Annotated in this window: 59 protein-coding genes and 1 pseudogene (1 of these 60 only partly in view); 23 read left to right on the top strand and 37 right to left on the bottom strand. The window is 44.2% G+C overall.

Going from position 1 to position 56,859, the window contains the following annotated elements:
- A protein-coding gene (locus tag KWJ01_RS00570) for a PVC-type heme-binding CxxCH protein (protein ID WP_224994319.1) crosses the window boundary here: on the bottom strand, positions 1-2,654 show its 5' portion. It extends 433 nt beyond the left edge of the window; only the first 2,654 of its 3,087 coding nucleotides appear in the window; the start codon lies at positions 2,652-2,654; the stop codon falls past the left edge of the window.
- 1,491 nt (positions 2,655-4,145) lie between these two features.
- Here KWJ01_RS00570 and KWJ01_RS00565 point away from each other — a divergent pair.
- Positions 4,146-4,850, top strand: coding sequence for a phage holin family protein (locus KWJ01_RS00565; RefSeq protein WP_224994318.1), 705 nt, complete (start codon positions 4,146-4,148; stop codon positions 4,848-4,850).
- 1,191 nt (positions 4,851-6,041) lie between these two features.
- The gene (locus tag KWJ01_RS00560; RefSeq protein WP_224994317.1) at positions 6,042-6,455 is read left to right on the top strand and encodes a hypothetical protein; all 414 of its coding nucleotides are present in this window, start codon (positions 6,042-6,044) and stop codon (positions 6,453-6,455) included.
- A 270-nt stretch (positions 6,456-6,725) separates the two neighbouring features.
- Here the strand turns inward: KWJ01_RS00560 and KWJ01_RS00555 are convergent, their stop codons facing one another.
- Positions 6,726-7,415 carry a thermonuclease family protein gene (locus tag KWJ01_RS00555; protein ID WP_224994316.1) on the bottom strand — a complete coding sequence of 230 codons (690 nt, stop codon included), beginning with the start codon at positions 7,413-7,415 and terminating at the stop codon, positions 6,726-6,728.
- Positions 7,416-7,443: 28 nt separating this feature from the next.
- The gene (locus tag KWJ01_RS00550) at positions 7,444-7,719 is read right to left on the bottom strand and encodes a hypothetical protein (RefSeq protein ID WP_224994315.1); all 276 of its coding nucleotides are present in this window, start codon (positions 7,717-7,719) and stop codon (positions 7,444-7,446) included.
- A gap of 68 nt (positions 7,720-7,787) precedes the next feature.
- Between KWJ01_RS00550 and KWJ01_RS00545 the strand changes: the two genes are divergently transcribed.
- A complete protein-coding gene (locus KWJ01_RS00545) occupies positions 7,788-8,078 on the top strand; it encodes a hypothetical protein (protein WP_224994314.1) in 291 nt (96 codons plus the stop codon).
- A 405-nt stretch (positions 8,079-8,483) separates the two neighbouring features.
- Here KWJ01_RS00545 and KWJ01_RS00540 read toward each other — a convergent pair whose 3' ends face one another.
- A complete protein-coding gene (locus KWJ01_RS00540; RefSeq protein ID WP_224994313.1) occupies positions 8,484-13,346 on the bottom strand; it encodes a RecQ family ATP-dependent DNA helicase in 4,863 nt (1,620 codons plus the stop codon).
- Positions 13,347-13,607: 261 nt separating this feature from the next.
- Here KWJ01_RS00540 and KWJ01_RS00535 point away from each other — a divergent pair, with 261 nt between their 5' ends.
- The 4 genes from KWJ01_RS00535 to KWJ01_RS00520 all read left to right on the top strand — a co-directional run bounded on the left by KWJ01_RS00535 (position 13,608) and on the right by KWJ01_RS00520 (position 16,063).
- Positions 13,608-13,865: a hypothetical protein gene (locus KWJ01_RS00535; protein WP_224994312.1), complete on the top strand. Its 258-nt coding sequence runs from the start codon at positions 13,608-13,610 to the stop codon at positions 13,863-13,865.
- Positions 13,866-13,934: 69 nt separating this feature from the next.
- Entirely contained in the window at positions 13,935-14,513 is a 579-nt protein-coding gene (locus tag KWJ01_RS00530) for a hypothetical protein (protein WP_224994311.1), read from the top strand.
- Between the two features lie 72 nt (positions 14,514-14,585).
- On the top strand, positions 14,586-15,020 hold the full coding sequence (locus tag KWJ01_RS00525) for a hypothetical protein (protein ID WP_224994310.1): 435 nt from the start codon (positions 14,586-14,588) through the stop codon (positions 15,018-15,020).
- A gap of 101 nt (positions 15,021-15,121) precedes the next feature.
- Positions 15,122-16,063 carry an ADP-ribosylglycohydrolase family protein gene (locus KWJ01_RS00520; RefSeq protein WP_224994309.1) on the top strand — a complete coding sequence of 314 codons (942 nt, stop codon included), beginning with the start codon at positions 15,122-15,124 and terminating at the stop codon, positions 16,061-16,063.
- Positions 16,064-16,512: 449 nt separating this feature from the next.
- Here KWJ01_RS00520 and KWJ01_RS00515 read toward each other — a convergent pair whose 3' ends face one another.
- The 13 genes from KWJ01_RS00515 to KWJ01_RS00455 all read right to left on the bottom strand — a co-directional run bounded on the left by KWJ01_RS00515 (position 16,513) and on the right by KWJ01_RS00455 (position 26,556).
- Entirely contained in the window at positions 16,513-17,136 is a 624-nt protein-coding gene (locus tag KWJ01_RS00515; RefSeq protein WP_224994308.1) for a hypothetical protein, read from the bottom strand.
- 77 nt (positions 17,137-17,213) lie between these two features.
- Positions 17,214-18,005: a hypothetical protein gene (locus KWJ01_RS00510; protein ID WP_224994307.1), complete on the bottom strand. Its 792-nt coding sequence runs from the start codon at positions 18,003-18,005 to the stop codon at positions 17,214-17,216.
- Positions 18,006-18,007: 2 nt separating this feature from the next.
- The gene (locus KWJ01_RS00505; RefSeq protein WP_224994306.1) at positions 18,008-18,538 is read right to left on the bottom strand and encodes a hypothetical protein; all 531 of its coding nucleotides are present in this window, start codon (positions 18,536-18,538) and stop codon (positions 18,008-18,010) included.
- Entirely contained in the window at positions 18,525-19,184 is a 660-nt protein-coding gene (locus KWJ01_RS00500) for a hypothetical protein (RefSeq protein ID WP_224994305.1), read from the bottom strand. Before KWJ01_RS00500 ends, KWJ01_RS00505 begins: the two co-directional genes overlap by 14 nt.
- Positions 19,185-19,637: 453 nt before the next feature.
- Positions 19,638-20,444, bottom strand: coding sequence for a hypothetical protein (locus tag KWJ01_RS00495; RefSeq protein ID WP_224994304.1), 807 nt, complete (start codon positions 20,442-20,444; stop codon positions 19,638-19,640).
- Between the two features lie 411 nt (positions 20,445-20,855).
- The gene (locus KWJ01_RS28180; protein WP_224994303.1) at positions 20,856-21,194 is read right to left on the bottom strand and encodes a DUF6438 domain-containing protein; all 339 of its coding nucleotides are present in this window, start codon (positions 21,192-21,194) and stop codon (positions 20,856-20,858) included.
- A 1,129-nt stretch (positions 21,195-22,323) separates the two neighbouring features.
- Entirely contained in the window at positions 22,324-22,578 is a 255-nt protein-coding gene (locus KWJ01_RS00485; protein ID WP_370634615.1) for a hypothetical protein, read from the bottom strand.
- 712 nt (positions 22,579-23,290) lie between these two features.
- A complete protein-coding gene (locus KWJ01_RS00480) occupies positions 23,291-23,632 on the bottom strand; it encodes a PIN domain-containing protein (protein WP_224994302.1) in 342 nt (113 codons plus the stop codon).
- 158 nt (positions 23,633-23,790) lie between these two features.
- A complete protein-coding gene (locus KWJ01_RS00475; protein WP_224994301.1) occupies positions 23,791-23,898 on the bottom strand; it encodes a DUF5615 family PIN-like protein in 108 nt (35 codons plus the stop codon).
- Positions 23,895-24,116: a DUF433 domain-containing protein gene (locus tag KWJ01_RS00470; RefSeq protein WP_224994300.1), complete on the bottom strand. Its 222-nt coding sequence runs from the start codon at positions 24,114-24,116 to the stop codon at positions 23,895-23,897. Before KWJ01_RS00470 ends, KWJ01_RS00475 begins: the two co-directional genes overlap by 4 nt.
- A gap of 173 nt (positions 24,117-24,289) precedes the next feature.
- Complete coding sequence (locus KWJ01_RS00465; RefSeq protein WP_224994299.1) at positions 24,290-24,886, bottom strand: MCP four helix bundle domain-containing protein; 597 nt, start codon at positions 24,884-24,886, stop codon at positions 24,290-24,292.
- Positions 24,887-25,930: 1,044 nt separating this feature from the next.
- Positions 25,931-26,242: a helix-turn-helix domain-containing protein gene (locus KWJ01_RS00460; RefSeq protein ID WP_224994298.1), complete on the bottom strand. Its 312-nt coding sequence runs from the start codon at positions 26,240-26,242 to the stop codon at positions 25,931-25,933.
- On the bottom strand, positions 26,239-26,556 hold the full coding sequence (locus tag KWJ01_RS00455; RefSeq protein WP_255650976.1) for a type II toxin-antitoxin system RelE/ParE family toxin: 318 nt from the start codon (positions 26,554-26,556) through the stop codon (positions 26,239-26,241). The genes KWJ01_RS00460 and KWJ01_RS00455 overlap by 4 nt, the downstream gene beginning before the upstream one ends.
- 279 nt (positions 26,557-26,835) lie before the next feature.
- Here KWJ01_RS00455 and KWJ01_RS00450 point away from each other — a divergent pair, with 279 nt between their 5' ends.
- The 3 genes from KWJ01_RS00450 to KWJ01_RS00440 are packed head-to-tail and all read left to right on the top strand — an operon-like array spanning position 26,836 to position 28,221.
- Positions 26,836-27,090, top strand: a complete 255-nt coding sequence (locus KWJ01_RS00450; RefSeq protein ID WP_224994297.1) for a transposase — start codon at positions 26,836-26,838, stop codon at positions 27,088-27,090.
- Positions 27,075-27,566, top strand: a complete 492-nt coding sequence (locus KWJ01_RS00445) for a hypothetical protein (RefSeq protein ID WP_224994296.1) — start codon at positions 27,075-27,077, stop codon at positions 27,564-27,566. Before KWJ01_RS00450 ends, KWJ01_RS00445 begins: the two co-directional genes overlap by 16 nt.
- On the top strand, positions 27,499-28,221 hold the full coding sequence (locus tag KWJ01_RS00440) for a transposase (RefSeq protein ID WP_224994295.1): 723 nt from the start codon (positions 27,499-27,501) through the stop codon (positions 28,219-28,221). Before KWJ01_RS00445 ends, KWJ01_RS00440 begins: the two co-directional genes overlap by 68 nt.
- A gap of 75 nt (positions 28,222-28,296) precedes the next feature.
- Here KWJ01_RS00440 and KWJ01_RS00435 read toward each other — a convergent pair whose 3' ends face one another.
- Positions 28,297-28,752 (bottom strand): DUF3368 domain-containing protein, encoded by a 456-nt coding sequence (locus KWJ01_RS00435; protein ID WP_224994294.1) that lies wholly within the window; start codon positions 28,750-28,752, stop codon positions 28,297-28,299.
- A complete protein-coding gene (locus KWJ01_RS00430; RefSeq protein ID WP_061987036.1) occupies positions 28,745-28,972 on the bottom strand; it encodes a UPF0175 family protein in 228 nt (75 codons plus the stop codon). Before KWJ01_RS00430 ends, KWJ01_RS00435 begins: the two co-directional genes overlap by 8 nt.
- 1,184 nt (positions 28,973-30,156) lie before the next feature.
- On the opposite strand from KWJ01_RS00430, the gene KWJ01_RS00425 reads away from it, so the two are divergent.
- The 5 genes and pseudogenes from KWJ01_RS00425 to KWJ01_RS00410 all read left to right on the top strand — a co-directional run bounded on the left by KWJ01_RS00425 (position 30,157) and on the right by KWJ01_RS00410 (position 32,493).
- The gene (locus KWJ01_RS00425) at positions 30,157-30,366 is read left to right on the top strand and encodes a hypothetical protein (RefSeq protein WP_224994293.1); all 210 of its coding nucleotides are present in this window, start codon (positions 30,157-30,159) and stop codon (positions 30,364-30,366) included.
- A 109-nt stretch (positions 30,367-30,475) separates the two neighbouring features.
- Positions 30,476-30,898: pseudogene (locus KWJ01_RS00420) on the top strand (tyrosine-type recombinase/integrase); the annotation flags it as partial.
- A gap of 40 nt (positions 30,899-30,938) precedes the next feature.
- The gene (locus tag KWJ01_RS28175) at positions 30,939-31,085 is read left to right on the top strand and encodes a tyrosine-type recombinase/integrase (RefSeq protein ID WP_370634614.1); all 147 of its coding nucleotides are present in this window, start codon (positions 30,939-30,941) and stop codon (positions 31,083-31,085) included.
- Positions 31,075-32,280: an IS91 family transposase gene (locus tag KWJ01_RS00415; RefSeq protein ID WP_224994292.1), complete on the top strand. Its 1,206-nt coding sequence runs from the start codon at positions 31,075-31,077 to the stop codon at positions 32,278-32,280. The genes KWJ01_RS28175 and KWJ01_RS00415 overlap by 11 nt, the downstream gene beginning before the upstream one ends.
- A 48-nt stretch (positions 32,281-32,328) precedes the next feature.
- On the top strand, positions 32,329-32,493 hold the full coding sequence (locus KWJ01_RS00410) for a hypothetical protein (protein WP_224994291.1): 165 nt from the start codon (positions 32,329-32,331) through the stop codon (positions 32,491-32,493).
- Positions 32,494-32,551: 58 nt separating this feature from the next.
- Here KWJ01_RS00410 and KWJ01_RS00405 read toward each other — a convergent pair whose 3' ends face one another.
- The 4 genes from KWJ01_RS00405 to KWJ01_RS00390 all read right to left on the bottom strand — a co-directional run bounded on the left by KWJ01_RS00405 (position 32,552) and on the right by KWJ01_RS00390 (position 34,590).
- Positions 32,552-32,716 carry a hypothetical protein gene (locus KWJ01_RS00405; protein ID WP_224994290.1) on the bottom strand — a complete coding sequence of 55 codons (165 nt, stop codon included), beginning with the start codon at positions 32,714-32,716 and terminating at the stop codon, positions 32,552-32,554.
- 2 nt (positions 32,717-32,718) lie between these two features.
- The gene (locus tag KWJ01_RS00400; RefSeq protein WP_224994289.1) at positions 32,719-33,246 is read right to left on the bottom strand and encodes a hypothetical protein; all 528 of its coding nucleotides are present in this window, start codon (positions 33,244-33,246) and stop codon (positions 32,719-32,721) included.
- Positions 33,247-33,809: 563 nt separating this feature from the next.
- Positions 33,810-34,274, bottom strand: a complete 465-nt coding sequence (locus tag KWJ01_RS00395) for a type II toxin-antitoxin system HigA family antitoxin (RefSeq protein ID WP_370634613.1) — start codon at positions 34,272-34,274, stop codon at positions 33,810-33,812.
- Positions 34,275-34,284: 10 nt separating this feature from the next.
- Entirely contained in the window at positions 34,285-34,590 is a 306-nt protein-coding gene (locus tag KWJ01_RS00390; protein ID WP_224994288.1) for a type II toxin-antitoxin system HigB family toxin, read from the bottom strand.
- 224 nt (positions 34,591-34,814) lie between these two features.
- Here KWJ01_RS00390 and KWJ01_RS00385 point away from each other — a divergent pair, with 224 nt between their 5' ends.
- Positions 34,815-35,474: a recombinase family protein gene (locus KWJ01_RS00385; protein ID WP_224994287.1), complete on the top strand. Its 660-nt coding sequence runs from the start codon at positions 34,815-34,817 to the stop codon at positions 35,472-35,474.
- A 311-nt stretch (positions 35,475-35,785) separates the two neighbouring features.
- On the opposite strand, the gene KWJ01_RS00380 is transcribed toward KWJ01_RS00385, so the two are convergent.
- From KWJ01_RS00380 to KWJ01_RS00325, 12 genes are all read right to left on the bottom strand, one after another.
- Complete coding sequence (locus KWJ01_RS00380; protein ID WP_224994286.1) at positions 35,786-36,712, bottom strand: IS3 family transposase; 927 nt, start codon at positions 36,710-36,712, stop codon at positions 35,786-35,788.
- Positions 36,709-37,017 carry a transposase gene (locus KWJ01_RS00375; protein ID WP_224994285.1) on the bottom strand — a complete coding sequence of 103 codons (309 nt, stop codon included), beginning with the start codon at positions 37,015-37,017 and terminating at the stop codon, positions 36,709-36,711. The genes KWJ01_RS00380 and KWJ01_RS00375 overlap by 4 nt, the downstream gene beginning before the upstream one ends.
- 100 nt (positions 37,018-37,117) lie before the next feature.
- Positions 37,118-37,471, bottom strand: coding sequence for an NAD(P)-binding domain-containing protein (locus tag KWJ01_RS00370; RefSeq protein ID WP_224994284.1), 354 nt, complete (start codon positions 37,469-37,471; stop codon positions 37,118-37,120).
- Between the two features lie 69 nt (positions 37,472-37,540).
- Positions 37,541-37,954 (bottom strand): Fur family transcriptional regulator, encoded by a 414-nt coding sequence (locus KWJ01_RS00365; RefSeq protein WP_224994283.1) that lies wholly within the window; start codon positions 37,952-37,954, stop codon positions 37,541-37,543.
- Between the two features lie 17 nt (positions 37,955-37,971).
- Entirely contained in the window at positions 37,972-39,201 is a 1,230-nt protein-coding gene (locus KWJ01_RS00360; protein ID WP_224994282.1) for an efflux RND transporter periplasmic adaptor subunit, read from the bottom strand.
- 2 nt (positions 39,202-39,203) lie between these two features.
- Positions 39,204-43,556, bottom strand: a complete 4,353-nt coding sequence (locus KWJ01_RS00355) for a CusA/CzcA family heavy metal efflux RND transporter (RefSeq protein ID WP_224994281.1) — start codon at positions 43,554-43,556, stop codon at positions 39,204-39,206.
- A gap of 123 nt (positions 43,557-43,679) precedes the next feature.
- On the bottom strand, positions 43,680-43,970 hold the full coding sequence (locus KWJ01_RS28170; protein ID WP_370634612.1) for a DUF6660 family protein: 291 nt from the start codon (positions 43,968-43,970) through the stop codon (positions 43,680-43,682).
- A 544-nt stretch (positions 43,971-44,514) separates the two neighbouring features.
- The gene (locus KWJ01_RS00345) at positions 44,515-45,528 is read right to left on the bottom strand and encodes an LLM class flavin-dependent oxidoreductase (protein ID WP_224994279.1); all 1,014 of its coding nucleotides are present in this window, start codon (positions 45,526-45,528) and stop codon (positions 44,515-44,517) included.
- Between the two features lie 224 nt (positions 45,529-45,752).
- On the bottom strand, positions 45,753-46,499 hold the full coding sequence (locus tag KWJ01_RS00340) for an NADPH-dependent F420 reductase (RefSeq protein ID WP_224994278.1): 747 nt from the start codon (positions 46,497-46,499) through the stop codon (positions 45,753-45,755).
- Between the two features lie 31 nt (positions 46,500-46,530).
- On the bottom strand, positions 46,531-47,277 hold the full coding sequence (locus KWJ01_RS00335) for an NADPH-dependent F420 reductase (protein ID WP_224994277.1): 747 nt from the start codon (positions 47,275-47,277) through the stop codon (positions 46,531-46,533).
- A 39-nt stretch (positions 47,278-47,316) separates the two neighbouring features.
- A complete protein-coding gene (locus tag KWJ01_RS00330; RefSeq protein WP_224994276.1) occupies positions 47,317-48,108 on the bottom strand; it encodes an NADPH-dependent F420 reductase in 792 nt (263 codons plus the stop codon).
- A gap of 32 nt (positions 48,109-48,140) precedes the next feature.
- Complete coding sequence (locus KWJ01_RS00325; protein ID WP_224994275.1) at positions 48,141-49,544, bottom strand: NtaA/DmoA family FMN-dependent monooxygenase; 1,404 nt, start codon at positions 49,542-49,544, stop codon at positions 48,141-48,143.
- 223 nt (positions 49,545-49,767) lie between these two features.
- Here KWJ01_RS00325 and KWJ01_RS00320 point away from each other — a divergent pair, with 223 nt between their 5' ends.
- The 7 genes from KWJ01_RS00320 to KWJ01_RS00290 all read left to right on the top strand — a co-directional run bounded on the left by KWJ01_RS00320 (position 49,768) and on the right by KWJ01_RS00290 (position 54,940).
- Positions 49,768-50,118, top strand: a complete 351-nt coding sequence (locus KWJ01_RS00320; RefSeq protein WP_224994274.1) for a helix-turn-helix domain-containing protein — start codon at positions 49,768-49,770, stop codon at positions 50,116-50,118.
- A 73-nt stretch (positions 50,119-50,191) separates the two neighbouring features.
- Positions 50,192-51,259: an SDR family oxidoreductase gene (locus tag KWJ01_RS00315; RefSeq protein ID WP_224994273.1), complete on the top strand. Its 1,068-nt coding sequence runs from the start codon at positions 50,192-50,194 to the stop codon at positions 51,257-51,259.
- 846 nt (positions 51,260-52,105) lie between these two features.
- Positions 52,106-52,645 carry a response regulator gene (locus KWJ01_RS00310; RefSeq protein ID WP_224994272.1) on the top strand — a complete coding sequence of 180 codons (540 nt, stop codon included), beginning with the start codon at positions 52,106-52,108 and terminating at the stop codon, positions 52,643-52,645.
- 53 nt (positions 52,646-52,698) lie between these two features.
- The gene (locus KWJ01_RS00305) at positions 52,699-53,127 is read left to right on the top strand and encodes a response regulator (protein ID WP_224994271.1); all 429 of its coding nucleotides are present in this window, start codon (positions 52,699-52,701) and stop codon (positions 53,125-53,127) included.
- Between the two features lie 210 nt (positions 53,128-53,337).
- Positions 53,338-53,742: a hypothetical protein gene (locus tag KWJ01_RS00300; RefSeq protein ID WP_224994270.1), complete on the top strand. Its 405-nt coding sequence runs from the start codon at positions 53,338-53,340 to the stop codon at positions 53,740-53,742.
- A 197-nt stretch (positions 53,743-53,939) separates the two neighbouring features.
- Complete coding sequence (locus KWJ01_RS00295) at positions 53,940-54,365, top strand: response regulator (protein WP_224994269.1); 426 nt, start codon at positions 53,940-53,942, stop codon at positions 54,363-54,365.
- A 155-nt stretch (positions 54,366-54,520) separates the two neighbouring features.
- Entirely contained in the window at positions 54,521-54,940 is a 420-nt protein-coding gene (locus tag KWJ01_RS00290) for a response regulator (RefSeq protein WP_224994268.1), read from the top strand.
- 13 nt (positions 54,941-54,953) lie between these two features.
- Here KWJ01_RS00290 and KWJ01_RS00285 read toward each other — a convergent pair whose 3' ends face one another.
- Together KWJ01_RS00285 and KWJ01_RS00280 are read right to left on the bottom strand one after the other, a co-directional pair.
- Complete coding sequence (locus KWJ01_RS00285; protein WP_224994267.1) at positions 54,954-55,256, bottom strand: hypothetical protein; 303 nt, start codon at positions 55,254-55,256, stop codon at positions 54,954-54,956.
- 79 nt (positions 55,257-55,335) lie between these two features.
- Positions 55,336-56,424, bottom strand: a complete 1,089-nt coding sequence (locus KWJ01_RS00280; RefSeq protein WP_224994266.1) for a HAMP domain-containing sensor histidine kinase — start codon at positions 56,422-56,424, stop codon at positions 55,336-55,338.
- Positions 56,425-56,859 lie beyond the last annotated feature (435 nt).

Raw genomic sequence — 56,859 nt, 5'->3', positions numbered from 1 at the left:
TCTAAGCGGTTAAAAAGCAGCATCTCTTTTTCTTTGCTTACCGGATCAAGATCTGCAGTGAGTGCCTCAAATTCCTTTTGATGCCTGGGAGAGGCATTAATAGCTATTCTCTCCTCCACCTTTGGGTCTAGCAGAATTCTTGGAAACAATTCCCCGCTTCTGACCTTATTGAAAATATTTGCCAATCCTTCCGGTGAGTTCGACATGGACATCACAATTGCCCTTTGCAGTTCAGGGGAAGGATTCTCTACCGCCTCCAAAACTTCATTGACCACCGGTCCTGGAAAATCTCCCAACAAATAAGCTATTTGAATTTTTAGATTTTCAGGAACCGCCTCATCCGTAATCAAACTTTTAGCAAGCACCGCATTTGCCTCGGCATCTAATTTTAACAATGCATTTAAAGCAGCTGTTGTTAATTCGGGAACCTGTTTTTCTCTTACTGCAACAAAAGCCTTTAATTGAGGTGCTACATTTCTGATTTTATAGTCACCGGCCAAATCAATAGCAAATAATTGCCTGATTCTGACTTCATCTGATTTCCCGGCATCTTCCGGACTATAATTTTTCAGAATATTCACAGCAAGTATTTTTCCCCACTGCTGCATTTGTATAGGTTCAGCACCTCCTCTTTGTTCTATACCCTGTCGAATACCACTAAATTTCAAGAATTCTGAATCAATATGCTTTCCCTGATTTTCCATAGAGGCCCTTATGAATTCCTCTAGTTGCCCTGGGGGCATAAACCTGGCTGCATGCTGAAATTTATCTTTCATCCTATATTCTTCCCTACTACTGTTCAGATATCCTGCTAAAAATAAGCCAGCACCTTCTGAAGGCACACCTAACATAACATCCGCAAGATTTTTTGCATCCTCCTGCTCCCAATCACTGGCTAGTACCTGCTCCATCAGCGCTTCATTTCTTACCAAATTTCTGATACTTAACCTGGTAGCATAAATCATGTGAGAATCATAATCAGGAATTTCTTTCCTGAAAGCAAGGGCTGTTTCCAGCGTTTCGATCGTTGCATACCGCACCAACAATTGCACTGCTGCTCGTTGTACGTGAGGATCTTTGTCATGAAGCGCATATAAAATTAAAGGGTAAAAATCCTTACCGTTTACTTCACGCTCTTCCAGTATTCCCAGTGTGTGTACTTTTATAACTGGCTCTGACTGCGCCAAAGATTTTTTAATAAGCTCCTCGTCGAGCCCATTCAAACGCTGAAGCACCCACAGTCCATGAATATACTTTCTGGTGCTAATCTCTTTTTTATTATACATTGCCTTTACTGCAGCAACGGCGGGTTGCCCGATCCTGTCAACAAGCTGGTCTGCTGCAGTCATCCTCACGGCAAGGTTATCAGCATCAAGCGCTGCAATTAAATCATTGAGGGGCGCAGCAGACCAGTCTACCTTTTCGTTTTTTGCCCCCTTATAGGTAATTCTCCAAATTCTTCCCCTTATTTTATCTCTTTTGGGGTGCTCCAAAGGAACTTCATAATGCCCGATAATGCTATTATAAAAATCTGCTATATACAGAGCCCCATCCGGACCCAATTTCACATCTACCGGCCTGAACCACGGGTCTTCACTTAAAATAAAATCATCTTCTTTTTTCCCTACCGGAGAGGACCCTTTAAATTCAAATGAATTCCGATAGACCCTGCAGGCAACTACATCACCTATATAAAAATTATGCTGGAATTCTTTAGGAAAGTGTTGGTCTGCATAATAGGCTATACCGGCAAGCGCTGTAGCTTCGTCTTCCAAAGGTTTCATGTCAGGCGCAAAACCCATTCCTTCTTCTCTTCCCCATTGGTAGTATTCTCCCCCCTTGATCAGTTGATATAGCGGTGAGGTATGGCAATCTGTCGAATAGAGGTAGCCCCACTCATCATATGCCAGACCAAAAGGGTTAATCCTTCCGTGCGTCATATGCTCCACCCGACTGCCATCGGGTTTGAATCTGAACGTATTGCCTGAAACCATAAATATGGAATCTCCATCTGCTCCTGCTACCTTTGATTCATTGGTAAATCCATGGCAGGCATGAATCCATCCATCATACCCCCGGATAAAATTATTGACCATTCCATGGGTATCTTTGTGCTGGAATGGACCCAGCAAGGTTTTTTGCTTGTCGGCCTTGCCAACCTTATCCGTATCAGTAAACCTATAGATATTGGGAATGCTGTAGGCAACTGCCCCATCTGTCATGGGCAATATCCCTAATGGGATATTCAGGGTATCATTGAATTGCGTAAATAAATCTGCTTTACCGTCTCCGTCGGTATCTTCAAGAATGGTGATTTTGTCTTTTCCCTGCCCTTCGGCGGGAAAAGGGTATTCATACGATTGCGTTACCCACATGCGCCCCTTCGCATCAAAGCTTATGTTGATAGGCTTGCCAATTTCTGGTTCAGAAGCAAAAAGTTCTATTTCAAAGCCTTCCGGGAGCTTAAAACCCAGCCGTTCTTCCTCGGGTGTACGTGCCGGGGTCGATCTAATATGTTCGTTAAACTTCTCGCCGCTAAACTTTGCTGTTTCAGCGCTCTGATTATTTTCTTCTCCGCTATCTTTTTCACCGCACCCTATAAAAGATACCATTGAAAAATATAAGACATACCAGAAAGTCTTTTTTATTGACATATTCAATCGATTGTTGTTAAACGGGCTATCCTTCAATTTTGGCATTAAGAACGTTTGCCTATACAAATTATCCCACATGCTGTAGGCATCGAAACCAATTGGAATGACCAACCGATCACTCGACTGATTATTTCCATCCCGGCCACGACTTTGTGAACTTAGATTAAAAATAGAAGTAGCATTCGGAAAATCACCCCATATAAATATATCGGTAGTGGTACAGAATATATGATAGGAGAATAAAAAGCAGTAGGGTTTGGTTTAGAGAGGGTTATGTGCGAAATAACAATCTCAATTACCTGCCCTGCCGTAGTAGTAAGGTATGGAAAAACAGTCGTAAGGCCAATGGAAAGCAGAATTTTCTGCGGTTCGCCGGGGGCGCCCAGCCGCTGCGATGCTCCAGCTGTAGAAAACAATTCCAACAGGAGTATGTAAAAAAGGGCTACTGCCAGCAGCAGCGAAAGCAAGTACTGAAGATGCCGTGCCGCCCAGGCTCATCAGGAACTGTGGGCTCATGGATATAGCATTTATCACTGGAGAACACAGACAAACAGCGGTAAAGATTATAGAGTAAAGGGTGAAGCAGCTAAGCATCAAGCACTGGCAAAACAGCTATGATAAGGTGCAGATAGATGAGCTATATAGCTTTGTTGAGAGCAAAGAAAACATGCAGTGGCTCCCTTACGCTTATATCCCTGAAACTGATGAGGTGCTGGCTCCGGGCGCGCAGCCTGGCAAAGGGGAGACAGAAGCTGGCATACCGTTGAACTGCTTTATAAGCAGTTGGATGAACTTCAAATTGAACTCTTCTGCACCGTGCCATGGCGGCCGATGACTGGAAAGCTTTCTCTGTTGTGCTGCCTGCTGAAAACACCTTATAGGAAAAGCATGCACCAAGTACATAAAGGGAGTCAATACCAGTCTTAGAGCCAGAAACAACAGGTTTGTGAGAACTAGCGCGCCACGATGGCTGCTTCTCAAAGAAACTGAAGAATCATCAGCTACAAATGAAGCTGATTCTATACAATAGAAACTATCATACATTTTAGTCCACAGCCGGCAGCTGCTTTCAGATCAAAAGCAGGGGTATGATTTGTGGATGCCTGAGCAGGCCCGCTATATTAAGGAATGGTTAGTAATACAAGAATTTGGAAAAAGCAGTGGGGTTTTAACCGGTATATTGTTATATTAAGCTCATAACCAGTTGATTGGTGGCTGGTGCTGTACGCTCTTAGTGAAGGGATTGATTTTGTTATAAGGAGCGTTTCCCAGTAGATGAGCGTGCGTATTGACGGAGGTTCTTATTCCTGGTGGGTGTTGAGGAGCAATGCGCCAGCTTCAGCGCTAAAGATGAAGGAATATGTATTTATTGTGCATAGCAGCGAAGTCAGGATTAAGCAATCCTGCAAAACTTTTTTTACCAGCTTGTTTCTTTTCTGGTAAGTAAGCCTTTTTGTGGTAGTTACCAGTAAACCCAAATTTTTTTCCTCTATGAAAAGCCGTTGGCTTCTTTACTTAGGATTCACCTTTCTGATTTTAGCATACGTTCAGTTACGTATGGGTGTTAATTTTCCCTTTGCAGGGATGGTTTCTTCTTCTGTTCTGGGATGGACTGGCGCTGCCCTGGTCGTTTTTCATGTACTCGGCCAGGTGATTGCGGGTGTGCTTATTTTTTTTGGAATTGTACTTTTATGTGTTATGGTAGCTGGGTGGGGCTCCAACCCTACGCCACCAATCGCATGGCTGCTGCCCATAACCCTCGTTGCTGCGGGTGTTGGGCTACTTTACATCAGGAAGAAGTTTAAGGATGAGCCTGACTACCAGTTCATTGAGAAAATTTATAAAGGCAACTATAGCCACGTATTTGATGTGGCTCTTAAAGAAACAAAATACATTGAGGGGAATCACTTTATCAACAGCCTGTTCTTCGGGAAAAAACTCTTCCATCAGAAGGACATTGGTATGATTAGTGTCACCTGGGAGAAAAGAGGGTACCAAGAAAGAGTGGTAGGTGGAAATGCTGAAAAACTAGTCATCGAGAGTTTCGCTACCGTAAGGTACAAGAAGGCTTATGATATAACAGTAGACGATCTGGCTAATGGATATGTAAAGGTAACGCTTAAATACCTTTCTACTCAGAACCCGCGCCCTGCCAAAAAGTACATGGAAGAACTTGACCGAAGGCTGCTAACTTAGTTCTACATCCAGGGGCTTGGTGTTGATGGATGCAAGTGGTATTCAAAGCAGTGGATTTTTCCAGGTAGCAGCTCGCTGCTGTTTTTTTTGTCCGGGCATTCCCAGATGTGCCATCATACTTTCCCCTTTTTTCTGTTGTGTAATTTTCCGCTTTTGTACAGAGTAGGGCCTGTTGCTACTATGATGATTTTATAAAGGGAGAAAAAGACCAAAAGAATTTTTAGGCTCATAAGCCGGCTGTAAGCCCGTGAGACTACATGCTCCTTTGGCATAAACGATAAATGGGCATGTTGCAAAGCCAAGCGTAAAACTTACCAGGGTGAAGAAAGCGATCATTTATAACTTCCTGCTTATGCCTGGCTGAATTGCTTCTTGCCGGGTACAAATAAAGTAGCTGGCGCCTGGAAGATAGTGGCTTCCTGGTCTGAAATTGCTGATAAAATCGAAACATTACTTCCTTCATTCGGGTGTACACCATTAAATTCAGCATCAATACCGGCGCAGTCTTCGGCTTTGTAAAATTGTCTATGGGCTTATGCCTACCGGTGAATAAGGGGCAAAAATACCACGGCCTATCCTCCCATCTTGTAGATCCATCGTTATTCTTAATTCTTTAATTTTTTTCCTGTAGAAGGGTTGTCGGATCTTATCAATAAAAGGTGAAGGTGCTTCACAGGAGGATGTTTTTATAGACGCTTTTTACGCTAATCGGGGATTCATTAATGTGAACCAGAGGGGGAAAATTTTTCTTTCCCTCTGGTATTTACTCCTGCACATCTATAGGCACCAATCTCGTAGCTTATATCAGAATATGCTCCCTAAGTAATGCTGATGCATTCGGCAAGACTCCATATACTGCTACAGCTTCAGTTCCCTATGCTCCTCCTAAGTTGATAATATAGCTGCCCAGTGCAACAATCCTCAGCCTCGAGGACAGATCATTAGCGGCCATGAGATATCACAGCCACCGCCACTAATATACTGCTCATCTTCTCTGGTATTATGCTATTTAACTCAACGTTTTCACTGACAGACATGCCGGAGGTAGCGTAATACCAGCCACATATTCAGGTGTCTAGATCAGTGAGAGCTGATCAATAATTGGAAAAATACTAATAATATTAGCAAGTAACTAAATTAATTAGTAATTTAGAAAATAGCTCACAACTTTTAGAGGGTATTAATATAGTTATGAAGAAACAGAGGATCATATTCACAGTCATCATAGAAAGAGATGGTAGTTTTAGCGCTATAGGACACACAGGAAAAAATAACAGTGAATTGATTGCAGCCCAAGGAGATTCCTGGGCAGAATTGAAAAAAGAGACTTTGAAGCGTGCAAATTTATACCTGGAGGAAAAGGGAAAATCACCACTTGCTGCCGGACATATTGATTATAGTTTTGATCTACCTAGCTTTTTTGATGCGTATCCTCAAATGGATGTATCACATCTAAGCCAGCTTAAGGGGGAGAAACATTCAAGGACTAAGATTACAAATGGTAGTAAGAATAATGTAGCTGACAGACAACTGTACCGTATTTTGGATGCAGTACAAAAAGCAGGAACATTATCTACCCACAATTCTGGAAAAATAAGGAAGTAGTAGCTACTGCATTGATCGAATAGTTTATAAATATATTCCTAAAAAGTAGATTATTACTCATAAGGATTTAGGCCTTATAGAACCTACTGTTTTAGCCACAGTTTACTTCTAGTGGCTACTGCGCTTAAACAGGCCATCTTCGGTAGCCTCTGCCTTTTTATTGATCCAGTAGGCAAGGCCAAGGTTAGTAAGATGTTCGGCAAAAGCAGCATCTCCATTACCTGTGAAGGTTCAAGACATGCGTTACACTTAATCAGAATCGGATTCATGTTACCGGCAAAGGGCTTCGCATGGCATCCCGTCTCCGTCTCCGTCTAGCGTCGTAACTCCGCATTCTTTCAGGTAATACATTGCCTCTTCGCAACTGGTCATTTGACTGCATCTGGTTTTACTACCACAGGTAAACTCCTGCTCATTGCTTACGGGGTCATTGCCAGAGTTGCCAGTTCTATTGCCTTTCCTCCATTCCCAAGGAGGTACTTGTTCTGTGCTTGGTAAACTCCATAAACCCCGTTTAGCCTCTTTTGCCTGCTGTTCATCCTGGAGCAAGGTTTGATCTTTCAGATACTGCCTGTACACCCAAGCCATGCCATCTTGTACCAGCTTACGGTTCACATGCGTACCATTGGCATATATATGCCCTACCAGCCTGCCGTAACGGTCTATGTCTTCTTTCACTACAGTAATATCCTTCTGAAAGATTAAATCTGATAAGACTTGTTTTGCCCTGGTTCCATAGGGTTGTGCGCTTTCCGGTGCATCAATTTCTGATAGTCTTACTTTTATCTGCTGCTTATCAGGAGTAAGAAGGGTGAAGGTATCACCATCTGAAACCCCTACAACCCTGCCTTTATATTCTACACCTTCTTTTACTGCATTCTCTTCTTCACAGGCGCCACTAATAAACAGTAACAGGCCAAACAGTAGCAATAGACTTCTAACAGCACTTTTGTTCTTCATCTCCAGAGGGGTAAATTTTAAGACTAAGTTAGGGATTGACTGCTTTATAAACATAGATCAGAGAGCCACTATTTATTGACCACCAAAGATCTTGCTGTAAGCCGTAGTTGTTGACCATAAAGCTATACACCTCTTTTGCTGTATCCCATTCGCAGGGATAATATACCAGCGCTTGTATTCTGTGTAGCTCATTTTCTGGAATAGGAGTATTCAGGCTCCTGCCTATACACCAATTAGCAGGATCATTACCAACTAAGGCTGTAATGTGATGTACAACTATTTCAGCGTCAGTATAATGATTCATCTCTTTATCAGAATACAGCTATTGGAATAACTATATTAATTATTAACTTAAAGCAAAACCTCTCTCGCATGCAAAGATTTTTTCAAAGAACTCTGCTAATACTAGTTCTGCTGATAGGGTTTGTCTATGCAAGTTCACTACAAACTGTCTATGTAACCAAAACCGGTTCTAAGTATCATGAAGATGGTTGCAGGTATCTTAGTAAGAGCAAGATTGAAACAACGGTAAAAGATGCCAGGGCTAAAGGTTATGAGCCTTGTAAAGTCTGTAAGCCTCCTGTAGCGCTAAAGACTCCTGAAGGTATAGAACTGTTTGCCATTGTTAACAAAAACCCACATCCTCATGCAGCTAAAAACTAAGAAGATAGTTGCCAGAGAAGTACATATACTTTTTCTGCTTATCATGATCACAGGTGCGGCTTATTTGGCTAGTGGAGTTGTGACCTCCTCCCAGGTTTAGAACCGCTGTAAAGTGAATATACCAGGATCAGTCAGTATGCTAACAAGAAAATGAAGCGGCTCTTCCACATGGGAGCGATGGCAGCCATCTGTAAAAAAGGAGAATTAGCCAATTACTCCTACAGGAAAACAGAAGAAGGAAAAAGGAAAATGACAGTACCTAATGCTATTAGAAAAAAAATCACAGAATTTTTGGCTGCGTCAGAGACAACAGAAACAGGGTCGACTGGCAAAATGAAGAAACTATACAACTGCACTGGATTGAATCATAGAAATCGCGGTTGTAGAAGGTGCCCTGGTGGAAGCCTAACTCTCTGTCCTATCAAATGTAGCAGCTCCAGTACAGTTCTCCAGAAATAGCCTGGGTAACACTACCCGAAACTCCTTAATCTCTTCTTCACAATACCAGACTATGATGTGTGCCACTTCTGCCCTGCAGCATTTATATCCCTGCACTTCTAGCTGTGTGAGCTTTTCTTTGAATTTGGAGGAGAATTTTACGACACATTGTTGACGAACGGCCAATCCATCAGTTAGCTTTGAAGGGGTCTCCAAAACCGTTCCTGCAGTTAGCTCTTTCACCAGACTGATGACCTTAGGCTGTTTAAACAGATCGAGCCAAACATCAGACATGCCTAGTTCTAGTTCTATTTCCTGAGGTGCTGGATAAATTTCATTATTTCTGATGATCTGGAGATCCTGCACACCAAACTTATTAAAATAGCTTTGATCGGTATGAATATGTAGACTTTCCTTCGCTCTGGTGATCGCTACATATACCACCCGCTTTTTGGCTTCTGTAGATAAGGAATAATGCTGCAACAGCAGAAAAACATGGTCAAACTCTTTGCCCTTGGCTTTGTGCATGGTAGAAACCAGTACTTTGTTGGCATCCGGGAAAGCGAAATTCTCTGTTCTTACCTCCTGCAAATATGCAATCCAATCGGACCAAAACTTGCGCTTTCCAAAATCCCTTTCAAAACCTTTGATTACTTCTAAGGTCAAGGGTAAATCTGCTGATCCAGCGAACTGACCCACCATTCTATCGCGACTTCTCTCCCATAATTCCTGCGTAATAAACCCAAGCTCATGGTTAATCTCCTGGTGAAGGTATATAGAAAAACACCTCAGCTCAATGAGCTGGCGCAGAGAAAATCCATCCTGCGCAGCGATGAGCCGGGCAGGAACATTCGCCTGTTTTAGCAGATGTTGTACCAGCATGGCCTCTTCATTGGTATGGGTGAGTACTGCAGTGGTACCACTGCGCCTAAGGGCTACCACATCCTGAACCAGTGGAGTGATGAGGTTCGAACTAATTGGATGAAGCGTTATCTGCAGTAACCCATTGGTAGTAGCTTCAGCCCTGATAGAAAGTCCGGCTTTAAGACGTTCTGAGCTGAAAAGTCGCAAAAACTGGTTAGAAAATTCTACTAGATTTGCCTTTGCCCTATAGTTTTTGCTCAGGAGGTATTGTTTAGCTTTCTGTTCTTCCACGAAGCTGCGCATATAGGTTAAAGACGATCCCCTGAACTCATAGATATTCTGGTCATCGTCGCCTACGACTATCACCCGAACCTCATCGGCAAGTGCTGCGATGATGTTAAGAAACTCATATTCCTGCTGATTAATATCCTGGTACTCGTCTACCACCAACACACTTTTACACTTGATGCGATCTGCAGGGATTTCTTCCTTCAGCAGGGCCTCCGTAGCCTGTTGAATCACATTATCAGATTTCTTGAGATCACCAACGCGGCCTAGCAACTGAAAAGCAAAGCCATGATAGGTAAAGACATCTATCTGGAAGGCGGCCTTGCCAATAAGCTGCTGCAAGCGCTCCTTAAATTCTGTCGCTGCAGGGCGGGAAAAGGTAAGCATTAGAAACTGCTCTGGTTTTACATCTTCCATCATCAACAAAGAAGCCACCTTATGTACTAAAACCCGTGTTTTACCGCTGCCAGGTCCGGCCCCAACCAGAATTTTCTCATTCTTGTTATCTTTCACTACGGCTAATTGTTCTTCGGAAAGCCTGCCAAAGATCTCCCTGAATTTCTTTTCAGTTATCGGCTGTTTAAGATTTACTTTTTGTCTTCCGAAGTATTTATTGATGAAATGATCATAGCTAAGCTGGAAGTAATCGTCTACAAATCTTAAAGCTTCAAAATGATTTTGAAGTTGTTTCCGGGCATACTCGCCAATAATATGAATTTGCTCTACCTTCTTTTCATAGTGCTTTTCTAATTTGGCATAATTTTCATTTGTATAATGCTTTAAATTATTCTCTTCCAGCCGCACGATTGTCATGGGATTGTACAGCACAAAAAGGCCACCTTCCAGCTTAATGGCACCAATAAAGTGTAGATAGAGCAGGATGGATTCATATTCTACCAGAGCAGCTTTCGCTAAGAAGAGGTTTGACGTTTCGATATGTGTTTTCATTTCCAGCATTGAAAACTGTAAGGCCGCTTCCTCCCGCTTTTCTTTGCTGCTTACCTTGCTCTGGTTTTCCTTAATTAACCAGCGCACTACCTCAGCGGCCAGTGCCTTTCTGATGCTAAACTTTTCCTGTATTGCTGATCGATTCAATCGGAACTGAAGGCTGTAAAGCATATGATGCGCCTCCAACCGTTCTTTGCGAATCCACTGCTGGTGCTCCCAAAACTGGAGCAGATTACGAATCGACTCAAGGGTGCTGCTTTCACAGCCTCTCTCTATGAGTTTTTCATTGCACTCCCTTAGATTTACTTTCAGGGTACCGAGATCTTCTGAAGGAAACAAAAACTCGATGAGAGCCTCTTCCAGCTGGATGCTGCGCTGGTAGCATCGTTCCGTGCTCTTTTCACTTCTGACTGGGTTGACCAACGCAGTGAGATCGCGGGTATCGCCCAGCAAGCCCAACTCTTTGAAGTGAAGCAGAATCTGTACCACAGTTTCTTTCGTGATTCCCAGATCATCGGAAAGATAATCGACCATGGTGTCTTCCCGGGAAATAAGGTACTGGTAAATTCTAATAGCATCCTGCTCCAGTTTATCAGGAAATTTTCCCCCATTAGCCCTGATGATCTTGTTGGCATCATCTACGTTCCGGACAAGAATGCTCTGCGCAAAAATGCGTGGAGAGTTTTGCTCCCTCCTTACATAATTCACATCCTCCAGCGCAGCAATGGCAGCTTTCACCCGCGTCTCCAGTTCCATCACATCGGTTTCCCAACCGGCTTGTTTCGCAATTTCCAGAGCCGATTTGGTGAATTTTGTGCGCTTAAAATCTTTAATAGCTTTCCAGATCTGACCTATTTCCTTTTTGCTAAGCTTGGTCTGGTTGAGCAGGGCAAAATGTTCATTCAAATCGTTCTCATCGAACAACAAATGGCAATGGGCCTCTAAATCTGGTTTCCGGCCGGCCCTACCTGCTTCCTGCTGATAGTTCTCCAGAGAGTCAGAGATATCATAATGCACCACCATCTTCACATTTTCTTTATCGACGCCCATCCCAAAGGCGGAGGTAGCCACGATGATGTTGTTTTCTCCGCGCATAAAACTGTCCTGTGTGCTGATTTTTACATCAGGCTCCATCTTGCCATGATAAGCAGCAGCCTTGAATCCTCTCTTTTTCAATTCTTCTGCAACATGAACAGCAGTTTTGGTGCGGCTTACATACACAATGGCAGGTTCCGATACTTTCTCCAACAGGTCTTCTAATTGCTGCATTTTTTGGTCCCTGCTTTCTGCAATAGCAGCATGATAGTGGAGGTTCCTGCGGGCTGCACTGGTTTGATATAGCGTCAAGCTTAGGCCTGTCTCCTTTTTAAAATATTGCACAATATCCTGTACTACTTCAGGCTTAGCGGTGGCCGTGAAGCAGGAAACAGGTGTGGTGAATGGAAGATTTTTTGCTTTTCCCAATTCTCGGAGAAATCTGCCGATATAGAGATAATCTACCCGAAAATCCTGACCCCAGCTGGAGAAGCAGTGGGCTTCATCTATGACAAAGCGCTCAATATACCTTCCCTTCAGAAGTTTAAGTATGGTATTAGAGCGGAGAGATTCAGGAGCGATATACAAAAGGCTCACACCTCCCTGCCGTACCCTTTCAATGGCATCTGCGCGTTCCAATGGGGACAGCAAACCATTAATGGCAACGGCACTCGTAACATCAAACCGATTTCGAAGTACATCCACCTGATCTTTCATGAGGGCCTGCAAGGGTGAGATCACTACAGTAAGTCCTCTGTTCGCCACTCCTTTCATGATGGCCGGGAGCTGAAAGCTTAAGGATTTACCCCCACCGGTAGGAAAGACAGCCAGCAGGGATTCTCCCCGCAATGCAGCTTCTACCACTTCTTGCTGCAGAGGGACGTGCTCCTTCTCACTGAACTTCCTGAAGCCCTCATACCCATAATATTTCCTAAGCCCTGCTAAGGCCGAAAGATTTGTAGTACAGTAGTTACAAGAGGCTTGCTGGCAGGAAAGGGACCGCAGCTGATGCATTAACGCTGTCAACTGAGGGAATTTGAACAACAGCCAGGGGGGAATTATAGAACCGGGATCAGTGGCATTGATGAGCGCCAGTGCATATCCGAGTATCAGTGGACTTTGTTGAATAATCGTATTTATATCTGCATTTTGGCAAATCTTGTTTTTGAAGTAGTTGTGAATTCTCCTGTCAATGTGCTCCTCGCTTAATGTTTCTTCTCTAGACAGCGTTGCTAGCTTGAAGAAAGTAGAGAATTGGAGCTGATTTTTCAGCAGATCCGATAAGATACTTCTAAAGTCATGAGGCAAGGAGTAAAAGGCCTGCAAACATTCCTCAAGTACCACACAAGCAAGTTTTGCATCTTCTACAGGATTATTAATATGGCCACTTACCAGCTGATAGTCTTTAATGAGGCGATGGTAAGGTTTATTAGGAAACAGAAGAGGGGAAAGATATAGGGTATCAATGAATTCCTTCTGCGAAAAGCGGGGAGAAATGCCTGCTTTGATTAATTGAGGGATATCATGGGCAAAGATATTGTGTCCGCAGAGCACTGTAGCCTGCTCACACAATCGCTCAAAATCATGCAGGGATAGGGTACGCCAAGCCTTTTTCTCAAAGAATACCCCTATGCTAGCAATCTTTTCCTTTGGCTGCTGTATTACTTCTATATCAAAAAAAGCAACCCCTACCATTGATGCTTCACTATACTCTGTAGATGGAGATTATTTATGGATAAATTGCAATATATCGTTTTTAGAATCAAATGTTTATGACTTCAAACAGCGAAGTAATACTTTGTTATTTATAAACATTATTACGATACCTAACTTTGGTTCTTTTGGACCAAATTCCCCTTGTTTCAAACTACTACATAAGCATTGCTTTCCTGGCCGCTTTGGACGTCCTCTACCCTTATGGCTAAATTCTTTTAAACCTTAAAAACAATTAAAGCCATGATCAATTTTACGTTTCACAAACCAAGAACCATCCGGTCCTTGTTTCAAATGTCTTTCTCAAGGGTAGAAGAACTGCATGAAGCTGACTTACCATTAGGAGAAGACTCTTATATCATGATTGCATTCAAGAGCGACATGACGATGGAAGAGCTAAACCACATCACCGACAACTTTGATGAACGATTTTCAGAAAGGGAAGTGGTCTTTGAGATGTTCGAGTCTATTGATCATAATATTTTGTATATCTTTAACTGAATAAGATTCACAGCGGGTAAAGGGCCATTTCGTGGCCTTTTACCTGCTGTGCTCCTTTGCCTGTTTAAGATGACTGCCTCACCAACACCACCAAACCAAATTATCTGCTTCGGCTGGATGGGCTTAAAAGCAGCTGTTCATGCCCTTCAAGTAGGTATAGCAACAGCTAACTTCACAGTTGTGGTAGAGGAAGAGGGGGATCTGCTGTCCCATTTCCCAGCTGGTACAACAATGCCCCACATCATTAAATATAAAGTAGGCACAGGTAGCCATGAGGAGAACTGGTTAACAAACCTGGAGGCTATGCAGGCACTTCTAGCCAGCCAAAAGCAGGATAAGTTTATCCTGATCGCTGATCTGGACAGCCAGGAGTGTACGTATGCGCTGATCAAGTTTTTGGGGGGATTGGCACCAGCCATGCTGGAGGATGCTTTTCTGATTGTTATTACTCCTTTTCTTGAAGACTCCCTTAACTGGAAAAGAGCCCTACCCTATCTATCGAATTTGAAAGCCATTCCTGTTAGAAAGGGCATTGTTCATCTCCCGGAGCTGATCAGGAGCCATCGGCTGGAGCAGCTGACTGTTTCTCAGTGTGAAAAATACTTTTGCGCCTATATCAAAAATATGATCGAAGAGGAGCTGGCATAGTCCAATTTTTCATTTACTTCATCATTTCCCTTACTGTAAATTTTATTCTTTATACCCTTACTCTCTCTTACTATGTCCATTTTAAAAAGAGCTATTGAAATAGCCGTTGAAGCACACAAAGACCAGGTTGATAAAACAGGCAGCCCCTATATTGAGCACCTATTTCGCGTCATGGGCCTGGGAAAGAACGAAGATGAAAAGATATGTGGCGTGCTGCATGACCTGGTGGAAGATACTTCCTGGAGCTTTGAAGAATTGAACAGGGAAGGCTTTTCCTCTGAAATCATAGATGCCCTACGTTGTGTTACTAAAACATCTGAGGACGAAGATTATGATGCTTTCCTAGATAGAATTGTGTGCAACCGGCTTGCTGTTGCCGTAAAAATCAATGACCTGACAGACAACCTGGACGTCCGACGCCTGCCCCACATTACCGAGAAAGACATGAGCAGACTCAACAAATACCTGAAAGCCTATCGACGCCTGGTTGCGTTGAAAAATCAGTAGTTTACACTCAATATAACCATTTCGGAACTTTTAACATACACCTTAATTAACGCCCAAACTAACAACAACTTCTTACCTTCGCGATATTTCTCCACACACCCATGGAATCAAAGATACGAGCAGCACTCTTAGGCCTTGCCGTAGGCGATGCGCTAGGTGTCCCTTATGAGTTTCTTTCGCGCTACCAACTGCGGCAAAATCCCTGCACGAATATGCGTGGCTATGGTTCTCATGAGCAGCCACCCGGCACCTGGTCCGATGATAGCGCCCTTTCATTTTGCCTGGCTGAAGCTTTGAGCCATACAACCTTCCAACTAGAAGAAGTAGCACGCAATTTTCGCGACTGGTTAGGTGTAGGCTACTGGTCGGCCCACGGACGAGTTTTTGACATTGGCATGGCTACACGTCAGGCCATTTACCGCTTGGCTCAAGGGGTACAACCCGATCTTGCCGGAGGTTTTGAAGAAGGCAGCAATGGCAATGGCTCTCTGATGAGAATTCTCCCCCTGCTGTTTTACATCCACAAGCTACCCATAGAAGAGCGCTGGTTGTTAACCAAGCAGGTTTCATCCATCACCCACGCTCACGTACGCTCTGTCATTGCTTGCTTTTATTACCTGGAATTCACTCGTTTCCTACTGATTGGAAATACCAGGGAGGAAGCCTACCATTTAACAGCACAGGTAATTCGCCATTTCCTACTGCAAAAGCAGATAAATCCTGTAGAAGTTGCCCTATATAAGCGGCTGCTGGAAGGAAATATATCAAAGCTGACAGAAGATGAGATCAAATCCAGCGGCTATGTAGTGCATACACTGGAAGCAAGCATCTGGTGCCTGCTCAATACAAATACTTATGCAGATGCCGTAATGAAGGCTGTGAATTTAGGAGACGATACAGATACTACTGCTGCTGTTACTGGTGGACTGGCAGGGTTGGTTTATGGTGAAAGCGGTATTCCGCAGGAATGGCTAACACTATTAGCTCGAAAAAATGATATTGAAGAGTTGTGTAATAAATTTGCAGCTACAATGCACTACTAATAGTAAAGCATTGGTGTTAGCATTCACATTCATTTACACGTGTTTACCTATGTTCATCATGCAGAGCAGGCACATTCACTCTTCAAAACTAATCCTGCATAAAAAGCACTATCATGGCCGAAAACACAAGCAAGTGAATCCAGATGACAATCTTGTTCGGATCTCCGCTCCTAAACCGTTGGATGAGATTATAAATGAGCAACACAGAACTTATTACTGGCAGCACAAATAAAATCAATATGCCTGGCCCTGGCGTACATGGCCCGCTGGGAATCAGCTTATTCAAGAGGAAGAAAGCTAGTATGGCGAGCACATAACCTACTGTAGCAGGAATTGCATGCTTAAACTCTTCTTTTATCCTGACCGTTTCTCTTGTCATGAATCTATATAAAGTTGCTGGATACTGTTATAGAAACGATCATGCATTATATGTATGATCAGAAGTTCCTTCAATTATCATAAGGGTCCATAATGCTGGTTGGCGTGTGGCCCTGTTCTTTGATGAGCTGCCGCTTGTTAAAACTACCACTAAACTCATTAGAATAGATCCTCTCCTGTTCATCTACTGCCAGTTCAAACCTGAACTTTGCCTGATGTTTACCCTTCAGACAAGGGGCTGTGAAATCCCAATACTCACCTGGTTTAATAAAAACTGAATGATAGCTATTCCCACACCAACTACTTGGCAAATACTCCACATCCAGCCATTGGTTGTTATAAAAAACCTGCCTTTTCAGATTTAGGCGACTATCTTGGGCCTCCAGTGAAATAACAGAGTTGGTGCTATTGACCAGGAATACTTTGAAGCCCTTAATTCCTTTTTGAAACTCCGCCAGGGAATCAATTTGTACGATCATCTGAAATTGAGAGGGTTTGGATAGCTGCCTGATCCTTTCGTTTATTACTTTAGGGGCATTGGCATCTTCATAAAATCCACCAAGGGCTGTTGAATCTTCTTGACTGGATCCAGCATAAAAATAGCCCCGCAATTTGTGTTTAACATTCAGGCATTCTTGTGCCTGCAGGGGTAGGGTAGCTGAAAAAAGGAGCATGATCAGAATAGCCTTTTTCATAGCAGGAAGTTTTATGGTATGACTAAACAATGCTCAATATATAACGGTAGGGATATAAGTTAATTGTTTACAGGCTCCTAATCACCGCCACAGCCAGAGCAGCCACCACCAGAACAACCACTATCGCCATCACCGCTGCAGCCAGCATCACCCCCGCAACTGCTGTCAAAGCTTTCGGAACATTCTTCAAATAAATGCCAATGCCAAATCCAACAACCAGCTGCTACATCAGAAGTATCAACACTGTTCGTAACGGATGCAGCCGGCTTGTTCAGTTCCTGATCAAATCTTCTTAGCAGCTCTACATCAAACCCACTGATCAGAAACACATTCCCTTTGATTGCCTCCAGGACTGCCCCGGCCTGCTCTGGATTTTCCTTTATTAGCCCAGGAAGGGTTTCTTTGAGTAACTTCAGCTCCTCCTTTAACTTTTTGCTGACTTCCTCTCCTACAGACGTTAACTCACAACCTCCAAAAAGGTGGTTCCACCACGTTCTTTCCGCTAAGCCTGCCCCTTCCAGTTCTTGAATGATTAAGCGTTTGTATTTTCCCCTGCTTCCGCTGTTCTGATACCCCATTTTCACCAAGTGCCGGAACAAAACCTCTAACCCTGCATGACCGATAAAAGGTGCTGTGAATACCTCTTCATAGGGTTTACTTAAGTAATTTTTGAAGTTAATGCCCTGGGATATATAAGTGCTGGTATAGGCTGAGGTTAAGGGGTGTGGCTGAGAAGTTACAGAATTTGCTTGCAGCACCTGCCTGAAAAGCAAGTCCATGAACGTTACCTTCACCAGTTCTTTCAGGGAACAATCACTATCGATTAACATAAGCGTTTGTGCCGGCTGATACTGAGAGAGGTGTTTCATAGCTAAAACTTAATTTTTTTAATGATCCAGTACTCATCCAGGCTCACCCGCTGAAAATGAGTACGTTTAAACCTATTAGCAGGCTGGGGCCAGATATCCATGGGCGGTACCTGCTGAAACACCTGCTCATAAAGCGTTTTGGTTTTCTGATACCAGTCGTTGAACTTAGCTGCTTCCTGTTCGCCACCCTTTGTAGGACCGTGATGGACCTTTCTTGCCAGAATTTCACCACAGAATTCCTCCCAATAGGAACGTGTATAGAGTAAATGAAGGTGCCATACCTGATCTACCTGGTCGGATGGTGTAAGTGGATGATCAGCCAGGCATATTAGGAACATGAACTTTTTATATTCCTCTACTGCTCTTATCGCAAACAGGATGGTCCAGCCATTTTCTTTTGCAAGCCTTTCGGTAAAGCTGTATGAGGCAGTGGCATCATCAATTTTATACTTCTTGATGTTTTGATAGAGTTGCGCCTGTTCAGCAGTTAGGCTAAAGGAGCTTCCGGGATCAGCGCTATTATTCTGCTTCATCTGTTTTGTAATCCTCGAATCTGATCACGCCAAAATCCTTAACGGTTTTTACAGATTCTTCCATAGTGCTATCCGGATTGGCTGCATGAAAGCTTACCCCACCATCTTTATGCAAGTACCAGTGCTGGCTATCAGACTGGTACTTAAAGGTGATGATCCTGCTCCACCTCCAGGCACTGCCACCGTAATGTTCAACAGAAAAATAATTATTCTTGATAGTAGTACCCTGATAGGGATCTCCCATCATGCCTCCGCAATCTACACACAGCACAATATAATCGTTGCGGGCAGCAAGTTGCAGCTCTCCATTAGGTTGTCTGAGCAGCAGCATCAGCGGCCGTGGTGTAGGATGATCGATCACATCAGAAGTTTCCACTTCGTCTGTCGCTTTCTGAATCAGTATTACATCATCCAACCGATCATTATTAATATCTCCCTTCTGAATATCCAGTACTTCGTGTCCTTCTAAAAAGAAAGGTGATAGCTCGTGCTGAGAAGTAGCATTTTCTTGAGCAGGCTCTGGCTGGTTAAGCGCTTCTTTCACTTCAGTCTTAGCGCCTGCAACAGGAAGATCTTCGTGATATTTGGCGCCACAAGCACTTAATAGTGTTAGCAGTGGAAACAGATGAATGAAGAGGCTTTTCATCAAACTTTTAAATCAATTGATACTATTTACTTTCCTTTAATATCTAAGAAATTTATTGGAGCAACCCTCTTATCTGTTCGGCAGCATAACTGTTGATTGCTATTCAATAAGATCGCCTAGATCCAAAACTTTTTTAAAATGCTAAGATGTAGAAACCTATTCTTATGATGTAGTGGACAAATGCTGCATACAACCTGGCTACATAAAACTTAGCAGCCATGATTTTGCTTCTATGTTCTGATCAAAGGCGCTGAAAGTATCAGAATTTTTCCAATAGTAACGGGAAGCGCTTCTTGCAACCGTCTGGAGCTATGTATACCCTGTTATCCAAAACCAAAGAACAGGACAAAAAGACCGAACAGAAACACCAGAACTCAGAAATGATATATAGAATGCTTGATGGTTATTTAAAATTATGGTGTGGATAAAATAAAGTTCACTTGCACGATGAGGTTAGAGCAACAGAGGCTTGATGGCTCCTTTATTAGTTATATACTGAATAATTTCCCCGGCAAATTTGAATTCTTTGAAATCCTTAGGCAACTCAATAATGGTTACCTGCTTTTCTATCCAGCCCTCCCCGTCAAAACTTTTAATTTCATAACAGAAGAGCTCCTGCTTTACTTGTGCGATGAAGTACTTATACTTTTCGCCAGCTACGCTACCGGCAAGAATCTTTTCAGGTGTAGAAAACTGAAAATTTAAACAGGAACTTTCTTTTGGGTAATCGTCTAAGTAAGTGAGATCTATAAAGGTCGGTGCACCATCGCGCTTGTCGGTATGAATAAAATTTTTGTACAGGACAGGGCTCATGCCGAATTTCAGTGAGGACTTAGCGAATTTCTTCAACTTTTCCATATCATTCGAGCCAAGCTGCATGTCTATGCCTGTACCAGTCGTGTGGGGATCAATGTAATCCTGCTCGGGTGATAGCTCAATAAGGTGACCAGGAGCCAGTGCTTCAGCAATTCTTTTTACAGAATCCTGGTCGTCAATCTGGTAAATAATAATGGTTGGCGATTGCCTAAAATGTGGAAAGGTCTGTAAAAATACCTCTGTGGTTCCATCATTATCAAAATCAGTGATAACCCAATTTACTGGACGAATTTTGTAGGGATTGCCACCAAATACCTCTGGGTAGTCTTTGTTAATGATGTATTCAAAAACCAGATTAACTTCTTTCGGTAAATCATGGGTTGACTGACCTTTAGTCGGGAAGGCAATAGAGAAAGCAATTAATAGAACAGTTAAAATTCTCATTCCTGCGCAGCGGTATGTTGGGTGAACTAGCTAATAGACAAAACGCATAGTGGCTTATCTACAACCCTAACATAAGCTACAAATCTATCCAAAACAAGATAACGTATGTTATCATCAGATTTCGCACACCTGCGGTGTTAACGTGTACGTTAATAAATGCTCTTTCGCTTAGGATATCTCTCATTTGCTTCTCTCAGGCTAAACCACTCAATATTCCCCTGATATATAGACAATATGATGCAAAATCATTCCTCTTCTACCGGCACTTCAATACTTTCCGGGTGTATGGAATCAGGATGTGGCATGGGAGGTGGCGGTGGTGAAACGTACATAGGTTTGAACACTGCCATGCTTCTAAAGTCATGTATGCTCAGACTGCTGTCAGGAGCTAATGGCACCTCTTTATATAAATCAGCCAGATTTCGAAAAAAGAATGCGCAATTCCACTGGCTCCTCGTGTAAGCCGTAGGCACAACTATTGATCTCACCTCCCTTATAATGAATAGAGACACACTGAGTCTGATCATCAGTCCAGGGGGCTGCATAATCTGGCTGTAGGGTAGTAATCGAAAGCTGATGGATCTGACGAAGCAGCCGATCATACTCTTTTTGAGAAACACTTCCCCTCCATCCCTTTTCTTTTTCTGTGAATGCTTCTCCCCAAAACCACAAATTTCTATCTTCATCAACCCTGATATAAAGGGATGGGCATGTCCCATAACAGCCTGATGAGCCATAGCTGATTTGCATTGGCTGAACTGAATTTTTCTGCTGCAGTTTAAGCAAATGAAATTTCTTGTATAAAACCTCATTACCAGGATTGAGGGGATCTAAAACAAGTTTGTCAGGGGTGAAATGTTCAATTCTATAGCTGCGTTGTACTTTTTCAGGGGCCGAACCCCCTACCTCCTTTTAACTATAAAGATCAAGGTATCATTCTGAATGACATATGTTGCTGCACCTCTACCATACTTGGAGGATACAACCTGATTGGAATCTAAAAAAGAGTACCACGTTTTCCAGGTAAATACCGGGTGAACATTTATTTCTTCAGGATGCGCAACAGAATCCAAAATCCAGTCTCCAAGGATCTGCTGGCGATAGGTGAAGTTCTTGGCAGTTTCATTTCTATAACAGGAAAGGCTGGTAGTCGCCACCACCAGAATAGATATTATGCACAGCAATCTCAGCACCAAATTGTGATTTAGTTTGAGCTTATTCGGTTGAACTCGGCAGGAATTGTTTGCCTCCTACATAATTGATTAACAGACTGTTTCAACAACACAACTATGTATGGTGAAACAAAAAGTTATCTTCTGCGGGAATACAACCTGTTGCTAACATTTATAATATTTTTTCTGCAGTAGACAAACAGCGCCTTTTAAAATCCTTTCTCGCCCCTTCACTAAAGCAACAGCTATAAGTGTTTTTCATGAATAGTATTATATAATAAGCTTTTTTCATAACTCATAAGTACTTTTCAGCTGTATTGCCATCAGCACTTTTCATAAAGAATGGCCCCAAATAAGCATTTTTCACAGCCCATAAGCGTGTTCAAGGAAGAACTGCACATGAAGCTGGAAGTTTGGTCGGGTACGATTAAGAGTTTATATACTGCTCATATGCTTAATTTGCGCCATCAGGTTTATTCAATATAGTTTGATGAGTACATTTCCTTAGCAAGGATTTCCATCCTTCCGAATAAATTACCGCTTCTAGGATATCCCCCAATTAGTCCATACAAAGTACAACCAATAGCACTTGCCGCCATACCAATAAAGTATGACTCCTCCACATGAATGTAAATTCCATTGCCAGCAAGAGTTAGCGTAATTATTCATTATGCTGCTCCAGGTATGTTGTTTGTACAGCTGCACAGCTAAACAATCCTTGACTCCGAATACAGATCATAAACAGCCACGAGGGATTCATGGCCGACGACACCAGGATATCGCTCATACTCATCTATCTTATTGCGGTTCTCCGCATAAAACGGTTGATATTCAGCATCAAGTTCATTCCAGACAACGAGCAGATAGTGGTAGTTCAGCCTACTCAGCCGTCCCCTTTCCAGCCAGGTCTCAAACAGCTCCTCATCAAGGGTTTTAGGAAATTTCGGACTATCGAACATCATACAGAGGCTAATTTATAAGAAAAAAGAAGTGTAATTTACCAAGTGCTCGCCGGATAACCAATAAGATACTTTCTATAGCTTCCTCTTATCTGAAAACAGAAATTATAATACTTACTTCTGGAATTTATCATCAAGTATCCAACACCTCACTAGGCAGCAATGCAGTTGAAGGACTGCACCATCCGCAGAGCCTATCTAATGTCAGCAGTGACTTGTTTAGAAAAAGTTGATCACAAAAAGGTTAATTTTTGGTAGAACTTTTTTCAGGACAAGTCATTCGTTATTGTATTTATGGCCGGTTGTTGCGCTTGCCTGGTTCAACGTTTAAATTTCCTTTATGATCTGATCACGCTGTGAAAGAAGCGCAGCAGCTATTGGAACTAGTCATCGAAGCCCAAATAAGAGCACCTCATGTTTTGGGCAGATACTCTAAAGTATGCAATAGAGTTCATTAAATAGTATTGTAAATGTGAGATGTACATATTATAAACGTCCGTTCAAAATATGTCCAGGCAGTGATATCAGCCTACTTTTCCTGAAGTTGGGCGTTTTACAAAGGAGCGTTTATATAATGTCCCGGAAAGGAAATCAGCCCACGCTATGGCTACAAGAGGCAACTAAAATTGGTGATTGTAGAAAAATATGGACAGGGAATATAGGAAAAGGCATGGGAAAGCACTTAACATCTAAAGGGGGGGAGTATGATGTAAGGTTAGATATTGCCCGCTCCTGAAGATGATAACCAAACAGGAGCATCATACAGGATTAATTCAAACCCAGCGCAATTGATTTTCTCGAATCCGGTATCAGAAGTCAAAAGAGGGAATTGGTATAGAATTGCTGTGGCAGCAACAACAGCATCCGGTAGCTTTAGCTTGTATTTGCGCATGAGCTCAATCATGTTTTCCTGAATGAATTCATCATGTCCATGAACCTTCACTTTATGTGTGAAAAAATGATTGATTTTTTTCCCGACTGATATCTGTGAGCTTAGGGTAAGCAAAGGCTTCAATCTGGCTGATCTAGCTTGTATGTACCTTGGGAAAATATCCATCTCAAAATAAAAAAGGGCCTCGTGACCCTTATCAATATTGATGATGGCATTGGTGTCAATGAATAGATCACTCCCCTTGTCACGAAGTTTTTTCTGATAGGCTAAGGCATCTCTACTGCATAACCATTTGACTTGGTATATTCGAATATCTCTAAATCCTATGCATTCTCCAGTCCCAGATGTCTTACCTGTTTTGCACCAGGAAAGGTATCCTCAAGCTGCTTTGCAATGTTGGGAGAAATATTCTGGTCGAACAGCAGGGTCAAGATGCAATCCGGAGTTTATGTTCTTTATCAGCAGCAAAGGCAAGACAGGCATTGATCATGTCCTCGTTCAGCTCTTCGAAGTCAGCTAAGATCTCTGCCTTAGACATACCATTTGAGAGCCAGTTGAGTACATCATAAACTTTTATTCTGGTACCCTTTATAGTAGGCCTACCGAATCTCTTGTCAGCTCTTATTACTATGTAGTCCTGGTAATTCATATCCCAATATACTCAAAAGTTGGCTACCATGTTCCGATTTAATGAACCATAACGGGTTGTATATGGCTTGTGGCGGTTTCGGAGCAATTTCGTGTCCACCAAGGATGAACCACACTACGGAGAGCATACCTTGCTGGCAGCCGCTCATCCGCCATAAGCTATATGAGTAGCTTTTATTTTTCATTAAGTTCTTTTGGCTTGTACAGAATGATTATTTGAATCAGTACTGCCATTATAACCAAGAAGATAATTTCTCCTTGTGTGAATAAGTTAATGGTGTCTTTGGCTTTGTCGCTAATAAAAACTTGTCGCCTGCCTTCTTGTAATTGAATTTTAGAGAGGTCATACAAATGATGATCTATTTTATTTATGCTTTTTATTAATTCACCATTTGAGATATTAGTAGACGACCTTTCTTTTTGCTTAAGTGATTCCAATTCTTCTTGAAGTTGATTGAATACCAACCGCTCTTTTTCGGTCAATTTTGTAAGCCGATACTCCTCTACTAATTGATTTAGTTCCTGATTGTACTTGATGTTTTGGTTATTAAGAAAAAGGGTGTCTGAGGTCAGAATAGCAATTTCCTTTTCCTGAATAATCTTGGACATTTCAAATAACAGGTCACTGGCAACAATTCTGTCTTCATACATAGTAGTCACCGAGGAGCTCAGGCGGTTGAAATTGTCTCTATCAATCAGGTTTGTTATGAGTACAATCAAGAAGACCAAAAGAATACTTGCAATCCATCTTATTTTAGCGAAAAATCTCATATGCTTTTATTTGGTTCTAAAGACACCATTGAAGTCTTAGCTTTTTTCAGAGTTGCTGGATTTAACTTGTTTTGGTTACTCACAGTCGAGTCACGCAGGGGAATTTCACCCCCACGTTCTCACGGAACCGTACGTGAAAGTCCCGGCGGGGCCCGCTCCCTTCATACGGCTCTTCTTGTTTAATCACTAATGTAGTAACATTTTGGATGTGCCAGTACCTTTTCAGGTAATGGCAGTGATCTGTTTCTAGCTATTCAATCATCCCATTGCTAGTTGTATCATAGCTGAAACTAAACAAGCCAGACCCTTCGCTCCAGCTCCATTACAGAGCCTTCATCACTACTACGATCTAGTCCGCCACCACTATCTCATACTATCCTGGTATGACTGCTTCCCCTTCAAAGAGGGTTAACAGTGCGATATTTGCTTCTCTTGTTCTCCCGCAATAAGCGGGATAAACTTCCATAAGCCTGTGCTGCATTCCTGCCACCTTTACCCGGGGGCGCCCAGCCCGAATGCCGCATGATCAGTAATCAGGTCACCCTTCATGCTTGTCACAGGTGCGGACGTAGTACTTACTTTCGACATTACTTTATATCCTAACGAGGCTTCTTAGGTGGTTCAGACTGGGCGTCCCCATTTATTCAGCTCCTCAACACACACCTACAGGAATCTCTGTTCCCGTTTTTCCTTATCGTTTACCACCAGAGACAATTACTCCTCCAGCAGCATAAGGTGGTTTGCAGACTCCCCCTGACGGGCGTCTGCGGAAGTCCAATCCTCTTCTTCTGAAAGCAGGTCGGCCAGCCCTTTCGCTCGGCTTCCGCACTTGTGGCTCTCTCAAAAGAAAAGCCTTCCATCTTTTGTACAGCATCCTTCCCCCACTATTGTAGGAGTCGGTTCAAGACACACACGTTCATTGATAAAGCAGCAGCCCATTCACTGACCTCTGCTCAGAGTACGCAAAGATTTTTGCCTGCACTGTCAATGGCAACCATGCTGGCGGGGCGGTTGCTTTATTCTGTTGTTGCCCACAGTTTATTATTATGCTACTTTCACCTGCCTATCTAAAAGCTCTACTTTGAAGTTTACTTTTGCTTCAAGAGCTTTGAAGACCTTTAATATCGTATCTATGGTCACATTGCTGGCATTGTTCTCTAGTCTGGATACTTGAGCTTTTTTAACTCCGATTAACTGTCCGAGCTGTTCCTGGGTCAGATTCCTTTCTTTTCTGGCAGCTTTGATCATATCGCCAATAAGCTCGAGTTTTAGCTCAAACTCATACTGATCACGAGCAGGAGTTCCCTTTAACCCAATCAGCTTATCTTCTGCTTCATCTAAAGAGTACTTTTTCATAATCCTTTGTTTTTAAAATAAACCTGTCGGATGCGTTCTGCTTTATCAATTTCTTTTCTGTCCACCTTGCTGGTCTTCTTGATAAATCCATGTGTAGCAAGTACCAGCGTTTGCTTCTTATCAGTTTTATCCCAGAAAGCCAGTAGTCGATATTGAAGTCCGGCATAAAGCGTTCTAAACTCCCAGATCTCCTCGTTCAGTTTCTTAAAGAGCTTCGGATCATGGTGAAACTGCGCGCGACGCACATTCTGAAGTATCTTTGCCCGATGCTTTAAGTCCAGAGATTGTAAGAATTCAAAAGCCTCCTCGAGCAGGCCAACTTCGAATTTCTGATTAATTTAGTTTACATATATAGATACAGACCAAGATACTAAAAAGTTTCGTTAAATGTAAACAAACGATCTTCAATTGTGGGCAACGTGCGCTGAATAAAGCAGGCGACCTTCACCGGCCTTTGCTATGCCCACGCAAAGGTAGACAATAGCATTGTCAATGGCTGAATGCGCTGGGGGAGCTTGCTTTATTCTGTTGTGGCTGTTGCACAACACTGCCAAAATAGCTGTAGTTAAGCTAAGGGACAAACATTCAAGGCAATGCAGGGGCGGCATAATTTTGTTGACAGAAAGCTGCTGGAAGTGTGCAGCTTAAGACTGGATCTTCTCTACTTTCTGGGTTATAACATAGGCGAAGAGCTTCCCTGCCACTCCACGCTTTGCCGTACCAGAAAGCTACTTCCCAGGCCCATCTTCAACAAGCTATTCAACCACATTCTCTCCCTTTGTGTAGAATCAGGTATGGTAGCTGCCGCTGTGGAACAGGTTCCGTTGCAGCAGTGGACTCTGCCCTGATCAAAGCCAACGCTTCCATGGATTCGCTGGAGCTAAAAGTAGCCCAGGAAGAACTGGGAAAGGAGCTACAGAAAGCAAGGCCGGTGATCTCCACTGCCAGACGTAAAGCAAAAGAAAACATAGCCAGCCTTGAAGAGCAAACTATCACTGCATCAAAAGAAGAGCTCCAGGAACTAGAAAGCAGGCAGGAGAACTGGCACCACAAGCAGTTTACTTCTCCTGCTGGCAGCTTAAAGCAGGCCCGCTTCACCTCCAATAAAACCCATTACTCACCCGTAGACCCTGATGCCAGAATAGCCGTAAAGCCCGGCAAAAGAAGGCAGCTCTGCTACTTCAACCAGTTAGCAGTCGATACCTCCCATCATGTTATTGTACACACCCAGGCTGATCTCTCTGATCAGAACCGACATGGAACGCGACAGCCAGTGTCTGCCCAGGATACTGCAGGAAACCAAAGAGAGACTCCAATCCTTTGAGCTTGGCTTGAAAGCTCTTTTAGCTGATGGAGCTTATTGCTCGGGAGAAAACTATGCCCTTTTGGAGAAGCTAAACATCCAGGCCTATATTCCTGTACATGGCACCTACAAAGGAGGTCCTGAAGGTTTTACTTATGATAAGGAAGAGGATGTGTGGATATGCCCCCAGGGCAAGAAAGCCACCTTTAGAAAGATCAAACGATCGGCTCAAGACAGCCTCCAGCGCCAGTACTTCACCACCAGAAGTGACTGCAAAGGCTGCCCCTTGAAAGACTCCTGCCTGGGTAAAGAGCAGAAAGAAAAGAAAATCGACATCACCTACTACAGAGAAGAATATGAAAGAGCTATAGAAAGGCTGGATTCCAGAAGAGCCAGGTGGATGAAGAAAAAACGATCATCAACGGTGGAGCCAGTATTCGGCACCCTGATCAACTACATGGGCCTGTCAAAAATCAACACCAGGGGCATCCTTTCAGCTGATAAAAAGATGCTCATGGCAGCTGCTGCCTATAACCTCAAGAAATGGATCAACTTCTGCCAGAGCAGAAGAAAAACAGCAGCGCTAATAGCCCCAGTGGGGGCTATAAATACTCTTTTTTGGCTGTTTGTGGTGAAATTTGATCTGACTGGAAAATTTAGAAGTAGCTGGTGTTAAAAAAATCAACGATCAGCCTACTTTTTCAGCGAGTTGTGTAACAGCTACTGTTGTTACGCCCAGGCTTTCATTTGTTTATTCGCCCACCAGGCTTAATATTTTTGTTAGAATTTTTTCAGATATTCTAAAATCAGTCTGCTGTACATCATCAAGCACCGGTGCCAGTTGATCTATATGTCCTTTTTGCTTGGCTTTAACCAAAATGCCTAAACTGCCAGTTATCTGAAGATTTAAAGACTTTGCAACCTTCCTTGCTTTCAAATCATCAATTACTACTGTTGATTGTGGTAACTCAACGCCCAAAGCAATTGCACTGGATTCACCTACTCCAAGTATTTGTTCAAGGATACGTTGATGCGACTGATTTGCAACTTTCCTGCTAAGAACCCAGTCCGGCAGTTGCTTACCATATTCCGCAGCAACTTCTGGTGTCACATAAATTGTATTGTAACACAGTCGAAGAAGATCAAGCTGATTGATTTTATCAAAGAGTATCAAGCAGCTTGTATCACAAATAATCAGGTCAGGCATTTTCTATATCCGATAGTAGATCCTCTTCGGACTGACTGAATATTGAAAATCCGAACTTACCCAGTATTTCTATAAAAGCCCTTTTGGAAAGTCCAGCCAAATCAGCCGCCTGCCCAAGAGATAGCCTTTCTCTTTCATAGAGTTCACCAGCTAATATGATCTTCAGCTCCGGTTCATTGATATCTATGTTGTCCGGTATATTTAAACTTACTGTCCGCATGAGCTAATGTCTTTTAACATTCATAATCCTAATATACGAACTTTAGTTTCTATTTGACTTGTGCACTATGTTTGAGTGAGAGTCCTTCTATGGTAAGCAGGAAGCTTACCACCACCCTTTCCCGAAGCTGCTGTTTTGCTTGGGCATAATCGAGTCACGCAGGGGAATTTCACCCTCGCGTTCTCACGGAACCGTACGTGAAAGTCCCGGCGGGGCCCGCTCCCTTCATACGGCTCTTCTTGTTTAATCACTAATGTAGTAACATTTTGGATGTACCAGTACCTTTTCAGGTAATGGCAGTGATCTGTTTCTAGCTGTCTAATCGTCCCATTTCTGGTTGTTACATAGCCGAAACTAAACAAGTCAGGTCCTTCACTCCAGCTCCATTACAGAGCCTTCCTCGCTACTACGGCCTGATCTGCCACCACTATCTCACACTATCCTTGTGTGACTGCTTCCTTCTTCAGTTAACAGTGCAATAGTGGCTTCCGCTTCGGCGGTCCGATCTTGTTCCGAACAAAAGCCTGTGCTGCATTCCTGCCACCTTTACCCGGGGGCGCCCAGCCCGAATGCCATGTGATCAGAAATCAGGACATCCTTCACACTCCCTTCACAGATGTAGACGTAGCACCTGCTTTCGACATTACTTTAATCCTAACGAGGCTTCTTAGGTGGTTCAATTTATTCAGCTCCTCAACACGCACCTACAGGAATCTCTGTTCCCGTTTTTCCTTATCGTTCACCACCAAAGGCAGTTACTCCTTCAGCAGCATAAGGTGGTTTGCAAACTCCCCCTGACGGGCGTCTGCGGAAGTCCAAATCCTCTTCTTCTGAAAGCAAGTCGGCCAGCCAGTTCACTCGGCTTCCGCACTTGTAGCTCCTTCAAAAGAAAAGCCTTCCATCTTTTGTACAGCATCCTTCTCCTACATGAGCAGGAGTCGGTTCAAGACACACACGTTCATTGAATAAAGCAGATGCCCTTCACCGGCCTTTGCTGAATGTACGCAAAAATTGCTTCCTGCACTATCAATGGCTGAATGCTGTTGGGGCATTTGCTTTATTCTGTTGTTGAACTAAACCGCTTACAGCGGTAGAGGTTCAATGTATTCCAAGTGGCACTGCTTTGAAGCAAGAGACACTGCTTCAAAATAGGTATAAGATTTCATAACCAAAATAAAGATGGTATGAAATCTAAGCAACAACCACAATCCACAGCAGCAGACCTGCAGCCCCTGGCTTTCAATGAAGCCAACATTTCACAGGTAGCAGGTCTTTCCCCTCTGCTTTCAAGCTTCACCAAAAGAGTATCCATCAGCTACTCTAGCAAAAGCACCACGGCTACCTACCGCAGGGCAGTGCGCGACATCAGCCTGTTCTGGAGCTCTTCCCACTGAACTAGAAACAGACCAGATCCTGGACTACCTGCACTTTTTAAAGGACAAGGACCTAAGCTGGGCAAAGATAAAGCTGGATGTGGCGGCCCTGAAGTACTTCTTCCGGGAAATGGCTGATAATGAAATCCTGGCTGCTTCCATTCCTTATCCTAAAGAAGAAAAGTCCCTGCCCCAGGTCTTGAGCAGAAAAGAGCTGCTGCGCCTTTTTGATGCTGCCCCAAATCCGAAGCACCGGGTGATCCTGCGCCTTTGCTATGGCAGCGGCCTGCGCAGAAGTGAACTCGTGAAGCTACGCATAGAAGATGTAGAAACCCAGGATGGCAAGTGCCGACTCAAAATCAAGCGGGGAAAGGGCGGCAAAGACCGCTACACCGTGCTTAGCCAAAAGTTGCTCCCAGAGCTAAGAGACTACTTCAGAGCCTGCAGGCCCAAAGACTACCTGTTCAACGGCCAGAAAAAAGGAGAGCCCATGAGCCCAGAACTCCTGCGCTACATCATGCAGGGAGCCCTGAAAAAGAGTGGCATCAAAAAAGCAGTAAGCCTGCACACGCTTAGGCATTCATTTGCCTCTCATGCCCTCCCTGGAGGATGGCATGAACCTGCGCAGCCTGCAACAGCTGCTGGGGCACTCCTCCATCCAGACCACCATGATCTACCTGCATGTAAGCGAGGTGCCGCTCAAAGGCACCTTCTCTCCCCTGGACTCCCTTGAGCAGTAAACTAGCAACACCTGCTGTTACACTACAGCAAGTGCTGGCAGAGCAGCTGGACGAACTATGTCAGCAGGGCCTGGTAAACAGCTATGAGCTAAGGATCCTTTCTGCCCTTAAGGCCTGCAGAACCGCTACCCTTGGCGGACACTGGCAGGCCTGCGATAGCTGTGGGGAAGTAAAGGCACACTACAACAGCTGTGGCAACCGCCACTGCCCTATGTGCCAGGGAGCCAACCGGGAAAGGTGGCTGCTGGAGAGGGAGTATGATCTCTTTGATGTGCCCCATCACCATGTAACCTTTACTATACCCTCCCAGCTAAGAGCGCTGTTCAAGCTAAACGAAAAGCTGCTTTACAACCTGCTCTTTTCATGTATGTGGGACACGCTGCTGTCTTTTGCCAGCGATGAAAGAAGCAGGCTAGAGGCACAGATTGGCACCATCAGCATTCTGCACACCTGGACCCAGAAGATGGAGTACCACCCCCACCTGCACTGCATTGTTCCCGCAGGAGTACTTATCGCTGATGGCAAGTGGAAAGCAGCATCTGGAAAGTTCCTGTTTTCTGTCAAAGCCCTTAGCCAGGTGTTCAGGGGCAAGTTCTGCCAGGGGCTGCGCGAGCTTAAAAGCAGGCTTAAGCTTAGCAGGGGCATCACCAAAGCAAACTTCGACTGGTTCCTCAAACAGCTTAAGGAAAAGCCCTGGGTAGTAAACAGCAAGCCAGGCTTTAAGGGGAAAGAATCAGTGCTGGAGTACCTGGGTAGATACACCCACAAAATAGCCGTTTCTAACTACCGCCTGCTAAAGCTTGATCAGGGGCAAATCACCTTTAGCTACCGCGACAGAGCAAAGGGGGATGTAAAACGGGTGATGAGCCTACCGGTAAAGGAGTTCCTGCTTCGCTTTAAGCAGCATATCCTGCCGAGGGGCTTTGTTAAGATCCGCCACTATGGCCTCTTTAGCACCAGGGTAAAAAAGGAAAAGCTGGCCCTGGTAAGAAAAGCCCTGGGGCAGAAGCAAAAGCAAAAGCTCCAAAAGCTAAGCCTGCAGCAGGTAATAGAAAAGACACTGCAGCAGAACATCTACCAGTGCAAAAGTTGTAAAGAGGGCAACCTGGTCATTGTAAAACTACTGCCGCCCACCAGAGGATCACCCTCAAAACCAGCGGTAGACACCCAGCTGAAAAGGAGAATCGGGCACTAAAAAAGCTTCCGGACAAGGAGGCCTGGCAACTCTATGCCTACACCATAAATGATCAGCAAATCAGCACAGGAAAAAGAGGCTAAAACAGCCAAAAGGATGAAGAAAAAGAAGGATCGTCAGCAAAAACATCCCGCTAATCCTGCAGCCTGGGCCAAACACCAAAGATTGAAATTACACAGGGGCAAAAGTGGACTGGCAGCCTTCCGCCCTTAACGCACCAGCGGCTTAGTGCAACAGTTAGAAAAAATTAGTGGGAGCCCCCCGGGCCCACTTAATTTTGAGTTCTAATTGTTGGGCTTAGTGTTTTCTTTTTTTCTCTCTCCCGCTGCTGCTTTTTCTCTTTCATCAGCTTTCTGAAATCCGCCAATTCTTTTTCAGTCCATGGTTCGGATTCTACGGTGAAGTCTACGCCTTTAGGTTCTTTTATTAGTCCCATGATTATTTCGTTTTAAAGTATCTCTGCACAAGCTTTTCTGCACTGGGTGTATCGATGAACATCCTTTTTCCTCTAAAATGCGTCGCACCTATGGTTTTCTCATAGTGCTTAATCAGCGAAGTTTTGGAGTCAAAGGCAACATATCCATCATAGCCCCTATCAAAGGATAGCTTACAAGCAAAAGCAAATAAATTGCCAGCAACACCAACATATACTTTATTGGCTCCCTTATTGAAGTTTGAGCTTTCGATCAGGTGAATGAATATGTGATCTGCCTTATCTTCAATGCTCAAGAGGCCGTGTATGATTTTCGGGTTGTTGATAGTGGTCAGCTTATAAATCTCTTTGCTGCTATCCTTTATTTCAGTTAACCAATCGAAAACCCACTCTGTTCCCTTTACCAGCTTATTGTCCGATTGTTTGAGCTGGATGACAGCAGTATCAAATACCTCTCCCGTAAAGCTATTCTCAATGGAATTCGTAAGGCGGTCAACTTCAATTTCTACAGCACTTGATTTCTTTTGCTTCATCCGATGAAGTTACAAAAGACCATGGAAATAACCTCGGACTTGCATTAAGCCCAACTCCTTTAAAAACACACCAGGTGCATCTTATCTGCTATGGTTTGAGTATTAACATAGCATTTGTTTGGTTCAAATCTAAGCCATGAAAAGGAGCTAAAGGTGAGTAGGTAGATATGGTCGCGAGTGAAAGCATAAGCTTTTGGACTGTTTGAAAGGCATTTTTAATATAACAAGCCTTAATTTGGCTATAAATCAATACAAGTATTTGATTTTGAACCTTTCCGAAAGGAGCCACTTCTTTTGTGCCCTTCGGTTGTAATAACCATTCATAAACGTTTAAGACGTTTACCAACACATAGGCAAGGGTGCGTAGGACTGGCTATGAACTACACAGCTTTTTTCGCTTTCTAGCAACACTAATTTTCCGAGTCTTTACTATATTATATACACCTTCTAAAGCATATTTAACCTCCTTTTTAGCAGTAGGTTCAATTGATAAGGAAAAACCAATTACAAATATTATTTAAAAATCCCAGTTAATTAGCTGGGTTCAATTTTGGCAATTCCCTTTAAGCATGCTGCAGCTTATCAGCATTAAGTTCATAAGGCTGAATTAGCAGCTCAACAGAGAGCCCTAGTAATTTAGAGAGATTCCGGATCATATCCAGCGTAAGCGGTCTTTTGCGATTTAGCACTAAACTCACGGAGCTTTTATTGCCCATCGCCTCAACGAGATCCTTGTCCTGTAATCCCAGCTCTTCCATGCGAATCTTGATTGCTTCAATAGGATCAGGATATTCTACAGGGAAATGTTCAGCTTCGTATTTCTCAATCAATAAAACTAATACTTCTGCTTCTTCACCCTCTGCGGAACCTGGTTGAGCATCAAAGATTTCATTTAATCTTTTAAGAGCTGCTTTATAGTCTTGTTCGGTATGAATAGCATTTACAGTAACCATGTTGATTTGTAAATTAAAAATGTGGTTAGTAGTTCGGTTAATACCCTCGACCTGCTGCCGGGGGCTCTTCTTCATGTTTCTATGGTCAGTAGATGCAAATAGTTGTTGCATCTATTTGATCATATTCCTGGTGAGTGCCTATAAAGCAAATAAACACCCACTGCATCTGATAATTAATTTTGGCAATCAGCTTGTACTTATTTCTTGCAATGTTGAAGACTACTCGGCTATTCGCTATCGGGTCAGCACTGTTAAAACTCTGCTTCACATCATGGGGAGTCTTCCACTGCGCTTTCCTTGTCACGTCCAACCATGTCACCAATGATTCCTTCGAGTCCGGATGCTTTAGGTAGAATGCTCTGATGTTGCCAACGGCAACAATGTTCTTCATTTCTACGGTTCTCCTGTTTTGGTTTTCTATTATCAATTGTTTACAAAACGTAAACTCCATCTACAAAGTTTACATATTGCAAACATAAGCAAAATTAGTTTACGTTTTGTAAACAAGAGTAATGAAAGTTTACGAATTGTAAACAAAGTAATCGAGTGTTACAATTCTTAAACGCTCGTTCAAGAATTGTAACACCTCAAGAATTTTGCTACTTTTACTCCCGGATGAAGAAGTACGTTGCCTATTATCGGGTGTCGACCCAGAAGCAGGGGCAGTCCGGACTTGGACTTGAAGCCCAAAGAAGAACCGTTGAGCAGTTCTGCCGGGAAGGAGAAATATTGGGGGAGTTTACTGATGTGGAGTCAGGCAAGAACAACTCAAGGCCGGAACTGATGAAAGCCATTACTTATGCCAAACAGCAGCAAGCACTCCTGGTGATAGCTAAGCTGGACCGCCTGAGTAGGAACGTGTTTTTTATTTCTTCCCTCTTGGAATCCAGAGTGCATTTCAAAGCCTGCGATCTACCCGAGGCAGATCACTTCACGGTGCACCTGTTTGCCGCTCTGGCAGAAAAAGAAAGAAAGATGATTTCGGAACGTACTAGGTCCGCTCTGGAGAGTAAAAAGGCCCAGGGCTTTATACTGGGCAATCCAAAGAACTTAACACTGGAAGCAAGGGAAAAAGGAGTAGAGGCTATCATAAAAAATGCACGCACCAATGAGCATAACATCAAGGCAGGGGAGATGGCACGCTTACTTAAGAGAGATGGTGTATCCCTTCGGTACATTGCCAATAGGCTAAACCAGCTGGGATACACAACCCGGTATGGCAAAAGCTATCATGCTACCTCTATTAAGCGACTTCTGGAGAACAACTACTGCTAAACAATAAAGTATTTATTTATCAGTCATTTAGCTGTCTCAAGCGCTCCTATTTGGGTAAAGTTTCATTTTTAGAGAAATAATGTATTAACTGAAACCACTTTCTCTTGCCTGACAGAGGAAACATTGAGTAGTAGCTTTTCAGCCCAAGCTGCCTAAAACTGGCGACAGTAGAAGGTGTATTGGAATAGTTACATTACACTTTAACGAATGTTTATGTGTAATATAGATTCGGCACAAACCTAACTGAGTAGAAAGTAAATCATGTACTGCCCTAACCCCCTAAAAATAGGAAGAGGATTCTACAAGTGTGTTTAGAAATTTGAGTTTGTTACCAGCGGTTGTTGGCTGGGTAAAGTTCTTAATTTTTGGGTGTACTTTTTGCCTTCAAGGAATTGGTTTGGTGAAAGATTATCCAGGCTTCCGTGCAGCCTTTCCTGGTTGTAGAAGTTCATGAACCTATTGAAGGCATCTTTGGCTTCAGCCAAGTTCTCAAATTCATATTTTGCACATACCGCACTCTCTACTATGGAGTGAAAGGATTCTATATAGCAGTTTTCCTGCGGTGTGGCCACATGAGTGAATTCATGATCTACTGACATTTCTTTTAGATATTCCCGAAACAAGCCTGCCTCGAATTGGCTGCCGTTATCCGTTCTCAGGCTTACTTTCTCTGGCATCTGGTAGTGGTGGAGCACTTCTTTCATCAGGTCGATCACCTGGTGCTTGGTGATGCTCCATTCAAGCCTGTAGCCTAAAACACCACGAGAAAACACATCCAGAACAGTGATCAGCAGAGCATTTCTGTGCTGGCCATGAATGTAAATATACTTGATATCGGTCTGCAGGCACTCAAAAGGAACAGAAGGATTAGGAAGGAGATCCTGAGCAATACGCTTGCCACGTTTATCTCTTCTGATTCGGTTACTAAGCAGACGAGCCTCTTTCATGAGCCGGTATACCTTTTTCTGGTTGATCACCAAACCTTCGCTGTCTCGGAGCCAGTCGGTTACCTTATTATAGCCATAGTCCACGAACTCCTGGTTCAGGAGCCATTTGATGCGCTCCAGCACATATTCGTTGCTATAAAGGATGCCTTCTTTGCTAAGGGTGTGGGTGCTGGCTTTTCTGCCTCTCTTACCACCAAAAGGAAGAAAATAATAGGAGCTTTTGCTCAAGCCACATAATGGCAGCACCTTGTAGAGCGGGTAGCCCTGCTGAATGAAATCTTTAGCAATCATGATCCTGTACCCTTTCTGGCAGTGCTTTTTTTTAGAAGCTCTTCTTTGATGCGCAGGGCCAGCTCTCTTTCAGCCAGCATCTCTTTAAGCTGCTGGTTCTCTCTTTGCAGGCGTTTTACTTCTGGGTCAATCTTGTAGTGCTTGCTGGCAAGAGCATCTTTGCCGCAAGTATCATACTTTTCCTTCCATTGGTAGAAAGTATTGCTGTAGATGCCATGCTTGCGGATAGTGGCCGTAATGCCTTCCTTTTCTGCCTCTAATAGGATCTTTAGTTTCTCGTCTGCTGTCCAGTGTCTTCTTTTCATTGCTCTTACAAGTTAAGGAGTTTAACTTGTAGAATCTTTGGTCCAGTTATTTAGGGGGCTAAGAAGTGGAATGGCCCCGTGGCTACAACCACCTGCCTGGCTATGTATTCGCCCTTACTGGTAGTGACTGTAAATAAGCTTCCCCTTTTTCCAGCCGATGTACATCAACTTGCAGGAGTACGGGCAAGTAGAATTTTTTGGCATACTGCTCCAGATAATCAGAAATTTCATCCTTGCCAGCATATCCCATTGGATCTCCGCTCAACCCTATGCCTGGAAGGGCACTTAACCAGCGAGGGGTAAACAGCTCAAGAGAATCATAGCGGTTTCTCCATATATCGCCCAGGCGGCTTTCCCTGCCAATAATAGCAAAAGAAAGTTCTTTTTGTTTTAAGAAGTAGCCCATTGCCAGTCCTGCCTGGCTTGCCCCGATCACAATAACATCTAGTACCATAGCCAATCATCTTTATTAGCATCTCTACAGGCAAAGGTAGCCTGGTAGGGCATGCAACGGTATTGCAATCTAGAAGCAGTCGGCGCAAATACCTTTTGCCATTAGATTGATCTCCTGCAAATTAAACCTGGACGGTAGCTGAAATGCAGGAATAGCTACTTTAGGCATGCAGAAGGTTTTCTGGCAACTATTACAATGAAAATGAACGTGCAGGTCTTCAGGTGCACACTGACACCCCTCTTCACAAAGCGCATATTTGGTTGCGCCACTACCGTCGTCGATATGATGTATGAGTCCTTTTTCTTCAAAGGTCTTCAGCGTACGGTAGAGGGTGATTCGATCAGCTTTCTCATATGCTTCCTCTGCTTCTTTAAGGCTAACAGCAGCATTTTGCTGTTGCAGGTACTCCAGCACCAATAGGCGCATGGCAGTAGGCTTGATGTGCCTGGCTGAAAGCAGCTGTTCTAATTCTTTTATTTTCATTGCAATACTGTTAATGGTTAATGAGCATGTTCTGCTTTGCCTTTCTGCATCTCGGCCAGCAGATAATAGGCTGCATTTTTGGCTACCTCGGCTCCCTGCGGTAAGGGTTTGGCCGGTGTAATGGCTACCATGCCCATGGCACGTTCGCCTGTAATTACCTCAACGGGGGTAAAGTAAAACATTTTGGTTTCATCTACAGCTGCAGCACTGGCAGTAGCTTCTTCTTCATGATGTTCTGCCGGTGCTTCTACTTTCAGAAATATATAGCTTTGGGTTCCTTCCTGTACAATGGCCTCTTCCGGCAGTGCAGCAACCGTGGATTCACCCGTTAGGATGTGGCCCCTGACATAAATACCTGGGATCATATTGTGCGCATCTCCCTGAATATCGGCATGTACATGCACTGCTTTAGGATTATCTTCGAAAGCTTTGCCTACCGCAAAAACCTTGGCAGTGTAGGTGGTATCAGGCTTGTTTCCGACCTGGAACTGCACCAGCTGGCCTTCCCGTACCTTTTGTACATCCTGCTCAAAGACCATCAAATCAACATGTACGTGCTCGTTGTTTACCACCTCAAACATATCTTCCTGGGCGGGTACATACTGTCCCAGGGCCACTTCAACTTCCTTGACAAATCCACTGATGGGGGATACAACTGCTACTTTTCGTGATACATTGCCTGCCAGAACAGCAGATGGATTGATGCCAATCATGTTCAGCTGCTGGCGAAGTCCTTCCACACGGGCTCGTTGTCCCTTCACATTTGCCAGGGTCTGCTGATACTGCTGGCCAGAACCCACTTTAGCTTCAAATAGACGCTTTTGTCGCTCGTATTCCTGCTCCAGGAACTGCAGCTGGCTGGCTGCTTCTGCATAATTCATCTGCATTTGTACAAGATCTGGATGTTCCAGGTAAGCCAGGGGCTGTCCTTTTTTCACCCGATCTCCTTCAATGACTTCAATCTGGCTTACATTTCCGCCTACATAAGCGGTTACACGCGCAAAGTTCTGGGGCGGTACTTCAAGATAGCCAGTAGTGGCAATACTGGAAGTAAGTTGCTGCTGCTCAATCGGCCCTACCTTGAGCTCCAGGGCATTTGCCTGGGCAGGGGATAAACGTACTAGCTCTTCTGTGTGCCTGGCTTCTTCTGCTGCTTCATTGTGCTGCTCTTCAGGGGCCTGCTGATTGCAGCCGGAAGCCAACAACAGGGTAATAAACAGGTAAGATATTATATGGATAGATTTCATGATTATCGGCTTTGGGGTATATATAATTGAAGTTGCGCATGTGCCTGCAGAAGTTGCTCAAGTGTTTGCAGATAAGCCTGCCGCATGCGTGCAACACCCTGCAGGTTCTGGTTGAGAGCAATATAATCAATGGCACCTTCCTGGTAGGCAAAGCGTACCGCTTGTACCTGCTCCTGCAATTGCGGCAGTACTTCTGTTTGATAGTTCAGGTATAGTTGGTAGAGAGAGCTGTACTCTAAGAGAAGCTGCTGATAAGTAGCCCTCACCTGCAGCTGCTGTTGTTGGAGATTTTGCTCCTGGATTTCCACCTGGATGCCTGCAGCCCTTGCCTGTGCTTTTTGGCTGCGGTTAAGCAAAGGAAAGCTTATGCCAGCCTGATAGGTGTAAAACCCTCTTTCTCCATCTACCTGTTGCAGGCCTGCCTGCAGGTTTAAATCAGGCAGGCGCTCCCGCTTTAACAGCTGGTTTTGTGCTTCAGCCGCACTTTTTTGAGCACTTGCAACTGCAAGCTGCGGAATAGCAGCAGGCAGGGAATCAGGTAATTCAGTAGCAGGCGGCAGTGGCAGTTCTCCTGGTACCACCACGCCTTCTATGGGAGTGCCTGTATATTGGGTGAGGCGTACCAGCGCTGCCCGAAAAGCAGCCTGTGCCTGAGCGCGCATGGCCAGCACCTGGCTGTACTCGGTTTGTGCCGTTAAAAGTTCCAGTTTACCCGTGGCCATGACTTCGTAGCGGATCTGGGCTGCCCGTTTGAACTCACCATACAGGCTGTCCAGGTCAAGGGCCAGCTGGAGTTGCTGTTGTGCTACATAAGCCTGCCAAAACGTTTGGCGCACTTCCTGGAGGATCTGCTGCTCTACCAGTGCTTGCTGGCGAAGGCTCACGGATGTCTGCTCCTGCTGCAGCTTTTTACGAGCACCGGTAGAAAACACATCAATATCCTGCTGACCTATGCCTATCAGCGTATAAACCCCACCATTGGCATTGCCTAACTCTTCGCCCCCGGTGAATATCTGCGTGGAGCCTAACTGCAGGCTTCCCTTTTGCAATGCCTGCTGCCGCTCTACTTCAAGTGCAGCAGCCTTTAGAGCCGGGTACTTATCCCTGGCCAGTGCAAGGGCTTCTTCAAGGCTTACACTGTCTTTTACCGGCAACTCCTGCGCCTGGGTAGCAGCCGGAGCAGCCATTATCAGCATAAGCAGCAGAATCGCTGCTCCTGCAGGTGCTCCAATCATACTACTCCCATTTCCTCTTCTACGCTCTAGCCACTGGTAGAGTACGGGCAGCACAAACAAGGTAAGCAGGGTAGCAGTTAGCAGGCCACCGATGACCACCGTTGCCAGGGGCCGCTGCACTTCTGCACCGGCAGAAGTAGAAAGTGCCATGGGCAAAAAGCCTAATATATCAGTAGAAGCCGTAAGCAGGATGGGGCGAATCCTGCGGGTAGTACCCCCTAAAATACGCTCCTGTAAGTCTGCCACGCCTTCTTCCTTTAGCTCGTTCAGGCTGTTGATCAGTACAAGGCCATTGAGAACGGCTACACCAAAGAGCACAATGAATCCCACGCCTGCCGATATGCTAAAGGGCATATCCCGAAGCCAGAGTGCCAATACACCCCCAATGGCTGCCAGCGGTATGGCCATGAAAATGATCATGGCCTGCTTAAAGGAACCCAGGGCAAAAAAGATCAGCATAAAGATCAGCAGCAGGGCTACGGGCACGACAATCTGCAGCCGCGCTGTTGCCCGTTCCAGGTTCTCGAATGCTCCCCCATAGCGGATGTAGTATCCGGCAGGCAGCTGCAGTTCATCATCCAGCCGCTGTTGAATTTCCTCAACCAGGCTTTTTACATCTCTTCCCCGCACGTTGATGCCAACATAAGTGCGTCTGCTGGTGTTCTCACGGCCTATCTGCATTGGCCCTGGTTCGTAGTTGATCTGGGCTACTTCCTTCAAGGGCACCTGGCTGCCATTGGGCAGGGTCACATATAGATTTTCCAGCGTACCCTGCTGCTGGCGTAGGGATTCCTGCAGGCGTACCACCAGGCCAAAGCGCCTTTCTCCCTCAAAGACAACTCCTGCCTGACCACCACCAAAGGCAGTCTCTACCAGGGTGTTCAGCTGCTGCACATCAAGACCGTACTGCGCCAGTTTCTGGCGGTTGTACTGAATGCGTATTTGGGGAAGGCCGGTAGTGGCTTCGGCCTTATAATCTGCAACGCCAGGTATGGTGCTGACGATGCGGCAAATCTCTTCTGCCTTACGGGAAAGTACCTGCATATCATCTCCGTATAGCTTGATGGCAATGTCTTCACGCACCCCCGTCAGCAGCTCGTTGAAGCGCATTTCAATGGGCTGGGTAAATTCATAGCTTACCCCTGGAATGATGTTGAGCGTAGCTTTCATATCTTCGATAAGTTCCTCTTTGCTATCAGCACTGACAATTCCCTTTTCTTCGTCCAGAATCACAAAGATGTCTGCCAGATCCATGGGCATGGGATCGGTAGGCACTTCGGCTACACCAATCCTGCTGACAACCTGTTTTATTTCGGGGTATTGCTCCAGCAGCAGGCGCTCTATTTTGGTGGTTGTTTCTGTTGTTTCCGTCAGGCTGCTGCCTGGTTTTAAAATGGCATGGAAAGCAATATCTCCTTCGTCGAGCTGCGGTAAAAATTCACCGCCAAGCCCCAGAAATCCTACCACCGTCAGGGCCAGTAAGGCAACAGCTCCAATCAATACTATCTTGGCTCTCTGTAGGCTTTTATGCAGCAGCGGCCTGAACTTTCGCTCAAGCCAGCCGGTGATTTTATCTCCTATCTCAATTCTTGAACCCTTACCCTTGCGTACAAACAGGGCTGACATCATGGGCACATAGGTAAGGCAAAGAATCATGGCTCCGATGATGGCAAAGCCAAAGGTAAGAGCCATGGGCCTGAACATTTTTCCTTCAATTCCTTCCAGGGTAAGAATTGGCAAAAACACGATCAGGATGATCAGTTGCCCAAAGAAAGCAGAATTCATCATGCTTTTGCTGGACTTATAGGCAACTGCATCACGTTCTTCCTGGCTTAGACTGCTGCGATCTTTATACTGGGTAGCAAAAACAAACACTACGCTTTCTACAATGATCACGGCCCCGTCAACGATGATACCAAAGTCGATGGCTCCCAGGCTCATCAGGTTGGCGGATACATCAAAAAAGTACATCATGATAAAGGCAAACAGCAGGCTCAAAGGAATGGTGGTGGCTACTAGTAAGCCCGCCCGCCAATTGCCCAAAAGGAGCACCAACACAAAAATTACAATCAGTCCCCCTTCAATTAAGTTAGTGGACACCGTTGAAGTTGTGTTGCTAATCAGGCTGCTTCGGTCCAGAAAAGGTTCTATGCTGACACCTGCAGGCAGAGAGGCTGCAACCTGCTGCATGCGCTCTTTCACGTTCTCAATTACTTCGTTAGAATTGGCACCTTTCAGCATTAGGATCATACCACCAACGGCTTCTCCCTTACCCCCTTTAGTCAGGGCACCATAGCGGATGCCGCTGCCAAACCCCACCTGTGCTACATCGCCCACTAGTAGGGGAATGCCTTCTCTGGTATCTACTACGATGCTTTCTATGTCCTCGATGCTTTCTATCAGCCCTTCAGAGCGAATAAAGTATGCCTGGTGCTGCCGCTCGATATAGGCTCCCCCCGAGTTCTGATTGTTGCGGCTGATGGCTTCAAATACATCTGCAATGGAAAGGTTCATGCTGCGGAGCCTGTCAGGATCTACCGCAACCTCGTATTGCTTGAGCTGGCCACCAAAGCTGTTGACTTCCACTACCCCCGGCACCATGGCCATTTGGCGCTTTACAATCCAGTCCTGGATGCTGCGTAGCTCGGCAGCCGAATACTGGTTTTTATAAGCTGGATCTACTTCCAGGGTATACTGAAATATCTCTCCAAGCCCTGTAGAGATGGGACCGATAAAAGGTTCTCCCATGCCTGGCGGGATGGCTTCATTTACTTCCAGCAGCTTTTCTCCCACCAGCTGACGCGGCAGGAAGTTGCCCATGTCGTCTTCAAAAACGACTGTCACAACTGAAAGCCCGAATCGGGAAACCGAACGGATTTCTTCTACGCCAGGCAGATTGGCCATAGCCAGTTCTACCTGGTAGGTAATGAATTGTTCAACGTCTACAGTGCCTAATGTTGGAGCAACGGTGATAATCTGCACCTGATTGTTGGTGATATCGGGTACGGCATCGACCGGCACTTTTTGCATAGCCCAGAAACCTGCAATGATAAGCCCCAGCGTACCTAAGCCAATAACCAGCTTATGCCTAATAGAATAGGCGATTATATTATCTATCATGGTGATGTAAAACAGATGAGTGCCAGCTGCATTTCCTATAAAGAAATGCAATGGTATTACTCTTTGTTAATCAGTAAATAAGAAAGCTGCAGCTCAATGGTGGAGCTGCGGAAGGGGAAGAAATTAGGCACGCTTGGGCGGTTGCCAGATGCTAAAGGAAGGGGTAACAGGAGCCTGAAACAAGTAAGACTGATAAGTAGAACCAGCAGGCTGCTCTTTATGCAGGCTTATGAAAAAATGGGTGAAGGTAATATGAGAATGGCAGCAATGGCAGCTGCAAAAAGGCAGGCAATGATCTGCCTGATCGCCCATATCCTGATGGCCATTATCCTGTTGCACCAGTTCTACGCCCCCTTGTTGTAAGGAATCAAAGGAGCCCTGATCACTACAAGGTGCCAGTGCACTGAACAACATTAAAAAAGCTAATATGATGGACGCAAATTTCATCAGAGGCAAAGATACCAATAAAAACAGTGCAACTAAATTGCAAAAACTGTTTGACTTAACATTTAACGATACTGGATACAATAAAGTCTACTGAACCATCAGTGCATGTCAAACAAAGAAACCAGCTGATATTGCCTTGGCGATCTAGCAAGAACATTTCTTTTAGTCTTTGCTTTCTCTGTTTTGTTAGGGAAACTAGGTACCTCTTCTATTGAAATATCAGAACACTACACTTTAGCAATCCTTAATTACCCTAAGCTGCCTATAACTAGAGACAATACTCCATCACCAGATCATGCTCCTAAATCAAAATATTTAGACAGCTCTAATATTTAGCAATAGTTCTTAAACTGGATTTTTTCACATCCTGAAAAACCATGACTCGTCCTGAAAAAATTGACAGTTTTTGTTGTTGTATCTACCCCAGGATAACAACTGCTGCTTTGTCCTGTCCTCAATGCTCCCGAAGCATAAAAGGGGCATAGTTCGCTATTAAATAATAACCTTCCTATTATTTGTCTTCGTTTATTTCTTTCATGATCTCTGCAAACAGCCTGGTCGATTTTAAACGTTCATTTAGATTGTACATGGTGGAAACAGTTATTAATTCATCCACTCCCGTTTCTTTCAGAAATTCCTGAATTTGCGTTTTTACTGTTTGCTTACTTCCAACAAAAGAGTATTTCAGCATTTGGTTTAAAGTTGGATTTTGCAGTACTTGTTTTAACTCTTCAGTCATTTCAGTTGGTGGCTGTAATGGTTCTCTGGATCCTGTTAATACACCCACAAACATTCTGATTAATGAAGTGAATAGTTTTTCAGCTTCTTCATCGGTATCAGCGACTAAAACATTCACCCCTGCTATGGTATAGGGTTTATCTAAAAACTCGGAAGGCTGAAACTCCTGCTCATAGATCCGTAAAGCATCGTATAAATGCGTCGATGCAAAGTGGCTGGCAAAAGCATATGGCAATCCTTTTTTTGCCGCTAAATGTGCGCTATCGGTGCTGGAGCCTAATATATACAGCGGTACATCCGTGCCTTCAGCAATGGCTGCTCTGACGCTTGATTTTTTGTTTTCCAATGAAAAGTATCGCTGGATCTTAGCCACTTCTTCGGGGAATGAGTGTGCGGCCTTCATAAAATCTGAGCGTATGGCCTGGGCTGTCTGAGGGTCTGTACCAGGGGCTCTACCAATGCCTAGGTCGATTCGGCCAGGATATAAATGAGCCAGCGTTCCAAACTGTTCTGCTATAATCAAGGGAGAGTGGTTGGGAAGCATAATACCGCCCGAACCTACACGGATGGTATGGGTATTTTCTGCCACATAACCAATGAGCAGGGAGGTAGCGCTACTGCCAATATTATCTGAATTATGATGTTCGGCAAACCAGATACGTTTGTAGTGATGTGCTTCCGCTTCTTTTGCCAACGCCAATGAATTATGCAGGGTCTGTTGTATGGTTTCCCCCTGCGACACAATGGCAAGTTCTAAAATGGAATAGGCTATCTTTTGATTATTCATATTTTTCAATGCTATCGAAATTCTTAGTTGTTCTGTGTAACCAGTGGAGCTATTTTCTAACCTAATGTTAATTGGTCATGTTAGGTTTGTTGGTATCTCAATCCTTTTTTGTGGTTTAGTAGGGGCAGGTATAGAATCCATGCCAAAGGGCTAATACAAGCAAAAGTGAGTGACACAGTGATGCTGATAGTAGCCCTTCGGTCAAGTACAATAAATAGATAAGCCTACTTTAGATCTCCAGCGGCAGTGGAACGGTTTATGGTAACCATTTCTTCGTTTGAAGGAAAAAGCTTTGAATTCTGAAATTTGCCCATCACCGCATCCCTTACGGCAGGGGCTTTTCCCTTTTCGGCTGCAGCAAGTGCTTCTTTCAATGCTGCTGCATCCAACTCGGTACAATAGGCGGGAGTACCCGGCTCCTGCCTCCATGATTCGGCAAGACTTCCGCCGTCCACGGTATCAAAGCCCGTCTGGTCTACCAGTTCAGCGGCCACTTTTTTATGTTCCTCGTTATCACCCGCTACTGAAATAGCTATTCTCCCTTCCTCTGCGGCAGCTTTCCCCTTATGTTTCAGGGTGTATTCCATGATATTGTTGAAAACCTTGATCACTGGTCTTCCCAATGTTTGAGAAATGTATTCGCTTTCAGTCTTGCCTTCTAGGCCAGTAAGCTGGCCATCACGAAAAGGATAATAATTTGATGTATCCATAATGGTGACCTTCTGAGGTACGTCCTGAAGCAGATTCTTGGGCAGGTCCTTATAAGCTTTAAAAGGGATGGAGAATATGATGATATCCACCTCTTTTACCACATCTTCGAGGCTAGCCGCCTGGGCACCCAAATTGGTAGCTATTTCTCTAAGTGTGGCCATATCCCTGGTATTAGTGACTTTTACTTGATGACCTGCAGCAGAAAGTTTTTTTGCCAGGATACTTCCAATAGCGCCTGTTCCTATGATTCCTATTTTCATATTTAGCTGTTTTATTTAACGTGAAATCAACCTACATATATAATACCCGGCTTAAGCGGACACCGTAATCTGCATCCGGGTTAGTAGTGGCATCTCCAAGTCGTTCCTGAAACGCTGCCACTGCTAAATCGCGGCGTTTAGGTAATCGCGCTCTGTCAGCTGCCGCAATGGCGGCCGGAAGTTCATTCAACGCAAGGTCGGTGCAGTAAGCTGGTGCGCCTGGTTGCTGACGCCAGGAGTCCATCAATGAACCAGCATCAAATGCTTCGAATCCGGTTTCTTCTACCAGTGTCATAGTCACCTTTCGGTCGATTTCCCGATCTGCTGCTATAGGGATAGCGACTCTGTCAGAACTTCCAGCTGGTTTACCTTTCTTTGCAAAGGAATCTGAACCAATAGTGTTCCATGCCTTTGCCACTGGGCGCCCTAATTGTTCCTGCACCCATAGGCTTTCTACCTGCCCAGCCTCAATACTTTCAATTTTATTGTCACGTGCCGGATAATAATTTGAGGTGTCAATCACAACTGTTTCATCTGAAACGCCAGCTAAAAGGGGCGCAATAGCAGGAATGCGATTAAGGGGAATGGATATGATGATCACATCCTTTTCTAATATAGCTTGTTGAACTGTAACCGCTTTTGCACCAGTAGCAAGCACTTCCGTGCCTATAGTTTCCGGGCCTCTGGAGTTTGCAACATGTATTTCATGCCCTGCCGCACTCAATTTCAATGCTAAGGTTTTACCGATATGGCCTACGCCAATGATTCCTATGTTCATATCTTATATTTAATGTAATTGATAGTAATTTGTTGGTGATCAATTCTTTCTTGATGGCAGATTGTTGATCTCACGGACGATGTCTACAGCATGGTCGACAAACCCTTCAGGGTAATCTCCTGATAAGATGATTTTAAAGTATTCGCCGCCTATCTCCTGCATTTTGATAAATAACAGGTCCTGCTTTTCTCGTAGTGTTTCTCTTTCGGCTGATGACCGGGCCTTTATAAGCTCAGGCAGGGTGAGGTCTGTGCAGTAGGCGGGGGAGCAAGCCTGTTGGCGCCAGGAGTCTTCCAGCGGTCCAGCATCTAGTGCATCGAAACCTGCGTCATCTACTAGGCTTAGCACCACATCTTTTGATCTTTGTTCATCCCCGGAGACGGCCAGTGCAATCCTGTCTTTACTTCCTTTGGGTTTACCTTCTACAGCCAGACTGTATGCACCAATATTGCTGAACGCTTTTACTACCGGTCGGCCGAACTGCTCCTGCACCCATACACTATTCACCATTCTGTTTTCAACCGCTTCTACTTTATTATCCCGGTGCGGCCAGTAGTTAGTCGTTTCAACAATCACTACATGATCGGCTATCTTGCCTTGCAGTGTTTTTGCCAGGTCTGGAATATTGCCAAATGGAATAGACACGACAAGTACATCCACATCCTCTGTAACATCATCTACATCCACTGCTCTTACACCAGCTGCGTTAGCAATTGATTGAATGCTTTCCACGCCTCTGGCATCTGCAAGTGTAACTTTATATCCGGCTGCACTAAACTTCTTGGCTAATGTCTTGCCAATTACTCCGGCGCCAATGATTCCAATTTTCATATTTTATCTATTTTAGTATAATCTATTGAAGGTTAATTATTACTTATTTCTGGGGTCTCATTGCGCCGTGTGGAAACACGAGAGTCAACACCATACTGATCAGGAGCACCAAGATTTTCGCGTAAAGTCTTGCCTTCATACTCTTGATGGAAGAGCCCACGTTCTTGCAGGATTGGAACTACTTCATCCACAAAGGCATCGATGCCATCTTCGTTAATGTCGGGGGAAATCCAGAATCCATCGGCGGCACCTGCCTCAAACCACGCTTGCATATGATCGGCGGCCTCAATACCCGGTCCCACAATCACGGGATGATAATCAATCACACCATGAGCGATTATATTGCGCAGGCTCCACCCTTCTTTTGCGACCTTCAGGGCATGGCGGGAACGAGGGTCATATGGCGATGGGCGCGCTGCGTCCAGTTGTTCTTTTGAAAGCGGTTCGTTTAAGCGGCTAAGGTCAAGCGGTATGCCGAGCATTTGTTGAAGATACGCTGCTCGTTGAGGGATGAGGCCTTCAGTGAGTTTGATTCTGCGATCCAGTGCCGTGCGTCTTTCCTTGGCAATTGTGGTCATAAGGCCGGGAATATACTTGATCTCGTCGGGGTTACGACCGTAACGCTTTGCCGCCTCTCTGAATGCATTTCGTTGAGCGCGTGCATCTTCAATGGTAAATGCCGCTCCAATTACTACATTGGCGAAGCGACCGGCCAACTCATGCGCATTTGGGCTACCTCCTGCGTGAAAGATAATGGGTTGGCCTTGTTCCGATGGAGGAATGTAGAGCGGACCCCGTGAGCCCACAAACTTGCCTTTGTAATTGATGGGAACGACCTGCTCTTTCTTTGCAAACTGCCCGCTCTCCTGGTTATGCACCCAAGCTTCTTTCCCCCAACTGCCCCAAAGTTCTTGGATGAGCTGGACTGTCTCATGTGCACGTCCATAGCGTTCCTCGCTGGACGGAATTCTTCTTCCGTAGTTTGCTGCGACATCCTCCCCACTTGATGTAACTGCGTTCCAACCCGCACGGCCATGGCTCATGACATCGAGCGCCTTGAACTGTCTTGCAAGGTTGAAAGGCTCGTTAAATGTGGTAGAACCCGTGGCGACTAACCCAATGCGCTTGGTTTCGCGTGCGACAGCGGCAAGGGTAAGCATCACATCAAGATTAAAACTAGGCGATTCAGTTTCCAGATCAGTTAGCATAGCGCCAGGGCCATCCGGCAAAAATATAAACTGAAACTTACCACGCTCTGCTGCTTGAGCCTGTTTGACTCGCGCATCAAAACTTGTATAATTTTTAGGATCAACTCCCGGCATGCGCCAGGCTCCCGGTTGAGAGCCATATCCGTTTCCCAGGTGCAAACCGATGAGCATTTGTTTACCTGCCTTAGCGTTGTTTTTGTTTTTTATTATTTCTCTAGATGAGTCCATGCCTTAAATTTTAAAATATATCTATTACACATGAGTTAAGCAGCCACTATGATCTGTATCCAGATTCGTTGTAGCATCTCCCTTTGTTCTTGAAGAGCTACAAGAGCAACGTTCCCTCTTGTTGATAGTCTATCTTCATCAGCTATTGCAAATTTACGAATTATTACTTTCCTTTGTATAGTACTTTCCTAAAGGAAAGTGAAATACCTCTATAGATAGATCTATGGCTAATAAAATGGGATATCTATCCTGCCTTGACACGGTAAAGCCGGTGCGGGATGCGATCGACGTAATTAATGGCAAGTGGAAGCTGCCTATCATTATCTCTGTCATGACGGGCAATGAGCGGTTCACCGATATACAGGAGAGTATCCCCGGGATTACCCCAAAGGTGCTGGCCAAGGAACTCAAGGACCTGGAGCAGCACCAACTCATCAAGCGAGTGATCGTAGATGATTACCCGGTGAAGATCCTGTATAAACCCGAACCCTATGCTCATACCTTAACTCCCATTATAGATTCTTTGAAGCATTGGGGGTTGAACCACCGGAAGAGAATCTTTGATAAAGAATGATTTGCTGATAGCCCCCTGGAGCTAAAAGTCGTACTATAAGCTTTAGATGAATTTTAAAAGCGGGAAAAGCATCATGAACAGAATAGCCTTAGTGGTGGGTGTAAGCGGGATCACGGGTAGCAACCTAGCAGAGGAACTGGTAAAGCAGGGGTGGACTACCTTTGGCCTGGCTCGAAATCCTAACGTACTCATAGAAGGTTTACGCCCAGTTGCAGCAGATCTTCTTAGCCCTGAAAGCCTGTCAGCCGCCCTTGCCGATGTTGCGCCCACGCACGTGTTTTTTACAAGTTGGACGCGCATGGAAACTGAGGCAGAAAACATCAGGGTGAATGCAGCGATGGTTCGTAATCTGCTGGATGCCTTGGCACCAAAACATTCGGTGCAGCACATGGCCCTTGTAACTGGACTTAAGCATTACCTGGGGCCTTTTGAAGCCTATGCAAAAGAAGGATTTTTGCCTGAAACACCCTTGCGCGAGGAGCAGCCCCGGCTGGATATAGAGAACTTTTATTATGCGCAGGAAGATGAAGTGTATGCCGCTGCTGCCCGTGATGGCTTCACCTGGAGCATTCACCGTCCGCACACAGTTATTGGAAAGGCGGTAGGCAACCAGATGAATCTAGGCACAACTTTAGCCGTCTACGCCACTATTTGCAAAGAAACGAATCGCCCATTCCGATTTCCTGGATCAGAAGCGCAATGGAACGGCCTTTCGGATGTGACTGATGCCCGGGTGCTTGCAAAACACCTAATATGGGCAGTCACTACGCAAGCAGCCCATAATGAAGCATTCAATGTAGTGAATGGAGAATACTTTCGCTGGAAATGGCTGTGGAAGCGCCTGGCTGGTTGGTTCGGTGTGGCACCTGTTGGCTTTGATGGTATCATTCATCCCCTGGAGGATCAAATGGCCCAGGATGGTACCGTGTGGCGTGAGATTGCAGAGCGGTACAGCTTGGCAGAACCAGATCTGAATCGATTGGCATCACCCTGGCACACTGATCTGGATCTAGGGCGACCGATTGAGGTCATGACTGACATGTCCAAGAGCCGCAAGTTAGGCTTCAACATCTATCAGCAAACGGAAGAGTCGTTTTTCGATCTATTCAAACAACTGCGTAAAGACCGCTTGATTCCCTGAAGCCCCTTCATCACATAAAAAGAAACGATCGTACAGCAGGAACATCGATAAGGACTGAAAGATCAAATAGGCTGAATTAGGATGAGATAAATAATGGACAATCTTTGCTTTTAGATTAGAAGGTTAATGACCAACACTAGTAGCCACAATGCCCTTTTCTGCCCTGGCAGACTCTACAACGGTAAAGGACGTTCCTTATATTTTACAAACTTCATCATCAGATGTGGTCAGTGAAAATGAGGACTAAATTATGATGGTCAACTTATATCAGTATTTGCAACAAACGGTCAACACTTTTTAGAACGGGTCACTAATTACTAATTACACTTAAACGAATGTTTGAGTGTAATCTATTTAGGGAAGACTGAATGGAATATGCAAGGCGATGGCGACTTTGAAAATGGAGAAGAATGTGGAGGTAGAGTTCCATAGAGGAACAATCCTCACGTAGAGTGCACGTTGAGTTGAAGCAAAAGATTTTTTACAGCCTTTTAAGCTTTCCAACGTTATTAGGCAGCTGCTGAACGCATGCTAATTCTTTAAAATATATTCTAATCCAGATAAACATAAAAACCAGGCCGCATGACAGAGTAGCCTGGTTTTTGATTGAGGAGGAGTAGTTAATTACCTTACAAAGCCTCAATACGTAATTTTCCAGGAACAGTTGTTTAAGATGTTTTGTCTGTTCTTATCCTATCCATCAACAAAGAGAAAGTTTCCACTACGGAATTGCATTTTTAGACTATCATCTATCATTATTGTCACCTAGAAATTAAAGCTTCGTATAAGCAGTAACTGAATCTAAAGAGATGATTTAGAGAGGGATTTCAAGCAGGTGTAGAATTAATGAAGAAGCTCGGGACAATTTTACTAATAGATGATGATGAGATCTGTAGCTACCTCAACAAGGTGCTTATCGATGATTTACAAGTGGCTGAAAAGGTGGAATGTATCTATGATTCAGAAGCTGCTTTGGATTATTTGGAAAAAGCCTGCTCTGCCCAGTCAGGTGAAACTACTCTTTGCCCTGATCTTATTTTTTTGGACATCAACATGCCTGGGCTCAATGGCTTTGAATTTCTGGATCAGTTAAAAAAGATGCATAGCTGCAATGCACTGGCGGAAGAAAGGGTAATCATGCTAACTACTTCTATGCATCCCTTAGATATGGAGTTGGCTAGTAGACACAAGGTTTACAGTTACTTAGTCAAACCGTTGACCGAAACTAAAGTATCTGCTTTGGTAAATCAGTTCTTGTCTTTGCAATCTGATAAGGTGTCGGTTAAGCAAGGTATAGCGGCAAATACTGGCTTTAAAAATCGGATTCCATTGGAAAGGCCTAAAGCTGAAGCTTCTAAAGAGCACAACAAGAGAAATGAGGCATAGCCTAGGCGATTTATTGTGCTGAAAGGTCAACGCCTATTTTTTAATCTAACAGCATGAAAAAGATCAAGAACATTTTATTCATTGACGACGATGATATTACCTGTTTTATTAACAGGTCCATAATAGAAGAACTACAAATATCAGAAGGCATTACCTGTTTGGATGATGAACAGCAAGCGCTGAATTACCTAAAAGAAAAATGTGGTGACAAAGGGGCTGGAGTGGATGCCTGTCCAGCAATCATATTTTTGGATTTAAACATGCCTTTTTTCAACGCCTTTGAGATTTTAGAACAGTTGGAAGAGGAACCGGCAGTAGACAGAGAAAATCTATTTATTGTACTTCTCACTTCTTCTTTGCACACCAGAGACAGGGAAAAGGCTAAAAGTTACAATGTGCAAGGGTACCTGAACAAACCCCTGAATCCTGACAAGGTGATTGATGTGGTAAAACGATTCCATCAGCGATATCCCCACCTGTAGTTTAGTCCCAGGGGAAAGCCCGATTCCACACTTTTTAGCTGAATCGCTCTACAAGCTGTTGAGGCATTCTACAAAAAGCAAAAGAGGCTTCAATCCCAAAAAAATAGCTAAGACACTGTGTCTATGCTTGTTATGAAATGAGGCTCTATTTTGGCATGGTCTTTTCCTATTGTTCTTCCAGAATATTTTTTAAACCGTAGAAAGAATAACATGAAGAAGACCTTTTTAACTTTTGTAGCACTTGCTTTTGGAATGGGTGTAACATTCGCTCAAACTGCTCCTCAAACTGAAGAAACAGCAGCAGCCACTGAACAGTCAATTACTGTAGATAAAATGTCCAATAAGCCAGAGGAGGCAGGCCGCCGTACCCTGAAAGTAGAAGAGCTGCCTGCAGCTGTTCAGCAAAACCTCAAAGGCGATGAGTTCAAAGCACTGAAAATAGTATCAATCACTGAAGTACAACCTCAAGAAGGCTCACAAGCAGCAGCGGTTCAGTACGAAGTAGCTTTTGCAGGTGATGCCGCTGCTACAGAGCCTACGCTTGTTGTTTTCTTTGACGAGAAGGGAAATGTTGCTTCAAAAAATGAAGCTGCTGCCACTAAGCAGGAAGAATAAGAGGTTCCTGCACTCTGTCTATAGGATGAAAATGCCTGGGGACGCACAATCCCATTTTTTCAGGTCCCATATATCTAGAATTCACTTTTCATCTATAAGCGAAGCGCTTCCCAGGTGCTTCGCTTCTTTTTTCCTCTGCTATTTCTTTCCGGCAGGTAACAGAAAAACAGATTATCGAAACCATAAACCATTTACTAATGGTAAAGATTGATAGGATTTTATTCGTGGATGACGATATCATCTGCTCGTTCCTCAATACCACCTTAGTAGAGGAATTATGTATCGCAAAAGAAGTTAAGGCTTTGCAGAGTGCAGAGGAAGCCTTAGATTACATTGCTACCCACTACTCCAGCACATCCCTGCCAAAGCATGGCCAGCCAGATCTGATCTTTGTAGATATCAAAATGCCTTTAATGAACGGCTTTGAATTGTTGGAAGAGCTCCATAAGCTTAAAGACATTGATAGAAGCAGATTCCGGATCATTATGCTTTCCGCTTCCTTGAATCCACTTGATCAGAGAAGAGCTACCTTTCATAAAGAAAAATTGTACGCCTACCTTTCCAAGCCACTGACAGAGGAGAAGGTGCGCGAAATCCTGTCAGAGGTAGGGGCACTAAAGTAAAAGCAGAACCTGATGGTTTAAAGATGCATTGCCTTTAGGCAGCACGTTCAACAGGAAGTACTTCTTTATATGAACAACGTCACCTGAAATCCGCTTGATAATACAAGGGGAGTGTGGAGGAGCCAACTTATCAGAGATTTTCTTCAATGACTTCTATGGGGACTAAGATTAAGAACATAATATTTATTGATGATGATGAAATCATAGGTATGGTCTCCAAACGCCTTTTAGAGCATATGGGACTGGCCGATGAGGTACTTGTGTTTTCCGATAGCGTAAAAGCTTTTCAGTTTCTAAAAGCCAGATATGGCCAGACTCCTCAAGGGGAGAACAATTCGCGGGATCTGATCTTTGTAGATATTGATATGCCTGGTTTAGGCGGCTATGAAATGCTCTATCTTTTGCGGGAATTAAACAAGAAGGGCCATATAAACCTGTCCAACACCAATTTTGTAGTAGTTACCTCGCACAAAACAGATAAAGAGGTCCAACTGTCAAAAGGCTATGAAGTAGTTGAAGTGTTGGAAAAACCTTTACGCCAGCTGGACATCGACAACCTGATCAGGAAAATCTAGCAGAGAGTCCAGATCATATCCTACTGAAGAATGCAATTTTATTCTCGCTTAACTTTTTTTGATAGTGCTCCTTATAATAGGAAGTGCTTTTATCAGTATGATAGCGCATGCCGGTAATCTGTTCAGAAACAGAATCAATTAATAAATCTAAGGCAGATAAATCAATTTCTTCTTTCTGCAATGCCCTTTTCAGAATTTCTGATTGCGCCTGTAGGAGTCTACCTAGCTGCTCTTCAGAAAGATCCACACCGAATTTCACCTGCATGATCCGGTGCATCCTCTCCAGGTTCACGTTAGAAGGAACAATACTATCCATAAGGTGCTGCAATACTCCCTTTACTTTGTGGATCTTAAGTGTCTAAATCTTGGCAAAGATACTTCCGGCCATTACAACTTTAATGGTCTTTAGGCAACTCAACAAAGAAAGTAGAGCCTTTGCCTTCCTGGCTTTCGAACCAGATTCGGCCCTGAAGTTGATCAACCATGGTTTTAACGATGTTCATTCCTAAGCCTACCGGTTTCTCCCCCTGGTTACCTGGTCTGCGGGCTTTTGTGAACTTATCAAAAATAAGAGGCTTCATCATCTCCGGTATGCCGATTCCATTATCAGCTACTGATAGCAGCACTTTGTCCGCCTCTTCCGCTAAAGTAACTTCAATTCGTCCCCTTCTATCAGTAAACTTATAGGCATTGGAAAGAAGATTCTCCGTGACAAGCGTAAATCTGGCCGGATCTACAAAAGCATAAATGGCATCTTTACTGGTTTTCAGGATGAACTTCTTTTCTTCGTGAGGAAGCAGTTCGTAGACTGAAATCTGATTCTGGAGCCTAGTCACCAGCTCTGTTCTTACCCGCTTAACTTCCAGCTCCTGGCTTTCTATGTATTCAATTCTCAACACATCATCGATCAGGCGCAAGGAGTTGGCGCATGTAGTTTTAATGATGTCAAGCACCTTACGCGCCTTTTCATTTTCTTCCGTGTGCAGCTCCCGCTCCAGAACCTGTGATGCCAGTGTGATTGTATTGATGGGAGCTCTCAAATCATGGCTTAAGATCTGCAGTACCACATCTTTTTGTTCCTTGATAGAGAAAAGGCCAAGCTCGTACTCTTTGCGGTCGGTTATGTTTTCAAGCGTACCGGCTATAAGCTTCTTTTCCGGCAGATACTTTTTCAACAAACGAGCCTGCATGCGCACCCATTTTCTGGTTTGGTCAGGCATGAACAGGCGAAATTCTATATCGATGGGAATTCCGTTTTCTGCTATTCTGGCAACCGAAAAAAGAACGAACTCCTTATCAGATTGATCAACAAGAGATATTAGCTGCTGTGGTTGGCTAAGTATGTAATCCTTACTAATTCCCTCTAATATATGCTTTACTGGCCTTTTAAAGTAGGTAAAGCTGTCAGTTTCGATATCATAGATAAAAGTTATGTGATTGGCGATTGAAGCAAAATCGTCTAAAGAAACGGTCGAAGAATCCATTAGGCTGCCTGTTAATGTTTGTATGCTGTACCAACAGCTGCAGATAAAAAAAACTAAATAATATATAGAGTACGTAAGGTGTTCTATTCAGTTATAACTACTAACTGCACTTGATAAAGGGAAAAAACATTTACCTGCAAGTTCCGGGGCAGCAGCTGTTCTAACCAGGCCTGTAATAGAAATAGAATAGTAACATTTCAGGAAATACTGCCTATACTGGTGACACCCCTCAACACATTTCCTTCCTAAAAGGAAGATAGGTTATGATTAGACTTTTTAGGATAGCCTAATTTTTTTCGCTGACGAAATAAGAGGGTGACTTGTCCTGAAAAAAGTTGACCACAAAAATGGTTAACTTATGGTAGAACTTTTTCAGCTACGCATGCAAGAGCATGAACTTTCAATGCGCCAGATGGTGGAAGAAATCCACCGGGG

Origin of the sequence: Cesiribacter sp. SM1 (assembly GCF_020178975.1) — a bacterium.
GTDB lineage: Bacteria > Bacteroidota > Bacteroidia > Cytophagales > Cyclobacteriaceae > Cesiribacter.
Note: the sequence above shows the minus strand (reverse complement) of the source record. Positions and strands in the feature narration are given on the sequence as shown.

Bases quoted from the DNA above. Each gene is read 5' to 3' on its own strand.
- KWJ01_RS00365 (WP_224994283.1), bottom strand. From the start codon at position 37,954: ATGAAAATAAAAGAATTAGAACAGCTGCTTTCAGCCAGGCACATCAAG.
- KWJ01_RS00345 (WP_224994279.1), bottom strand. From the start codon at position 45,528: ATGAATAATCAAAAGATAGCCTATTCCATTTTAGAACTTGCCATTGTG.
- KWJ01_RS00465 (WP_224994299.1), bottom strand. From the start codon at position 24,886: ATGAGATTTTTCGCTAAAATAAGATGGATTGCAAGTATTCTTTTGGTC.
- KWJ01_RS00285 (WP_224994267.1), bottom strand. From the start codon at position 55,256: ATGGATAGTATTGTTCCTTCTAACGTGAACCTGGAGAGGATGCACCGG.
- KWJ01_RS28175 (WP_370634614.1), top strand. From the start codon at position 30,939: ATGCCCTCCCTGGAGGATGGCATGAACCTGCGCAGCCTGCAACAGCTG.
- KWJ01_RS00470 (WP_224994300.1), bottom strand. From the start codon at position 24,116: ATGAATTACCAGGACTACATAGTAATAAGAGCTGACAAGAGATTCGGT.
- KWJ01_RS00385 (WP_224994287.1), top strand. From the start codon at position 34,815: ATGAAGAAGTACGTTGCCTATTATCGGGTGTCGACCCAGAAGCAGGGG.
- KWJ01_RS00280 (WP_224994266.1), bottom strand. From the start codon at position 56,424: ATGGATTCTTCGACCGTTTCTTTAGACGATTTTGCTTCAATCGCCAAT.
- KWJ01_RS00495 (WP_224994304.1), bottom strand. From the start codon at position 20,444: ATGAGAATTTTAACTGTTCTATTAATTGCTTTCTCTATTGCCTTCCCG.
- KWJ01_RS00290 (WP_224994268.1), top strand. From the start codon at position 54,521: ATGGGGACTAAGATTAAGAACATAATATTTATTGATGATGATGAAATC.
- KWJ01_RS00505 (WP_224994306.1), bottom strand. From the start codon at position 18,538: ATGAAGCAGAATAATAGCGCTGATCCCGGAAGCTCCTTTAGCCTAACT.
- KWJ01_RS00500 (WP_224994305.1), bottom strand. From the start codon at position 19,184: ATGAAAAGCCTCTTCATTCATCTGTTTCCACTGCTAACACTATTAAGT.
- KWJ01_RS00425 (WP_224994293.1), top strand. From the start codon at position 30,157: ATGAAATCTAAGCAACAACCACAATCCACAGCAGCAGACCTGCAGCCC.
- KWJ01_RS00375 (WP_224994285.1), bottom strand. From the start codon at position 37,017: ATGAAAAGAAGACACTGGACAGCAGACGAGAAACTAAAGATCCTATTA.
- KWJ01_RS00295 (WP_224994269.1), top strand. From the start codon at position 53,940: ATGGTAAAGATTGATAGGATTTTATTCGTGGATGACGATATCATCTGC.
- KWJ01_RS00565 (WP_224994318.1), top strand. From the start codon at position 4,146: ATGAAAAGCCGTTGGCTTCTTTACTTAGGATTCACCTTTCTGATTTTA.
- KWJ01_RS00540 (WP_224994313.1), bottom strand. From the start codon at position 13,346: ATGGTAGGGGTTGCTTTTTTTGATATAGAAGTAATACAGCAGCCAAAG.
- KWJ01_RS00315 (WP_224994273.1), top strand. From the start codon at position 50,192: ATGAACAGAATAGCCTTAGTGGTGGGTGTAAGCGGGATCACGGGTAGC.
- KWJ01_RS00355 (WP_224994281.1), bottom strand. From the start codon at position 43,556: ATGATAGATAATATAATCGCCTATTCTATTAGGCATAAGCTGGTTATT.
- KWJ01_RS00360 (WP_224994282.1), bottom strand. From the start codon at position 39,201: ATGAAATCTATCCATATAATATCTTACCTGTTTATTACCCTGTTGTTG.
- KWJ01_RS00520 (WP_224994309.1), top strand. From the start codon at position 15,122: ATGGAATCAAAGATACGAGCAGCACTCTTAGGCCTTGCCGTAGGCGAT.
- KWJ01_RS00480 (WP_224994302.1), bottom strand. From the start codon at position 23,632: ATGGATATTTTCCCAAGGTACATACAAGCTAGATCAGCCAGATTGAAG.
- KWJ01_RS00485 (WP_370634615.1), bottom strand. From the start codon at position 22,578: ATGATGTTCGATAGTCCGAAATTTCCTAAAACCCTTGATGAGGAGCTG.
- KWJ01_RS00325 (WP_224994275.1), bottom strand. From the start codon at position 49,544: ATGGACTCATCTAGAGAAATAATAAAAAACAAAAACAACGCTAAGGCA.
- KWJ01_RS00550 (WP_224994315.1), bottom strand. From the start codon at position 7,719: ATGAATCATTATACTGACGCTGAAATAGTTGTACATCACATTACAGCC.
- KWJ01_RS00515 (WP_224994308.1), bottom strand. From the start codon at position 17,136: ATGAAAAAGGCTATTCTGATCATGCTCCTTTTTTCAGCTACCCTACCC.
- KWJ01_RS00545 (WP_224994314.1), top strand. From the start codon at position 7,788: ATGCAAAGATTTTTTCAAAGAACTCTGCTAATACTAGTTCTGCTGATA.
- KWJ01_RS00525 (WP_224994310.1), top strand. From the start codon at position 14,586: ATGTCCATTTTAAAAAGAGCTATTGAAATAGCCGTTGAAGCACACAAA.
- KWJ01_RS00400 (WP_224994289.1), bottom strand. From the start codon at position 33,246: ATGAAGCAAAAGAAATCAAGTGCTGTAGAAATTGAAGTTGACCGCCTT.
- KWJ01_RS00405 (WP_224994290.1), bottom strand. From the start codon at position 32,716: ATGGGACTAATAAAAGAACCTAAAGGCGTAGACTTCACCGTAGAATCC.
- KWJ01_RS00535 (WP_224994312.1), top strand. From the start codon at position 13,608: ATGATCAATTTTACGTTTCACAAACCAAGAACCATCCGGTCCTTGTTT.
- KWJ01_RS00440 (WP_224994295.1), top strand. From the start codon at position 27,499: ATGGAACGCGACAGCCAGTGTCTGCCCAGGATACTGCAGGAAACCAAA.
- KWJ01_RS00395 (WP_370634613.1), bottom strand. From the start codon at position 34,274: ATGAAGAAGAGCCCCCGGCAGCAGGTCGAGGGTATTAACCGAACTACT.
- KWJ01_RS00560 (WP_224994317.1), top strand. From the start codon at position 6,042: ATGAAGAAACAGAGGATCATATTCACAGTCATCATAGAAAGAGATGGT.
- KWJ01_RS00555 (WP_224994316.1), bottom strand. From the start codon at position 7,415: ATGAAGAACAAAAGTGCTGTTAGAAGTCTATTGCTACTGTTTGGCCTG.
- KWJ01_RS00335 (WP_224994277.1), bottom strand. From the start codon at position 47,277: ATGAACATAGGAATCATTGGCGTAGGCCATATCGGTAAAACCTTAGCA.
- KWJ01_RS00390 (WP_224994288.1), bottom strand. From the start codon at position 34,590: ATGAAGAACATTGTTGCCGTTGGCAACATCAGAGCATTCTACCTAAAG.
- KWJ01_RS28170 (WP_370634612.1), bottom strand. From the start codon at position 43,970: ATGTTGTTCAGTGCACTGGCACCTTGTAGTGATCAGGGCTCCTTTGAT.
- KWJ01_RS00310 (WP_224994272.1), top strand. From the start codon at position 52,106: ATGAAGAAGCTCGGGACAATTTTACTAATAGATGATGATGAGATCTGT.
- KWJ01_RS00305 (WP_224994271.1), top strand. From the start codon at position 52,699: ATGAAAAAGATCAAGAACATTTTATTCATTGACGACGATGATATTACC.
- KWJ01_RS00340 (WP_224994278.1), bottom strand. From the start codon at position 46,499: ATGAAAATAGGAATCATAGGAACAGGCGCTATTGGAAGTATCCTGGCA.
- KWJ01_RS00530 (WP_224994311.1), top strand. From the start codon at position 13,935: ATGACTGCCTCACCAACACCACCAAACCAAATTATCTGCTTCGGCTGG.
- KWJ01_RS28180 (WP_224994303.1), bottom strand. From the start codon at position 21,194: ATGCAAATCAGCTATGGCTCATCAGGCTGTTATGGGACATGCCCATCC.
- KWJ01_RS00430 (WP_061987036.1), bottom strand. From the start codon at position 28,972: ATGCGGACAGTAAGTTTAAATATACCGGACAACATAGATATCAATGAA.
- KWJ01_RS00460 (WP_224994298.1), bottom strand. From the start codon at position 26,242: ATGAAAAAGTACTCTTTAGATGAAGCAGAAGATAAGCTGATTGGGTTA.
- KWJ01_RS00320 (WP_224994274.1), top strand. From the start codon at position 49,768: ATGGCTAATAAAATGGGATATCTATCCTGCCTTGACACGGTAAAGCCG.
- KWJ01_RS00330 (WP_224994276.1), bottom strand. From the start codon at position 48,108: ATGAAAATTGGAATCATTGGCGCCGGAGTAATTGGCAAGACATTAGCC.
- KWJ01_RS00370 (WP_224994284.1), bottom strand. From the start codon at position 37,471: ATGGTACTAGATGTTATTGTGATCGGGGCAAGCCAGGCAGGACTGGCA.
- KWJ01_RS00510 (WP_224994307.1), bottom strand. From the start codon at position 18,005: ATGAAACACCTCTCTCAGTATCAGCCGGCACAAACGCTTATGTTAATC.
- KWJ01_RS00300 (WP_224994270.1), top strand. From the start codon at position 53,338: ATGAAGAAGACCTTTTTAACTTTTGTAGCACTTGCTTTTGGAATGGGT.
- KWJ01_RS00410 (WP_224994291.1), top strand. From the start codon at position 32,329: ATGATCAGCAAATCAGCACAGGAAAAAGAGGCTAAAACAGCCAAAAGG.
- KWJ01_RS00380 (WP_224994286.1), bottom strand. From the start codon at position 36,712: ATGATTGCTAAAGATTTCATTCAGCAGGGCTACCCGCTCTACAAGGTG.
- KWJ01_RS00450 (WP_224994297.1), top strand. From the start codon at position 26,836: ATGCAGGGGCGGCATAATTTTGTTGACAGAAAGCTGCTGGAAGTGTGC.
- KWJ01_RS00435 (WP_224994294.1), bottom strand. From the start codon at position 28,752: ATGCCTGACCTGATTATTTGTGATACAAGCTGCTTGATACTCTTTGAT.